Source organism: Pseudomonas fluorescens (assembly GCF_902497625.1).
GTDB classification, from domain to species: Bacteria; Pseudomonadota; Gammaproteobacteria; order Pseudomonadales; family Pseudomonadaceae; genus Aquipseudomonas; species Aquipseudomonas fluorescens_BQ.
This window is the reverse complement of the sequence record NZ_CABVGX010000009.1, coordinates 1-56,422: the sequence shown is the minus strand read 5'-3', so window position 1 is coordinate 56,422 and position 56,422 is coordinate 1. Positions and strand designations below refer to the sequence as shown.

The window sequence follows — 56,422 nt, the reverse complement described above, 5'->3', positions numbered from 1 at the left end:
AGGAAGCGGTGCTCTTCAGCTCAAGGAACGACCATGTCCCTCTCCATCGTCCACAGCCGCGCCCAGACTGGCGTGGATGCGCCTGCCGTCACCGTTGAAGTTCATCTGGCCAACGGATTGCCATCGCTGACGATGGTCGGTTTGCCGGAAGCGGCGGTGAAGGAAAGCAAGGATCGAGTGCGCAGTGCGATTATAAATTCCGGCCTGCAATTTCCGGCGCGGCGGATCACGTTGAACCTGGCCCCTGCGGATTTACCCAAGGATGGCGGACGCTTTGATCTGGCGATTGCTCTGGGGATTCTTTCAGCCAGTGTGCAGGTGCCAACGCTGACGCTCGATGACATTGAGTGCCTGGGGGAGCTGGCGTTGTCCGGCGCGGTACGTGCCGTGCGGGGAGTGCTGCCGGCGGCACTGGCGGCGCGCAAGGCCGGTCGTTCGCTGATGGTGCCACGCGCAAATGCCGAGGAGGCCTGCCTTGCGTCAGGATTGAAGGTATTTGCTGTTGATCATCTGCTGGAAGCGGTCGCGCACTTCAACGGTCACAAGCCGGTCGAGCCGTACGTCTCCAACGGCCTGCTGTACGCCAGCAAACCCTACCCCGACTTGAACGAAGTGCAGGGCCAAATCTCCGCCAAACGCGCATTGCTGATCGCGGCGGCGGGGGCTCACAACCTGTTGTTCAGCGGGCCGCCGGGCACCGGAAAAACACTGTTGGCGAGTCGATTGCCGGGGTTACTGCCGCCACTGGCTGAACATGAAGCGCTGGAAGTCGCTGCCATTCAATCCGTCTCCAGTTGCGTGCCTTTGAGCCACTGGCCGCAGCGTCCTTTTCGACAACCTCATCACTCCGCCTCCGGTCCGGCGCTGGTGGGTGGCGGGTCAAGGCCCCAACCCGGGGAAATCACCCTCGCTCATCACGGCGTGCTGTTTCTCGATGAACTGCCAGAGTTTGATCGCAAGGTGCTGGAGGTGTTGAGAGAGCCCCTCGAAACCGGTGGATGGTATTCTCACACTTTCTAAAACGCCACAGGAAGCTCGGAATGCCTACTGCCTACGCTTATATCCGCTACTCATCCAAGGCCCAAGGCGAAGCCGGTAGGGACTCCGTAGACCGTCAAATGGCCTCAATCCAAGCCATTACAAAGCAACAAGGTATTGAGTTGCCGCCCGAGAATATCTACTCGGATACAGGCATATCTGCACACGATGGAAGCAACAAACGAAAAGGAAAACTAAAAGAACTCATTGATATGATAAGCGACATGCATATCAAAGAGGGTGATTACATATTCGTTGAGAGTATTGACCGGCTTAGTCGCCAAAGACTTCTACAAGCAAAAGAGCTGGTCAACGGCATACTTGAAAAAGGCGTTATTTTAATAACCACGATTGATGGTCAACGATATGAAAAACCTAACGCAACGAACCGCATCGATGATTTACAACAAGATATCCTTTTAAGTGTTATTGCAAAGCGAGCATATGAGGAAAGTAATACAAAATCAATTCGTAGAAAATCCGCATGGAATAGAGCTAAAAAATTAGCCGAGGATGAAAAGGTCATTTTTAACGCACATAATCCCCCGTATGGGATTCGATACAACAAAGAGGCTAATTGTTTTGAAATCGAGGAAGAAGAAGCTCAGGAAATAAGAGACTTCTTTGAAAGCTTGAAATATGTCGGCGTTTCACTGTCAATTAAAAAACTCAACGCCTACTCGAAACGGCAATGGTCAAACAGAAATATAAAACACCTGATAGATACGAAATATGTCCTCGGTGCATATATGGCTCAAAGAAGAGACGAGAACAAAAAGAAAGTCTTTGAACGATATATTGAAAATTACTATCCGCAAATTGTTTCATATGAATTATTTGATGAAGCAATAGCGGCGATGAAGAACAGAGCACACAGAAAGAGCTATGGCAACCAAAGTGTTGGCAGCCTGAACATATTCCGCCACAGCATCAAATGTGATTGTTGTGGTGCTTCTATGTTGTTCGAAAAACAAACAAACCCCAAGGGCGTTGTTTATCCGTATTTTCAATGCTACACACGCAAAGAATTGAAAAATGGATGTGACCAACCACGCTTTCGTTTTGACTTGGCGTTCGGGTTATTCCTTGAACTAATATATCAGTCAACAACAAATGAAGACTTCGATGTCCATCCATGGCAAAAGGAAGACCCAAATCCTGAGCGTCAGTATGAATGGATTGCTCGTGAAAGCGGGTTGAAATACCGTCTCCCAACACAAGAAGACGTAGATCAAGAAGAAAGAGTAGAAAACTTTCGAGAATTGCTAATTAAGCTCCTGTCCAACAAAGAGATGCAAACCAAAGATAATAAGAAAATTATCGAACTTAACAATCTCCTGCTTGAACAGAAAAGTTATAGAAGCAACCTAATGAAGTCTTTTGCTGGTTTCACCAGTGGGGTTATCCCGAAAGAATTCTTAGAGGTAGTTAGCAAAACAGAAGCAATCATCAATGGTATCGAGCAAAACCTCGCAGAGCTACAAACTGAAATAAACATAAAGAAAACGACAATTAGTATTTACTCGGAAAACGAGATAATCGATCTATACAAAACAGAAATTGGACGATTGAAAATAAATCAATTTCTTGTTGCCAATGATATAATTTTCAAATTCAAATTTGACAAAAACAAAAGAACTTTGTTTGCTAAGATTTTCCAGAATGGTTTTGAAATTGACCGCATCGCGAAACAGTTTAGCCTACACAACCCACTTAAAGAGTTTGGCATCAACAATCTAAACGAATACTTTAATTGATACTATCATAATCAAAGTAGGCTGCCTAATTAGGTGGCTTTTTTAATCTCCTATACATACTCCTATACCGTGCCCTATACGTCGTCCTATACAGCCACCTAAAACTATTGTTCCTATACACTCTTGAAAAGTCTTAAACTTGAGTTAGCATAATAATATGAGGTCAAGTAAAAAGAAGGCGAGCAATGGGAATGTATAGGAAAAAACTTCGTTTTTATCCTACCGCTCAAAAGTCTTCGACATTTTTCACTTACTTCCCTACTCGATTTTCTACACTTCGTTTGAAAATATAAAAGCAAAATCGGGTAGCTGCAATGCCGTCGGACATTACAGAAGAAAAAACATAAACCAACCATGAGGATGTATATGAGCAAAAATAAGAGAAGCGGAGAACAGTTTAACGTTAGGATTTCCAAAGAAGCAAAAGACAAAATTATTGCTAATGCAATTTTGCTTAGCACTAGTCAAGCAAAGTATATTGAACAATTAGCGATTAATGGGTGTGATGTTATAGAAATAAGAAATGATAAGTTTATTGAGTATGTTGATAAAGTAGAAACTGAATTAAATAAAATGGGCAACAACCTAAATCAGATGGCCAGAGCAATCAATCTGGGAAAACTTGATTTAGTAGAGAGGAACATTGAAATATTCAATAATGCTAAGAAATCATTTGACCAACTTTATTCAAAGCTGGTTGAACACGAAGAGAAAATAACTTTGAACTCAACAGCCACAAGGACAATATGATAAGGAAAAAACTCAGCACACAGAAAAGCAAAGGAGAGACACAGAACACACTCGGGTATGGTTTAAAAAAATCTATCCTCATAGATAGCAACAGACTTCAAACCGGAACGACGCAAGAGTTCATTGAGCTCTTAGCGAAGAAAATTGATAAATCTTGTAAAGGAAAACAGAAAAATACCAGCTTTCACGAAATGGTATCTTTTGACCCGTCCGATAAAATCACGCCCGAACAAGCCCTTGCCATAGCAAAAGAACTTTATTCAGATACTCACGGCTTAAACCGTGAGCACGCTTTTGCTGTTCATGCAGATACTAAACAAATCCACGTTCACTTTATTTGGGCACCCAGAGACTTCAACAACAAAATATATAATCAGGTTGATGATTATCTCACCATAGAGCAGAAGCTAACCGAACTCGAAAAGAAACACGGACTATTTCAAGTCACTAACAGAAAATCTTTAAACCCTGACTTAGAGACAAAGCCACCAGAGAGCAGCAACGAAAAAGCTCTTGAAGTCAGAGGTATAAAATCCCACAAGAAAGCATTCAAAGAAGAAATTGAAATTGCTTTTAAAGATGCACTCACAACTACTGCTTTCCTTGCTAATCTTCACAAGCAAGGCTTTGATATTATCCCGAATGGACAGAAGGCCTATTCATTAGAAAAAGAAGGCCAAACATTCAAGGCCAGTGAGTTAGGCATTCAATATTCAAAACTTAAAAACAAACTTAAAGAGAAGCATCAGTTCAGTGATTTGATGGAGCACTACTCAGATAAGCCACGAAGATATAACGAGGCATTGTACCTCACAACAGACGAGCAGGTTGATTATCTTAAAAAATATAAACATAAAACCGTTCTGGATAAAAACTTCACACACAAAGAAGTCGGTGGCAACGTTGAGCATTTTTTTAAAAACTCTACTAGCCAGAAGGCTTTCGAATACCACAGAGACCCTTCGAAGGTTACATTTCAAGATCTATCAAAAGACAGTATAAAAGCTGGGCTTCAACGTCTAACAACTGACATGAAGAAGCCGGGGCCGTTACATGTTCATGGCCCAGACTACGCAAAAAAGAAAATGTGGATGGAGTTCAAAATGATGAATCTTGAAGACAAAGGCTTCACATTGTCAGGATATAAACCTACTCAACAAGACTTGAAAGAGCTTGAAAAAAGAAAAGCAGACTATGAATTAAAAGCTCAAAAATGGAAGGCAAAGAAAGCCGTAGAAGATCCTAAACCGGTCGAACCTGACATTGTTTCACCTGTCATGCCTACACCCGTTCAACCCGCATCAGAGAAGCCGCCAGAGCCTAAAAGGCAGGTTGAACAAGAACAGGCTGCACCAGCGAACGATGACTTGATAGATGAGTTAGACAAATTGTTCGAATCTACACCACAAGACATCTTGCGTGATGTATTGAGTAAAGCCACACAAGAAATGCTCTGTGTTGCTCATAGTTCTATCACCTGCCGCATATGCTTTGGAGTAGATTTTGAGAAAACACCTGCTGGAAAAAATGAGGAATTCAAAAATATCAACAATGAATTGTTTGTTGCTTATACCGACCATCCAAGATTAAAAAAGGAATTCGATGAAATGATAAAAGATAAAGTCGATGAGTTTAAAGCAACGCAACAGTATCAAGATAAAGTTAAAGCCGCCGAGGTTCAAGATGTTGAAACGGATTTCCGTTCTTTCATAGATGAACTGGTTGATAAGCATGATAGCTACAGAGAAATTGAAATACTGAAAAATATCAAAAACGTCTTGGATGCCGTTGTTTTTTATGATGCTGCTCTTTACCTTGATATTGCTGAAAAGGTTAATCAGTTAGATGAACGCGAGCGTGAAATATGTTCGGCCTATGTTCAGGCATTAATTGATGATGACGGCTCAGGTGCTCCTATCGATGGAGAATTAAAGCAGACAGCTAAAAGGAAATTCAAGTTGAAGATTTAAAACTAGCCCACAAGGGCTATTTTTTATAGATTAAAATGGCAGCTCCTCATCACATAACGATAAGTCGTTTGTGATGTTTGTTTCTTTTTCTTTTGGTTCAGCCAGTGGTTTCTCCCTTCTTTTCTTAAACTCGACCTTATAGCCAGTTAGCTCCCTACCTTCTTTTATTGGTTCCACAGCTTTCAAAAAATTAACGCTAATTAGTTCGTCGTGTGCCTTATTTATTCGTTCTATTACCTTGCTTCTGTTGTGTGTTTCGACATTTAATCTCTTCATCAAATCAATAACGTTGAAATTCACTGTATCACTATATCTATTTGTCAAATAAAACATGTAGAGTGCTTTTGCATAATCCCCATTAATTTCTTTAAATTCATCAAACTTAAAATTGAATATCAAGTCGGTATCGTGCTTGTAGAAGTTCTCAAACTCTCTATTAAATGTAATTACTGTATTTTCTCTATCGTTTGCGTCTTCTATAACGTTGTTCAATAAGTGGCATTTGTAAGTGGTTGAGCCATGTCTAAACTCAAGATAGAACTTCATCATGTTCTTCAAAGTTTTTCTTAATTTCTCTATGTAGACCTTTTTATTGCTTGGGTGGATTTTATGAAACCTCATGAACTTCTTCATATTTATAGTAAATGTTAGCTTGTCCGATTTCAATTTCATTTGCAGAATGTAATAGAAAACATCAAAATCAAAATCCACAGATAATGGAATAAAATCCATTTCAATATCTTCAAACGCGTAAAGTCTTTCAATTTTTAGTATCGTTCTTGGGTTTTTAGAGTTCTTTACAGACTGAAATATAGGGAGGTGGAGGATTGACTTTGCAAAAGTCATATACCCATCTTGTGCAAAAATCTTTTTGTTGGTTTCAAACTGGTTAAATATTAGCTCCATTGGTGCTCCTTCTATTGTTTATATGAGAACATTAGAGCATGGATTTTTGATAAGTCAACAGAACTACGGGGGGTTTATTACTATAATGTTACATATGACGAGGGGTGTATTACTATAATGTTGCATAGAACGAGGGGTATATCTACATAGAACGAGGGGTGCGTCTGCATAGAACGGGGGGTATATCTGCATAGAACGAGGGGTGTATCTGCATAGAACGGGGGGTATATGGGGTTAGGTTTTGGCTTAAAGCCAATGAAAAACAGACCTCTTAAATACCTTTAAATACTGCTAATTACTTTAAAATACCTTTATTGATTTCAAATCTCATTTTTTGAGTTCAGCAGAGCACGCCCCATCCGGGGCTAAAACCATCTGGGAAAGGCGAACGAAGTTCGCAGATTTGAGAAGCGAAGCGAAACAAATCATAAAACGCAGTTTTTCAGTGGTTTGCTGCCGGATGTCTAACACTTTGAAGATTGAAATCAAAATCAAAGCCCCTTGCCCTATCGGGTTGAACTGGGAATAAAGTCAAAAGCATCTGGTAGCTTCGCTTTTAGAAAAGCAGAGAAATGCTCTTAAAAAAACAAACTCACGTAAAAGACGTTTTTAGAGAGGGTAAGCGTTTTACGCTGCCCTAATATCAATCAACTGAAATAATAAGTTTTATGGTCGTTTTCATAAATTGTGTTTTATTTCAATATCGAGTGGCAGGGTTTGAAAATTTTCATTTTTGGAGGTGGCCTACCCTCCACGTTTTTAGGTGAAATTAAACTGGGAGCGATTTTTAAGTATATTGATGATTTTTAATCTGGTGGTTAGTTGCAAAACTTAATTAAGAAAAAGTCAGACAAGGTTGACCCGTAAATCCGTGTAAGGTCGGACCATAAATATATTTTCGATTAGCTATTGACAACGTTTTTTGCCGTATATAAGCCATTAATTGATGGTTAGAAAAATCTAACTTCCAATAATCTCATATAAATTCATGAAAAACTTTTAGATTTTTTTTGTAAATAGCATTTTAATGCTTGCAGTGCGAAAATGGGATTTGTGGTTATAGAAGACTTGTTTTTGATTTAGCACAAATTTCAATTTTGAAAATTTATATGTGCTCAATTTTTATACTTGAACAAGTTCAAGCACAAAAATCGACCTTGCCGCATGACTTGTGAACTATGCGAGACTTTCATAAACTCGCATAGCTCTGCGGTCTAAATTAGTAAGAGTTACAAATAGTTTGCGTCCCGATTTTATTGCAGTAAGTGGTTTTATTTTGTTGTTGCTGATTTTGCAGATTCTGCCACGCTTGTGCTTCCTGTGCAGCCTGCTGATTTTGGGCGTCAACCTGATTTTTCGTCTGCACAATGTTCATCGCTAACATATTACAGTCGCCTTGCGATGGATTGACCGAATTACCTATCTGTTGTGCTCGGCTCATAAAGTAGTTCTGGTCAAATTGCCAAGTATTCAAATTTGCCATTGAATATTGTTGACCGCGAGCCCCAACGTCTGGCGGCATATAACCACTGTTGACACATTTCATGATACTAATCAACTGGGTAGCGAATGCAGTGTATTGGTTATCTGCAAGCGGTGGTTTTTGAGTAGCACACCCGCTTAATAACAAGCCGGCAAGTAGCGGCATTAACTTTAATACTTTCATCTCTCACTCCCTGTTAGTTTTCTGCTCGGAGGGCGAACAAAAATACGCCATAAGGCCAGATATTAAAATAATTGGCCCCATTACGTAAGTCACCTGAACACCAATATAAGAAACTGTGCACCATATTAAAATATAAAGTGCCAATGCCCCTAAGCATACTGCTAACGACTTTTCATATATCCATTTTCTCATCAGCAATAAGTCCATTATTTGATGCTAAAAAGATACCATTTTGGAGCATTTTAGTATAGAGGTGCGTTGTCCTGCTGGGCCAAATGCCATAGCCAGCACTCCCGGTATCCATGATCTCAATGTGTGAGATATACCCCTACCATTCGAGTCCGGGCATATCGTGATTTCCCGCGCCAAAGACCGCGTGCGTTTTCCGGCCCGTTTTCAATTGGTCGCTGCCATGAATCCGTGTCCCTGTGGATACCTTGGCGAGCCCAGTGGAAAATGCAGTTGCACGCCGGACATGGTCCAGCGTTATCGCAACAAGCTGTCGGGCCCGCTGCTGGACCGTATCGACCTGCACCTCACTGTTGCCCGGGAAGCCACGGCATTGAACCCTGCGCTCAAACCGGGCGATGACAGCGCAACGGCCGCGCTGCTGGTCGCCGACGCCAGGGAGCGGCAACACAAACGCCAAGGCTGCGCGAATGCGTTCCTCGACCTGCCGGGACTGCGCCGGCACTGCACCTTATCCGCCGTCGATGAAACCTGGCTGGAAACGGCGTGTGAGCGATTGACGTTGTCGCTGAGGTCAGCGCATCGACTGCTGAAGGTAGCGCGGACGCTGGCTGACCTTGAGCAGGTCGATGACATTACCCGGGAACATCTGGCGGAGGCGTTGCAGTATCGACCGGCCACTCAGTAAGCGGATAAACCGAGCCGCCCTCATTCGCGAGCAGGCTCGCTCCCACAGGTCCGGCGTCGGTCATGCAATTGTGGATCGACACAAATCTGTGGGAGCGAGCCTGCTCGCGAAAGCTATTTCGAGGGCGCCTCAACGAAACCGGTCAACCTCTTGGCGCAAGTCTGCAGCCAGGCTTTCCAGTTCCTTGGCAGTGACAGCCAGATTCGACACCACTTCGCGCTGCTCGCTGTTGGCCAGCGCGATGCTTTGCAGATTGCTGCTGAGCAACGTTGCGGTGCTGCTTTGCTCTTGGGTTGCTGTAGTGATTGCGGCGAATTGCTGCCCGGCCGAGCGGCTCTGCTCATCGATCCGCGCCAGGGCCGAGGCTACGTTGGCGTTCCGCGACAGGCCTTCCTGCATCAGCACATTGCCTTGCTCCATGGTGCTGATGGCGTTACCGGTTTCCTGTTGAATGCTTTGAATCATTCCGGAAATTTCGTCCGTCGCCTGACGCGTACGCGAAGCCAGGTTTCGCACTTCATCGGCCACTACCGCAAACCCGCGACCCTGCTCGCCGGCACGGGCCGCTTCAATTGCGGCGTTCAACGCCAGCAGATTGGTTTGTTCGGCGATCGACGTGATCACGCCGACGATGCCACCGATTTCCTGAGAACGCTGGCCCAAGGTGTTAATCACCGTCGCGGTGCTGTTCAATGCGCCGGCAATCTGCTCCAGAGAGGACGAAGCTTCCTCCATTGACGTACGACCGATCTGCGTCTGTTGTGCGTTTTCCTGAGCCAGGCGCTGAGTGCTGCCCATGTTGTCGGCAATGTTCAGCGAGGTCGCGCTGAATTCTTCCACTGCGCCAGCCATGCTGGTGATTTCACCAGACTGCTGCTCCATGCCTTCATAAGCACCGCCGGACAGACCGGACAACGCCTGAGCGCGGCTGTTGACCTCGTGCGAGGCCTTGCGGATGTGCTCAACCATGGTCGACAGTGCCTGGCTCATCTGATTGAAAGCGCGGGCCAGTTGGCCGATTTCGTCGTTGCTCGATACGTTCAGGCGCACGCTCAGATCGCCGGCGCCCAACGCTTCGGCCTGAAGCACGAGATCACCCAGCGGCGCCAGTTTGCTGCGCAGCAACCATACGGCCGAGCCGACGGCGATCAACATCGCCAACAGGCTGCCGATGGCCAACTGAATGCCGACGCTCCAGGTTACCGCACTGATTTCTGCTCGTGGCATGCTCGCCACGACCGACCATGGACCGCCTTCGAACGGCACGGCGACGCTGTAAAATTCTTCAGACTTATCGCTCCAGAACTCACCTTTGCCCGGGTTTTTCCCTAGACCGACGATCGCCGGGACGGCTTGATCCAGCGCCTGCACACCCGCGATTGGCACCAGCCATTTATTTTGCTCATCCAGCAAAGCCAGGGAACCGGTCTGGCCGATACGGAAGCGCTTGAGGTTGGCAAACTGTGCGTTCTGCGCATCGGTGTAATCGAATCCTACGTACAACACGGCAATCACCTTGCCAGCGCCGTCGCGTACCGGGGTGTATTGCGACATGTACAGACGTTCGAACAGCAGCGACCGGCCGACAAAGCTCTGGCCCGACATCAGGCGCGCGTAAGCCGGGTTCGCGTGATCAAGCACAGTACCGATCGCACGGGTGCCATCCTGCTTGCTGACGTTGGTGCTGACCCGGATGAAATCATCACCGCTGCGCACAAACACCGTGGCCACACCGGCAGTCATCTTCTTGAACTCGTCAACTTCCTTGAAGTTGTTGTTCAGCACTTCGCTCCCCAGGTGCAGCCCCGGCGTCTGCGTGCCTGCCACTGTCACGGGCTGATCGGGGTGCACAGTCAAACCTTCGGTGAAGCGTGTCTCGAACAACCCGGCCAGCCGCTGGGTGCTTTCGCGCAACGTGCCGTGAAAGGTGCTCAGTTGATCGGCAAGCAAACGGGCCTCACTGGCCAGATGCTCTTCGCGAGTAGCGAGGTTGGCAGTATCCAGCGAACGCAGGGCGAATAAGGTACTGCCAGTGATGACGATCGCCAGTATCACGGCGAGCGCGAGACCAAGCTGGGAGGCGATCCGGGCACGAGGTTGAGACATGACAGCTCCTGGCCGAGCGTGCGGATCGTCCTGATCACGGCACCCTCGGCAAAATTTTTCTAATAATGGGAATTGCATCGAACCTGCACGAAGGTTCCACCTGCAGATTTTCGGCGGCAAACCTGAATACTTGAGTAAAAACCGAGGATATGGCTCAAGGCCTCTATTCCGGCGGCTCTACCGATTCAGCTCAGGTGTTCGACATTGGGCAACTCCATGGCCCGAACCTCATCCTGCAGGAAGATGCTGAGCCGACGCATTCGCTCGCCTCCGGGGCGCGTTTTCGGCCATACAAGGTAATATTTCTCACCGCTGGCGACGGCGGTCGGCCACGGCAGGCTCAGACGCCCTTGTGCTACATCTTCGGCCACCATCAGCAAATCGCCCATGGACACGCCGTAGCCACGGGCGGCAGCGATCATACCCAGCTCCAGGGTGTCGAACACTTGCCCGCCCTTGAGCGAGACCTGATCGGCCAGGCCCATGCGCTCCAGCCAATTGCGCCAGTCACGTCGATCCGGCGCAGGATGCAGCAGTTCAGTGCTGGCCAGCCGAGCGACATCCCAGGGCTGGTCATCCAGCAGATTGGGCGCGCCGACCGGGATCAACTCTTCGGGGAACAGCAGCGTAGCCTCCCAGTCCAGCGGGAAATTGCCGTTGCTGAGAATCACCGCACAGTCGAAGGGTTCCTGATTGAAGTCCACCCTGTCGATGTCCATCCAGGCACTGGTCAACTGCACTTCATTGCCGGGCTGCAGATGCCGGAAACGACTGAGCCGCGCCAGCAACCAGCGCATCGTCAGGGTGGACGGGGCTTTCATGCGCAGAATGTCATCTTCGGCGCGCAAGGTATTACAGGCGCGCTCAAGGGCCGTGAAGCCTTCTCGAACACCCGGCAGGATCAGCCGTGCCGACTCTGTCAGTTGCAGATTGCGCCCGCTGCGGTGAAACAGCCGACAGGCGAAATGCTCTTCAAGTGTACGAATGTGCCGACTCACCGCACTTTGCGTGATCGACAATTCTTCGGCCGCACGGGTGAACGAGCTATGACGCGCCGCCGCTTCAAATGCGCGCAGAGCATACAAAGGTGGAAGGCGACGAGACATTGGGAAAGCTCCAACAGAGGACAGCGTGACGTTAGCAAAAACCCTTGCATGAGTATGACTCATGCAACCCATCCTTTTTATCCCTTTGTGCAAACCTTGCAGAGCATCGAGAATCAGCGCTCGCCTGTCTTTCCAATTTATTGAGCGTGATGACTATGCAGCATCCAGCGCGTACTGAACTCTGGGCCATTCTGCGGCTATCGGGGCCGCTGATTGCCTCGCAGTTGGCGCACATGTTGATGGTCCTCACCGACACTTTGATGATGGCGCGCCTGAGCCCCGAAGCATTGGCCGGTGGCGGGCTGGGGGCAGCCAGCTACTCTTTCGTTTCGATTTTCTGCATTGGCGTGATTGCAGCGGTCGGCACGCTGGTGGCGATCCGTCAGGGCGCGGGCGACATCGTCGGCGCCGCGCGGCTGACCCAGGCCGGGTTGTGGCTGGCGTGGTTGATGGCGCTGGTCGCAGGATTGCTGCTGTGGAATCTCAAGCCGGTGTTGTTGCTGTTTGGCCAGACTGAAACCAACGTTCAAGCCGCGGGGCAGTTTTTGTTGATCCTGCCATTCGCCCTGCCCGGCTACCTGAGCTTCATGGCCCTGCGCGGCTTTACCAGTGCCATAGGCCGGGCGACACCGGTGATGGTCATCAGCCTTGCAGGCACCGTGGCGAACTTCCTGCTCAACTATGCGTTGATCAACGGCATGTTCGGCTTGCCGAAAATGGGCCTGATGGGCATCGGTCTGGTTACCGCGATTGTTGCCAATCTGATGGCCGTTGCGCTGGCTTTGCACATTCGCCGACACCCGGCGTACGACGCTTATCCGCTGCTCCCAGGGCTGTCGCGGCCCAATCGGCGATACCTGAAAGAGCTTTGGCGCCTGGGTCTGCCGATTGGTGGTACCTATGCGGTTGAGGTCGGGCTGTTTGCGTTCGCAGCGCTGTGCATGGGCACCATGGGCAGTACGCAACTGGCGGCGCATCAGATCGCCCTGCAGATCGTCTCGGTCGCGTTCATGGTTCCGGCAGGTATGTCCTACGCGATCACCATGCGCATCGGCCAGCATTATGGCGCGGGGCAACTGCTGAAGGCGCGCCTGGCTGGGCGGGTGGGGATTGCGTTCGGTGCTGCGGCGATGCTCGGTTTTGCGCTGGTGTTCTGGTTCTTGCCGAACCAGTTGATCGGCTTGTTTCTCGACCACAACGACCCGGCATTCCGTGAAGTCATCAACCTGGCGGTGAGCCTGCTGGCGGTAGCGGCGTGGTTCGAGCTGTTCGACGGCACGCAAACCATTGCAATGGGCTGCATACGCGGGCTCAAGGACGCAAAGACTACCTTCCTGGTTGGCCTCGGTTGCTATTGGCTGATCGGTGCACCCGCCGCGTGGTGGATGGCCTTCAACCTGGACGGAGGCCCGACGGGCGTGTGGTGGGGGTTGGCATTGGGACTGGCGTGCGCGGCGGTGAGTTTGACGCTGGCGTTTGAGTGGAAGATGAAGCGGATGATTCGGCGGGAGCCGTCATCACAGGGTTTCCAGATCGCCCAGCCGGACTGAAATCTGCGTAGGAGCGCCGAGCCGCTCGCTCCTGCAGACTTTGTGCCGGACGCCGGAGCGGTTAACTGACGATTTCCAGAGTCGCAAGCTGACTGCTGCCAAAGCTCAAATACTCAACCAGCTCCGGCAACGGCAATGGTTTGCTGATCAAGAACCCTTGCACCTGATCGCAACCAAAACCGCGCAACAGATCCAGTTGCTCTGGCGTCTCCACGCCCTCTGCGACCACTTCCAGGTTGAGGTTGTGCGCCAGATTGATCATCGCGTGAACCAGTTTGCGATTTTCCTCGCGCCCTTCCATACCCCCGACAAAACTCTTGTCGACCTTCAACAAAGCGATCGGCAGGCTGTTGAGGTGCACGAACGATGAAAATCCGGTACCAAAATCGTCCAGGGAAAAACGCACGCCCAGACGTCCGAGGGCGTCCATCGTCTGTTTCACCAGGTCGCTGCGGCGCATCACCGCTGTCTCGGTCAGCTCGAACTCCAGCCACTGCGCTTCGACGCCACGCTCGGCGATCAATCGGCTCAATGTCGACAGCAACTGACTGTCCTGAAATTGCCGGAACGAGAGGTTGATCGCCATGTGCAGCGCCGGTAGGCCGTGCTCACGCAACGCCTGCATGTCGCGCAGGGCACGGGAAATGACCCAGTAACCGAGGGGCACGATCAGGCCGCTCTGCTCAGCAAGCGGGACGAACTCACTGGGCGGCAACAGGCCGCGCTCGGCATGCCGCCAACGCACCAACGCTTCCAGGCCGACAATCTGCCCGGTCTTCAGATTGAGGCGGGGTTGGTAATGCAGTTCCAGCTCGTCGCGACGCAAGGCCCGGCGCAACTCGCTCTCGAGGTCAGCCATACTGCGAGCATTGCGATTGATCCGTTCGTTAAAGATATGGAAAGTGCAGCCCTGAGTGCTTTTGGCCTGCTGCATGGCGATGTGCGCATGCCACATCAGCGGGTCCGCGCCAGCCTGCGCGCGCGCATGGGCGATACCCAGACTGGAACCGATCAACAGACTTTCACCATCGACCCAATAAGGCTCGGCCAGGGCTTCGGTGATTCTTTCGGCCATCCACTCGGCGCGTTGCGGTGCGCGGCGGGTGTCGATCAGCAACGCGAATTCATCACTGCCCAGGCGCGCCAGTTGGTCGCCCACCTCGAGCTGGCTTTTCAGACGCGCAACCACTTGCAGAATCAAGCGGTCGCCGGCCTGGTGACCAAGCGCATCATTGGCATGGCGGAAGTTGTCCAGGTCGAGATGACCGAGCGCCAGACCACGGCCGTCATTTTCCGCCAGTCGCGCGGCGAGCAGAGTCTGAAAACCCTGACGGTTAGCAATGCCGGTCAAGGGGTCCTGCTCGGCCAGACGTTGCAGCGTGTGTTCCAGCAATCCGCGTTCACGCACATGGCGCAGACAACGGCGCAACATGCCCGGATCAACATGATCGCGCACCAGCCAGTCACTGACGCCAACGGGCGGCGCTGCAGGCTCGTGTTCGAGCAGCAATACCGTCGGCAGACTGCAGCGGCCGGGAGCCGGCTGAAGTTCGGGTAACGTCAACAACACCGCATTACGGTTGTCATCGAACAGAGTGCTGACCGATTCCCAGCTTGGCGCGCTGATAAGCACGGCCGAGCTCCCCATCGGAGCCAGGCACTCGCGCAACAACGCTGCCCACGCCGGCTCTTCGGCCAGTAGCAGCAAACGCAAGGGTTCGACAGGCGTAGACAAGCTAGCTCCCTAGACTCTGCAATGAGGTCGGCGAGGGCATTATGCCGCTACACCTACCTATGACCAAACAACATCAGTGATCAAACAAGGCCTTTGTATCTCGAATCGCGAACATTAGCCGCAAATTCGTTGCGTATCCTGCGTGAAAGTAACAAAACCGGCAAATATAGATCGCCAGTTGCGTCACAAGTCGGAGAGAGCAGCACAATTCGCTGAGCCTGTTAAAATGCCGGCCCATTTTGCCAACGACTCCCTGATTACGTATGTCCCGACTCAATCCCCGGCAGCAAGAAGCCGTGAGCTACGTCGGCGGCCCTCTTTTGGTGCTCGCCGGCGCAGGCTCCGGCAAGACCAGCGTGATCACGCGCAAGATCGCGCACCTGATCCAGAACTGCGGCATTCGTGCCCAGTGCATCGTCGCCATGACCTTCACCAACAAGGCCGCGCGCGAGATGAAGGAGCGGGTCGGCAGCCTGCTCAAAGGCGGCGAAGGCCGCGGCCTGACCGTGTGCACCTTCCACAACCTGGGCCTGAACATCATCCGCAAGGAACACGCGCGGCTGGGCTATAAACCTGGTTTCTCGATTTTCGACGAAGCCGACGTCAAAGCCCTGATGACCGACATCATGCAGAAGGAATACTCGGGCGACGACGGCGTCGACGAGATCAAGAACATGATCGGCTCCTGGAAGAACGATCTGATCCTGCCGCCAGAAGCCCTGGAAAACGCGCGCAACCCCAAGGAACAGACTGCTGCCATCGTTTACACCCACTACCAGCGCACGCTCAAGGCATTCAATGCGGTGGACTTTGACGACCTGATCCTGCTGCCAGTCAAACTTTTTCAGGAACACGCCGACATCCTCGAAAAGTGGCAGAACAAGGTTCGTTACCTGTTGGTGGACGAATACCAGGACACCAACGCCAGCCAGTATTTGCTGGTGAAGTTGCTGATCGGCAAACGCAACCAGTTCACCGTGGTGGGTGACGATGACCAGTCGATCTACGCCTGGCGTGGTGCACGGCCGGAAAACCTGATGCTGCTCAAGGACGACTATCCGTCCCTGAAAGTAGTCATGCTCGAACAGAACTACCGCTCCACCAGCCGCATCCTGCGCTGCGCCAACGTGCTGATCTCGAACAACCCGCACGAGTTTGAAAAACAACTGTGGAGCGAGATGGGTCACGGCGACGAGATCCGCGTGATCCGTTGCCGCAACGAAGACGCCGAAGCCGAGCGCGTCGCCGTGGAGCTGCTGACCCTGCATCTGCGCACAGACCGGCCCTACAGCGATTTTGCGATTCTGTATCGCGGCAACTACCAGGCGAAGCTGATCGAACTGAAGCTGCAGCATCACCAGATTCCTTATCGATTGTCCGGCGGCAACAGCTTTTTCGGACGTCAGGAAGTCAAGGATCTGATGGCCTACTTCCGCCTGATCGTGAACCCGGACGATGACAACGCCTTCCTGCGCGTCATCAACGTCCCGCGGCGGGAGATCGGCTCGACCACGCTTGAGAAACTCGGCAACTACGCCACCGAGCGGAAAATTTCCATGTACGCCGCCACTGACGAGATCGGCCTGGGCGAGCATCTTGACACGCGCTTCACCGACCGCCTGGCGCGCTTCAAGCGTTTCATGGACAAGGTTCGCGAGCAATGCGCAGGCGAAGACCCGATCTCGGCGCTGCGCAGCATGGTCATGGACATCGACTACGAGAACTGGCTGCGCACCAACAGCTCCAGCGACAAGGCCGCCGATTACCGCATGGGCAACGTCTGGTTCCTGATCGAGGCGTTGAAAAACACCCTGGAGAAAGACGAAGACGGCGAGATGACGGTTGAAGACGCCATCGGCAAGCTGGTACTGCGCGACATGCTGGAACGTCAGCAGGAAGAAGAGGACGGTGCCGAAGGCGTGCAAATGATGACTTTGCACGCGTCCAAAGGACTGGAGTTCCCCTACGTGTTCATCATGGGCATGGAAGAGGAAATTCTCCCGCACCGCTCCAGCATCGAAGCCGACACCATCGAAGAAGAACGCCGCCTGGCGTACGTCGGAATTACCCGAGCTCGTCAGACGCTGGCTTTTACATTCGCCGCCAAGCGCAAGCAGTACGGCGAGATCATCGATTGCGCGCCTAGCCGTTTCCTCGATGAACTGCCGCCGGACGACTTGGCCTGGGAAGGCACCGATGACACGCCGGTCGAAGTCAAAGCCGTGCGCGGCAATACCGCATTGGCCGACATACGGGCGATGTTAAAGCGCTAGAATTGCGCTTTTTTCAACACACATTTTTACGATCTCAGGCGCATACGGCGTCATTAGAGGAAAGCTTCATGGAAGCACTGCACAAGAAAATCCGCGAAGAAGGCATCGTGCTTTCCGATCAGGTCCTGAAAGTCGACGCCTTTCTCAACCACCAGATCGACCCGGCCCTGATGAAGCTGATCGGCGACGAGTTCGCGACGCTATTTAAGGACTCGGGCATCACCAAGATCGTCACCATTGAAGCGTCGGGCATTGCGCCAGCGATCATGACCGGTCTGAACCTGGGCGTGCCGGTGATTTTTGCGCGCAAGCATCAGTCCCTGACGCTGACTGAAAACCTGCTGTCGGCGACCGTTTATTCGTTCACCAAGCAGACGGAAAGCACCGTCGCGATCTCCCCGCGTCACCTGACCAGCAGCGACCGCGTGCTGATCATTGATGACTTTCTGGCCAACGGCAAGGCATCGCAGGCGCTGATCTCTATCATCAAACAAGCCGGCGCGACTGTCGCTGGATTGGGGATCGTGATCGAGAAGTCGTTCCAGGGTGGTCGTGCCGAACTGGATTCGCAGGGTTATCGTGTTGAGTCGTTGGCTCGCGTTCAGTCGCTGGCGGGCGGTGTCGTGACCTTTATCGAATAAAGCCACACCGCATAACCCCTGTAGGAGTGAGCCTGCTCGCGATTGCGGTGAATCAGTCGACATCTTCGGTGACTGATACACCGCAATCGCGAGCAGGCTCACTCCTATAGTTGCTTTTGGGTGGGCAGTTATTGCGCGGTGGCTTTGAGGCCGGTGAGCAACAATCGCTGAAGCAGGTCTTCCTTCAGGCCATCGGGGCTGGAGAGCTGCATCCGCTCCAGATGCGCAGGAAACTCCGAGGGCTCCGGTGCGTCCAGCGCCGCTTTGCCCAATTCGAGAATCTCCGTGAGCTTGAACTTGCTCTTCAGCCAGTTCAGCGCCCGCAACAGATCCCGCTCTTCAGCCGTGAAATCACAGCCCAGCGGGTATTCGGGAAACAGGTTCGGATGTTGCGCCTGAATGGACTGAAGCCGCTCAGGATGGTTATCGGCAAAGCGCGGATCGATGCGGAAGCCTTTCGGCAATTTCCCCACGGCTTGCGCTTGCTCGATCAAGCCAGACTGGAACCGTGAATCGCTGATGTTCAGCAGCGCTTCGATCACGGCAGCATCGGTCTTGCCGCGCAGATCGGCGATGCCGTATTCGGTGACCACGATGTCCCGCAAGTGCCGCGGGATAGTGCAATGGCCGTATTCCCAGACGATGTTGGAACTGACTTCACCGCCCGCCTCGCGCCAGCTGCGCAACAGCAAAATCGAGCGTGCGCCTTCCAGCGCGTGGCCCTGAGCGACGAAGTTGTACTGCCCGCCTACGCCGCTGAGCACCCGCCCATCTTCCAGCTGATCGGCAACACCGGCACCCAGCAACGTCATGGTGAACACCGTATTGATGAACCGCGCATCCAGACGCTGCAGACGCTTGAGCTCTTCCTGCCCGTAAAGCTCATTGATGTAGCTGATGCGGGTCATGTTGAATTCGAGGCGTTTGCTTTGTGGCAATTCGCGAAGTCGCTCATAGAAACTGCGCGGCCCGAGGAAAAAGCCGCCGTGCACCGAAATGCCGTCGGTTTGCGCGGCTTCGTCCAGCGTGCCGTCATTCGCCTGTTGTTGGGTCGATACGTCCGGGTAGACCTTGCGCCGGATGATTCCGGCATCCGCCAGGACCAGCAAGCCGTTGACGAACATTTCGCTGCACCCATACAAGCCTTTGGCGAACGGCTCGACGCCACCCTCGCGGTCAATCAATTGCGCCCACTGGCTGAGATTGATATCTGCCAGCAGCGCCCTGTAACCGGCGTTATCGGCCTGTCGCGCGAGCAACGCTGCGGTCAGTGCGTCACCCATGGAGCCGATGCCTATCTGCAAGGTACCGCCGTCGCGCACCAACGTGCTGGCGTGCAGCCCGATGAAATGATCCTGAAACCCTACCGGCATGTTTGGCGTGGAAAACAGCGTGCTGCCGTCCTTTTCATCGATCAGCAGATCGAACCCGTCGATGCCGATTTCGGCGTCGCCCGGCATGTAGGGCAAGTCGTTGTGCACTTGGCCAACCAGCAGAATTGTCTCCCCCGCCGCCCGACGTTTTTCGATCATCGGCAATAGGTCGAGGGTGATGTCAGGGTTGCAGCTCAAGCTGAAGCGATCGGGGTGTTCACTGTGACTGCCGATCAACTGCGCCACCAGGTTTAACCCTGCGGCATTGATGTCGCGGGCAGCATGGCTGTAATTGCTGCTGACATAATCCTGCTGCGCTGGCGCGCTGTTGAGCAGGCTTCCGGGCAGCATGAAAAATTGCTGAACCTGAATATTGGGGGGCAGGCTGTCTTTGTGCAGCCCGGCGAGAAAATCCAGCTCCGGATAATCGCCGTAGACGCGCTCGATGAAAGGCTCGATGAAGCGCTTTTGCAGACCGTCGCCCAACGAAGGCCGACCCAGGCACAACGCGGTGTAGATCGTCAGCCGTCGTTCGGGCAGTTGGGCAACACGATGATACAAAGCGTTGACGAAGTGGTTGGGTTTGCCCAATCCCAGAGGAAGACCCATGTGAATATGCGCCGGCAAGCGTTCCAGCACGTCGTCGACCGCTTGCTCGATAGAACACAGCTGCACCATCTGATCCTCCCTTACATTCCGCGAATTGGGGTTGGACCGAGCTTGCCGGGACTTTGCTGCAATGAACAGTCCTGGCGCATTTTTCAAGACAAGACAGAAGACACAAAAAAACCGCTCGAAAGCGGTTTTTTTCATCGCAGAAGCAGGCTTATTTCAGGCCCGACATCTCTTGAATTGCGGCCTTGAGGTCTTCATCCGAGCAGTCGGCGCAGGTGCCTTTAGGCGGCATGGCGTTGATGCCGGTGATAGCCTTGGCCAGGATGCCATCAAGGCCGCCCTGGTGGTCAGCGCGTTCCTTCCACGCCGCCGTATCGCCAATTTTCGGCGCGCCCAGCAGGCCGGTGCCGTGGCATGCGTTGCAATGCTTGGCAATGACGTCTTTAGGCGTCTTGGCACCACCAGCACCACCAGCCGCAACTGCAACTTCCATCCCTTTGCATTCCTGGCCCTGGACGCAGACCTGGCCGACGGGAGCAAGGCGCTTGGCGATATCGTCAGTGGTTGCCGCCTGGGCGCTGACAGCCCATAGAGCCAGTACGGTTGCTGGTGCAGCCAGCATTTTCATAATTAGGTTCACGCGTTCACCCTCAATGGTGGCTAGTCACGCCTACGGCCACGGTTCGCAGGCGGGCGCAAGTATAGCGGTAAGCCCGCCGCACTGAAACAACCCCAGAGTCGAAGGGGTCTTGTTGCGCCGGTGGTAAATCGGTTCGGGCGCCTTGATGATGCTGGCAGGACGCCTCTTCTCTTAAAAATTCGCCGGTGTGGCTGCGCTGATTAGTCGCGCTGGCCTATCGAACGGATTACGGAAACGATGCGGCTTGGTACTTTCAAAGTAGTAGCTGTCACCCGCTTCGAGCACAAAAGTTTCCAGCCCGACCACCAGTTCAAGACGGCCCTCCACCAGAATTCCGGTTTCCTCGCCCTCATGGGTGAGCATCTCGTCACCCGTGTCGGCGCCTGGCGGGTAGATTTCATTGAGGAACGCGATGGCCCTGCTCGGGTGCGCCCGACCGACCAGCTTCATGGTCACGGCCCCATCGGAAATGTCGATCAGCTCGTTGGCTTTGTAGACGATCTGAGTCGGCGTTTCCTGCAGGATTTCTTCAGAAAAAAACTCCACCATGGACATGGGAATCCCGCCCAACACCTTGCGCAGCGAGCTGATCGAGGGGCTGACGCTGTTTTTCTCGATCATCGAAATGGTGCTGTTGGTGACGCCCGCACGCTTGGCGAGTTCACGCTGCGAAAGACCTTTGAGCTTACGGATGGATTGCAGTCGTTCACCGACGTCCAATGCTTGCGCCTCCAGGATTCAGGTTGTTGGAATATTGAGCGTTATCATGGCGACACCGTTCAGTATTTACAACACTTTGGCCTGAATCCTGTTCAGCAAGGCGACTCCTGGTGGTAGCGGTTATGCATCAACCCTCGGAATAGAGCATTGGCACCCTCTTCAGATTGCAGAATATCTGGTAAGGAATCGTGTCAGCTGCGGCAGCCACGTCACTGGCGAGGATGTTTTTACCCCACAGCTCGACGGTAGAACCCAGACCCGCCTGTGGCACATCGGTCAAATCGATACAGAGCATGTCCATCGACACGCGTCCGATCAGTTGGCTGCGCTGGCCGGCCACCAGCACCGGCGTACCCGTCGGCGCCTGGCGCGGGTAGCCATCGGCGTACCCCATCGCTACCACACCCACGCGCATGGGCTTGGGCGTAATGAATTTGGCGCCATACCCGATCGGCTCTCCGGCCGGCAGTTCACGCACGCAAATCACTTTCGATTCCAGGGTCATCACAGGGTGCAGCCGCGAGGCCATATCGTTGGCCTCCTCGAAAGGCGTGGCGCCGTACAGCAGGATGCCGGGACGCACCCAATCGCTGTGAACCTGTGGCCAACCGAGCACGGCTGGCGAGTTGCGAAGACTGACCTCGGCCGTCAAACCCCGGCGTGCTGCTTCAAACACCGCGACCTGATCGGTACTCGCCTGGCAGTGCAGCTCATCGGCACGGGCGAAGTGGCTCATCAGTACAACCTTGGCAACCTTGCCGCTGGCCAGCAGCCGTTGGTAAGCAACCTGGTAATCCTTGGGGTGCAGGCCTACGCGATGCATGCCCGAATCAAGCTTGAGCCAGACGGTTAACGGCGTGCTCAGCGTCGAATTCTCGATGGCTTCGAGCTGCCACAGCGAATGCACGACGCACCAGAAATCATGCTCGACGATCAGGGCCAACTCATCGGCTTCGAAAAACCCTTCAAGCAACAGTACCGGTGCGTGAATGCCGGCCGCACGCAGCTCGAGGGCCTCTTCGATACAGGCCACAGCGAAACCATCTGCCTCGGGTTCCAGCGCTTGGGCACAACGCACCGCACCATGACCGTAGGCGTCCGCCTTGATCACTGCGAGCGTTTTGGCCCCGGTGATTTCACGGGCGATTCGGTAGTTGTGACGCAAGGCTTGGAGGTCGATCAGGGCACGGGCTGGACGCATGGCGGCAGGCTTCTAGGCGGTCGATGAAATAAAAAACCGGCGCTGGCTGACGGCATTAACCGCCAAAAGCACCGGGAGAGGGATCTTTGCAACAGTTTTATGGCAAAGCGGCCACAACCGAAAGCTCCACCAGGATTTCCGGTTCGCACAGCTTCGACTCGACCGTTGCACGGGCCGGGGCTACGCCTCTGGGCAGCCACGTATCCCAGACGGCGTTCATGCCGGCGAAGTGCGTGTCGATGTCTTTCAGATAAATCGTCACGGACAGCAAACGGCTCTTGTCAGTACCGGCCAGGTCGAGCAAACGCTCGATATTGGCCAGGGCTTCACGGGTCTGCTGCTCGATCCCGGCACTCATGTCATCGCCGACCTGCCCCGCCAGATACACGGTGCCACTGTGGATAACGATCTGGCTCATGCGCTCATTGGTGAGCTGGCGCTGGATTGACATGTTTCGCGGACTCCTGAATTTTGTTGCCGTAACGGGAAATATCGAGGCCTTCGGCGCTGATCTGCGGCGATTTTTTCGCCATCAGGTCGGCCAGCAAACGACCGGATCCGCAAGCCATGGTCCAGCCGAGCGTGCCATGACCGGTGTTCAGGAACAGATTGCTGAACGGCGTCGCGCCAACGATCGGCGTGCCGTCCGGAGTGGTCGGACGCAGACCGGTCCAGAAACTCGCCTGGGCCAGATCGCCGCCCTGAGGATAAAGGTCGTTGACGATCATCTCCAGGGTTTCCCGCCGACGCGGGTTCAGCGACAGGTCAAAACCGGCTATTTCAGCCATTCCGCCGACGCGGATGCGGTTGTCGAAACGGGTGATCGCGACCTTGTAGGTCTCGTCGAGAATAGTCGAAGTCGGGGCCATCGCCGGGTTGGTGATCGGCACGGTCAGCGAGTAACCCTTCAGCGGATACACCGGGGCCTTGATGCCAAGCGGCTTGAGCAACTGCGGAGAGTAGCTGCCAAGCGCGAGCACGTAACGGTCGGCAGTTTCCAGTTTGCCGTCGATCCAGACACCATTGATGCGATCACCGGCGAAGTCGAGGCGCTGAATGTCCTGACCGTAACGGAACTGAACGCCGAGTTTGACAGCCATTTCCGCCAGGCGCGTGGTGAACATCTGGCAGTCACCAGTCTGATCGTTCGGCAAACGCAGAGCACCGGAAAGGATGTCGGTGACGCCGGCCAATGCCGGTTCAACCCGGGCAATACCGGCGCGATCCAGCAATTCGAATGGCACGCCCGATTCTTTCAATACAGCGATATCCTTTGCGGCGCCATCGAGCTGAGCCTGGGTCCGGAACAGTTGCGTAGTACCAAGACTGCGGCCTTCGTAGGCAATGCCGGTTTCAGCACGCAGTTCGTCGAGGCAGTCGCGGCTGTACTCGGACAGGCGGACCATACGCTCTTTGTTGACCGCATAACGGCTGGCGGTGCAGTTGCGCAGCATTTGTGCCATCCACAGGTACTGGTCGATGTCGGCAGTGGCCTTGATCGCCAGAGGTGCATGGCGCTGCAGCAGCCATTTTATAGCCTTGAGCGGCACGCCTGGTGCGGCCCACGGCGAGGCATACCCCGGCGACACCTGCCCGGCGTTGGCGAAACTGGTCTCCATGCCAGCAGCGGGTTGCCGGTCCACTACCACCACTTCAAATCCGGCACGCGCCAGATAATAAGCACTGGTGGTGCCGATGACGCCGCTACCCAAGACCATAACGCGCATTTTGTATCCCTCATCGCGGCTCGCCGCTGACGTTTGTTGTTCAGACCGTAGATGTGGGCAGTGTAAAAAAGATTAGCCAGTGCTTTTCACTATATAAGCACCTATATTTGGCGACAATTCTCGGCAAAAACGCTTTTCACGGAGGCGCATCCCCTATGCGGACCAACACTCAGACCAAACGTGAGCTGGACAAGATCGACCGCAACATCCTGCGCATCCTGCAAGCGGACGGACGGATTTCTTTCACCGAACTGGGAGAAAAGGTCGGGCTCTCGACTACGCCTTGCACCGAGCGAGTGCGCCGCCTGGAGCGTGAAGGGATCATCATGGGCTACAACGCCCGGCTTAATCCGCAGCACCTGAAGGGAAGTCTGCTGGTGTTCGTAGAGATCAGCCTTGACTATAAATCCGGCGATACTTTCGAAGAATTCCGTCGCGCGGTGCTGAAACTGCCGCATGTACTGGAATGTCATCTGGTGTCGGGGGATTTCGATTATCTGGTAAAAGCGCGGATTTCCGAAATGGCTTCGTACCGCAAATTGTTGGGCGATATCTTGCTCAAGCTGCCCCATGTGCGCGAATCCAAGAGCTATATCGTGATGGAAGAAGTGAAAGAGAGCTTGAGTTTGCCGATTCCGGATTGAGACAGTTGTCGGTTTTGAGGGCCTATTCGCGAGCAAGCCCGCTCCCACAGTTGGAATGCGTTTCATGTTGGAGCGGGCTTGCTCGCGAAGGCAGGCAACTCGGTCTACCGCTAGACGAGCACCTGCCGGGTGGCGGCCATGTACTCATGAATCTGCTTCTCCACCCGTGGATGAATCAGCTCCACCGGCCCGCGGCCATTGGGGCATGGCAAGGTTTTGCTGGTGCCGAACAGTCTGCAGATCAGCGGGCGCTCGTCATACACCGTGCAGCCATTCGGCCCCAGATGCACACAGTTGAGCTCATCCATCGCCGCGTCCTGCTCGGCGCGGGTCTTGCGCGGCAGGCGCGACATCTCCTCGGGCGAGGTTGTCACTGGCCCACAACAGTCATGACAGCCTGGCACGCACTCGAACGAGGGAATCTGCTGCCGAAGCGTTTGGATTATCTGACGGTTGCAGCTCATCGAAGCGGTGACCAAAAGCGAAATTGAGCGTGATTGTGCAGCAAAAGGTCCGATCCATGCAGCCAAAACCGACCAGTGTTGCCGGGTCGAAATGTCCGGCTTATCCTCCGTCAGATTTTCCAGACAGCCAAATCAGGATGACGCATGAACCCCCGTGCCGAGCACACCGCTTCTTACTACGCCGCGAGCAGCTTGCCGCAACCTGACCTGCCAATGCTCGAAGGCGAAGTGGTGGCCGATGTCTGCGTGGTCGGCGGCGGTTTTTCAGGGTTGAACACAGCACTGGAACTGAGTGAACGCGGGCTCAGCGTGGTGCTGCTTGAGGCGCACAAGATCGGCTGGGGCGCCAGCGGGCGTAACGGCGGGCAGTTGATTCGCGGGGTCGGCCACGGCCTGGATCAGTTCGCCAACGTGATCGGTGCGAACGGTGTGCGTCAGATGAAACTCATGGGGCTGGAAGCGGTGGAAATAGTCCGACAACGCGTCGAGCGTTTTCAGATCGCCTGCGACCTGACGTGGGGTTACTGCGATCTCGCCAACAAGCCTCGCGATCTGGACGGCTTTGCCGACGACGCCGAAGAACTGCGCACCCTCGGTTATCGATATGAAACCCGATTGCTGCAAGCGCATGAGGTGCGCACAGTGGTTGGCTCCGACCGCTACGTTGGTGGCCTGATCGATATGGGCTCGGGGCATTTGCATCCGTTGAACCTGGCCTTGGGCGAGGCCGCTGCCGCGCAGCAACTCGGTGCAAAGCTGTTTGAGGGATCCGCCGTCACCCGCATCGACTACGGCCCGCAGGTCAAGGTGCACACCGCTCGCGGCTCGGTTCGCGCCACAACGCTGGTGCTGGGCTGCAATGCCTACCTCAACCAGCTCAACCCGGAACTCAGCGGCAAAGTATTGCCCGCCGGCAGCTACATCATCGCCACCGAACCGTTGAGTGAAGAACGGGCTCACGCATTGCTGCCGCAGAACATGGCGGTCTGCGACCAACGAGTGGCGCTGGACTATTACCGACTTTCGGCGGATCGGCGTTTGTTGTTTGGCGGCGCCTGTCATTACTCGGGACGTGATCCGAAAGACATCGCTGCGTACATGCGGCCGAAGATGCTCGAAGTCTTCCCGCAACTTGCCGACGTCAAGATTGATTATCAGTGGGGCGGGATGATCGGGATCGGGGCCAACCGTCTCCCGCAGATCGGCCGGCTCAACGACCAGCCGAATGTGTATTACGCGCAGGCTTATTCCGGCCACGGCGTAAATGCCACGCATCTGGCCGGCAAGCTATTGGCCGAAGCCATAAGCGGGCAGCACAGTGGTGGGTTTGATCTGTTTGCGAAAGTGCCGCACATGACCTTCCCGGGCGGCAAGCATTTGCGCTCGCCGCTACTGGCGCTGGGGATGCTGTGGCATCGGATGAAGGAGTTGGTCTGACAGATCTCAGCGCCTGGTCATACGTCTTCGCGAGCAGGCTCGCTCCCACAAGGGTTGCTGTCATTCACAAACATTTGTGTTCGACCCAATGCCTGTGGGAGCGAGCCTGCTCGCGATTCGCTGAACGACCCAGCGCACATCAGATCCGCCAGAAAGGCTTCAACCCCTCCTCCCGCGCTTGCCCACAAGGGTTGCTGTCATTCACAAACATTGTGTTCGACCCAATGCCTGTGGGAGCGAGCCTGCTCGCGATTCGCTGAACGACCCAGCGCACATCAGATCCGCCAGAAAGGCTTCAACCCCTCCTCCCGCGCTTGCTCGCGGCTCAACCCAACGTCATTCAACTGCTCGGGCGTCAGGTCCAGCAACGCCTTACGTGTGTGCAGACGATGCCAGAACAGGCCCCAACGACTCAGGCCCGCCGGGGCGTTGCGCATGATCGCCTCGCATGCGGCGTTTTTCTGCCCTGCCGCCAGTTCCTGACTGTGTAAAGTCAGCCGCACATCGCTCAAGCCGTTCATTTTGATTGCTCCTGTTTACATGGGTAGCCAGAGCTTTCATGATGCGTCCACGGCGAAAAGCATTACAGATTCAAAAAGATTGTATTAACTCCATACAGATTGGCAGCGCTAACCTCTGAATCGAGATTTTTTAGTTGATCTGTATTGGTTTTTCGATTCAATCACACCGAGGCTGCATCATGACCCTGTACGTTAACCTGGCCGAATTGCTCGGTACCCGGATCGAACAAGGCTTCTACCGTCCCGGCGACCGGTTGCCCTCGGTGCGGGCGTTGAGCGTGGAGCACGGCGTCAGCCTGAGCACGGTGCAGCAAGCCTATCGCGTGCTGGAAGACAGCGGTCTGGCGATGCCGAAACCGAAGTCTGGCTACTTCGTCCCGGTCAGCCGGGACTTGCCCGAGCTGCCCGCCATCGGCCGCCCGGCCCAGCGACCAGTGGACATTTCCCAGTGGGACCAGGTGCTCGAGCTGATCCGCGCAGTGCCGCGCAAAGATGTGGTGCAACTGGGCCGCGGCATGCCGGACATCACGACGCCAACGATGAAGCCACTGCTGCGCAACCTGGCGCGTATCAGTCGTCGGCAGGACATGCCCGGCCTGTATTACGACAACATCCACGGCACACTCGAACTGCGCGAACAGGTCGCCCGGTTGATGCTCGACTCCGGCTGCCAGTTGACCGCCAACGACCTGGTGATCACTACCGGCTGCCATGAAGCGCTATCCACCAGCGTGCGCGCGATTTGCGAACCGGGCGACATCGTTGCCGTCGATTCACCGAGCTTTCATGGCGCCATGCAAACGCTCAAAGGCCTGAACATGAAAGCCCTGGAAATCCCCACCGACCCGCTCACCGGCATCAGCCTGGATGCGCTGGAACTGGCCCTCGAACAGTGGCCGATCAAAGTCATACAGTTGACCCCCAACTGCAACAATCCATTGGGCTACATCATGCCGGAGTCGCGCAAACGCGCGTTGTTGACACTCGCCCAGCGGTTCGACGTGGCGATCATCGAGGACGATGTGTATGGCGAACTGGCTTACACCTATCCGCGCCCGCGCACGATCAAATCCTTCGATGAAGACGGCCGAGTGCTGCTGTGCAGTTCGTTTTCCAAAACCCTGGCGCCGGGTCTGAGAATCGGCTGGGTCGCGCCGGGCCGATATCTGGAGCGGGTACTGCACATGAAATACATCAGCACCGGCTCCACCGCCCCACAACCACAGATCGCGATCGCTGAATTCCTCAAGGCCGGGCATTTCGAGCCGCATCTGCGACGGATGCGCACGCAGTACCAGCGCAATCGCGATGTGATGATCGACTGGGTGACCCGCTACTTTCCGGCTGGCACCCGCGCCAGTCGCCCACAAGGAAGTTTCATGCTGTGGGTGGAATTGCCGGAGGGTTTCGACACGCTGAAACTCAATCGCGATCTGCATGACCAGGGTGTGCAGATCGCCGTCGGCAGTATCTTTTCCGCCTCCGGCAAATACCGCAATTGCCTGCGGATGAACTACGCTGCCAAACCAACTCCACAGATCGAAGAAGCAGTACGCAAGGTTGGCGCTGCAGCTATCAGATTGCTTGCGGAAACTGACAGCTTCACGGACTGACCTTTATCGGGAAATCAGCGTCCTATGTCGACACCTGCCGCCAATCGGAACAATCCTACGTGAGATTCAGACAGCCCCTGCTTGCTCTCCTCCTTCTCGCCTGCCTTGGCGGTTGCGCAAGTTTCGACGTTCAACGTGAACCGAGTCAGGCGCTGCCTGCCAGCGATTCCGCATTCGGTCGCTCGATTCAGGCCCAGGCCGCGCCGTACGAGGGCAAATCCGGATTCCGCCTGCTGTCCAACAGCAGTGAAGCCTTCACGGCCCGCGCCGAGCTGATTCGCAACGCGCAAAGCAGCCTCGACTTGCAGTACTACATCGTTCACGACGGCATCAGCACGCGAATGCTGGTGGAGGAGCTGCTCAAGGCCGCGGACCGTGGCGTGCGCGTGCGCATCCTCCTCGACGACACCACCAGCGATGGCCTGGACTGGATCATCGGCACGCTGGCGGCGCATCCGCAAATCCAGATTCGCCTGTTCAATCCGCTGCATCTCGGTCGCGCCACGGGTGTCACACGGGCGATGGGCCGCCTGTTAAACCTGTCGCTGCAACACCGGCGCATGCACAACAAGCTGTGGCTGGCGGACAACAGCGCGGCCATCGTCGGCGGGCGTAACCTGGGCGATGAATATTTCGATGCCGAGGCCAACCTGAATTTTACCGACATCGACATGCTCGGCATCGGCCCGGTCGCCGAGCAACTCGGCCACAGTTTCGATCAGTACTGGAACAGCGCGCTGAGCAAACCGATCGATGAATTCCTGTCGAGCAAGCCGACCCAGAAAGATCTGCAGGTCAGCCGGGCGCGTCTGGAAGAATCGCTGGAGGAAACGCGCAAACAGAATCACGCGCTGTACCAGCAATTGATGACCTTCACCACCAATCCGCGCATGGACATCTGGCGCCGCGAGCTGATCTGGGCCTGGAACCAGGCATTGTGGGATGCGCCGAGCAAGGTCTTGTCGAAGGGTGAACCCGACCCGCACTTGCTGCTCACGACTCAATTGGCGCCAGAGCTGACTGGGGTGCGCAAGGACCTGGTGCTGATCTCGGCGTACTTTGTTCCTGGAGAGCCGGGGCTGGTCTACCTGACCGGCCGCGCTGATGCCGGGGTCTCGGTAAGCCTGTTAACCAATGCGCTGGAGGCCACCGACGTTCCGGCCGTGCACGGCGGTTATGCCCCCTATCGCAAGGCGTTGCTGGAACATGGTGTGAAACTGTACGAGCTGCGTCGTCAGCCAGGTGAAGGCGGCGGCAGCGGACCGATCTTCTACGGCAAATCCTTCAAGGGCTCCGATTCCAGCCTGCACAGCAAAGCGATCATTTTCGACCAGCAGAAATCCTTCATCGGCTCGTTCAACTTCGATCCGCGCTCAGTGCTGTGGAACACCGAAGTCGGCGTCCTGGTGGACAGCCCGGAACTGGCTGCACATGTGCACAGAGCCGCGATGGAAGGTATGGCGCCGGCGCTGAGTTATCACGTCAAACTGGAGAACGACAAGGTTGTGTGGGTAACTGAAGACGACGGCAAAATGCACACATTGACCAGGGAGCCGGGAAGCATGTGGCGCCGGTTCAATGCCTGGTTCAGCACGGCGGTCGGGCTGGAGCGGATGCTGTAACGCCCGAACGCGCCCCTTCGTAGCAGCTGGCGAAGCCTGCGTCTGGCTGCGCTACAAAACGCAGGCTTCGCCAGCTGCTACAAGGTTATGCCGGTTGTACGGTGCCAAACGCGCCCTGACGGGTCAGCAGAATGACCAGCCCCAACGCGCCGGCGGCCATCAACAACGGCAGCGCATGCCCGCTGATCCACTGGCTGCCGGCACCGGCGGCCAGCGGACCGATCAGACAACCGATCCCCCACAACTGCGCAATGTGCGCATTGGCGCGCACCAGGGCGTCGTCGCGATAGCGTTCGCCGATCAGAATCAGCGACAGGGTGAACAGTCCACCGGCACTCGCGCCGAACAACACCCACAGCGGCCAGATCATCAGCGTGTCGATCAGCAACGGGATGGCCAGGCTCGACACCAGCAGGATCACCGCACAACCGGTGAACAGCGTGCGCCGCGAAAGTCGATCCGCCAGTGCCCCTATCGGTAATTGCAGCAAGGCATCGCCGACCACCACCGTGCTGACCATCGCCAAGGCGATGTCGGTGCTGAAGCCCTGGCGCAGGCAGTACACCGGCAGCAAGGTCAGGATCATCGCCTCGAACGCGGCAAACAACGACACCGCCCATGCAATCGCCGGCAGGCCCCGACAGAACCCCAGCAGATCGCTGAACGTCACGCTGCAGGCTTCGCTGCTCGGCGCGCCACTGCGACCCAGCAACAGCAGCGGCGCTGTCAGCAACAACACCACGCCGACCCAGAATCCGTAATCGTGATCGGTACCCAACACACCCAACAGGAGAGGTCCGGCTAACTGACTCAGCGCGTAACTGCTGCCATACAACGCCACCAATCGGCCGCGCCATTGCTCGACCACCAGTTGGTTGATCCAGCTTTCGCCGAGAATGAACACGAGCGTCAGAATCACCCCGATCATCAAGCGCAGCAGCAGCCACACCGGATAACTTGGCAACAATGCGAGCAAGCCGATGGACAACGCGCCGGCCCACAAGCACAGACGCATCAGGTTCGCAGTGCCGAATTTTGCAGCCAGATGACTGGAGATCTTCGCGCCCACCAGCACGCCAATCGCCGGCATCGCGGCCATTACACCGATAGCAAATGAGCCGTAACCCCAGCCTTCCAGACGAAACGACACTAGCGGCATGCTGACGCCCAACGCCAGGCCCACGCTCAAGACAGATGCCAACACGGCGAAATAAGTCGCCCAACGCATGTTCCACGCTCCTGTGGATTGTTATTTTTCAGTCACGCCACAAAACAAATGTGGGAGCGGGCTTGCTCGCGAAAAGGCCGTCACATCCAACACCATCGTTGACTGTTACAGCGCCTTCGCGAGCAAGCCCGCTCCCACAGGGGATCTCTGGCTGTATGACTTACAGCTTGATCCAGGTCGCCTTCAGCTCGGTGTACTTGTCGAACGCGTGCAGAGATTTATCGCGACCGTTGCCGGACTGTTTGAAACCACCAAACGGCGCGGTCATGTCACCGCCATCGTATTGATTGACCCACACGCTACCGGCGCGCAGAGCCCGAGCGGTCAGGTGAGCCTTGGAAATGTCCTTGGTCCACACCGCTGCCGCCAGGCCGTAAGGCGTGTCATTGGCGATCTGGATGGCTTCCTCGGCGGTATCGAAGGCAATGACCGACAGTACCGGGCCAAAGATTTCTTCCTGAGCGATCTTCATCGCGTTAGTCACGCCGTCGAAAATCGTTGGCTCGACGTAAGTGCCACCGGTGTCCTGCAGTGTGCGCTTGCCACCGGCGACCAGTTTGGCGCCATCGGTATGGCCGGACTCAATGTACGAGAGCACGGTATTCATTTGCTGCGTGTCCACCAGCGCACCCACGTTGGTTTCCGGGTCCAGCGGGTTGCCCGGCTTCCAGGTTTTCAACGCTTCGATCACCAGCGGCAGGAAGGTGTCTTTGATCGAACGCTCGACCAGCAGACGCGAACCGGCGGTGCAGACCTCGCCCTGGTTGAAAGCGATAGCCCCAGCGGCCGCTTCTGCCGCCGCTTGCAGATCCGGGGCGTCGGCGAAAACAATATTCGGGCTCTTGCCGCCGGCTTCAAGCCAGACGCGCTTCATGTTCGACTCACCGGAGTAGATCAGCAGTTGCTTGGCGATCTTGGTCGAACCGGTGAACACCAAGGTGTCGACATCATTGTGCAGTGCCAACGCCTTGCCGACCGTGTGACCGTAACCCGGCAACACGTTCAATACGCCTTTCGGGATACCGGCCTCAACGGCCAGCGCGGCGATGCGGATGGCGGTCAGCGGTGATTTTTCCGACGGTTTGAGGATCACCGAATTACCGGTGGACAATGCCGGCCCGAGTTTCCAGCAGGCCATCATCAGCGGGAAGTTCCACGGCACGATCGCGCCGACTACGCCGACTGGCTCGCGGGTAACCAGGCCCAACTGATCGTGCGGGGTAGCAGCCACTTCGTCGTAAATCTTGTCGATGGCCTCACCGCTCCAGCTCAGGGCTTGCGCCGCGCCGGGAACGTCGATGTACAGCGAGTCACTGATCGGCTTGCCCATGTCGAGTGTTTCAAGCAGCGCGAGCTCTTCGGCATGCTCTTTCAGCAGGCCGGCGAAACGAATCATAGTGGCCTTGCGTTTGCTCGGCGCCAGGCGCGACCAGGCTCCGGAATTGAACGTAGCGCGAGCGTTTTCAACAGCGCGCTGGGCGTCGGCGGCGTTGCAGCTGGCAATCTTGCCGAGCAGACGGCCATCGACCGGGCTGATGCATTCGAAGGTCTCGCTGGAAAGGGCATCGGTGTATTCGCCATTGATATAGGCGCGGCCTTCGATCTTCAGATCGCGAGCCCGTTGCTCCCAATCGGCACGAGTCAGGGTGGTCATGCGGGTGTCCTCCTTCAGTTGAATACGAGCGCTCCGCGTTCTTCGCGGACGTTCCCGGCGATTCTGCCCGGCCAGCCTGAATTTCGGCGCAAGGCAACCGCCACCCTAAACCACAGCCCGGGGTTGTATCAATATATTTGACATAAGGTCGGCAAACAGCCTTGCGGTGTTCATTTTAATAAACATAGACTTCGGACAATTCAAGACCATTTCAGCCACTCGCGCCGCAATCACGGGGTATGACAACACATGAGCATCCAGGACATCGTCGACTTCAGCCAGGCTACTACGGAGCCTGAACGCTACCGGCCGGATCAGGCAAAAATTCTCAAGGGCGATCCCGAGCAAACCGTGTACAACCACTACAACAGCCCGTGCGGCCAGTTGAATGCTGGCGTATGGGAAGGCGCCGTGGGCCAGTGGCACGTGAATTTTACCGAGCATGAATACTGCGAGATCGTTCAGGGCGTTTCAGTGCTGCGCGATAACGACGGCAACAGCAAAACCGTGCGCGCCGGCGATCGCTTTGTGATCCCGAGCGGGTTCCGGGGCACGTGGGAAGTGCTGGAGCCGTGCCGCAAGATTTATGTGGCGTTTGAACAGAAGGTTTGAGGTTTGGTGTTGTTTGACCTGGCCCCTTCGCGAGCAAGCCCGCTCCCACATTGGAATATCAGTGAACACAAGGTGCGTGTCCCGCGACAATCCACTGTGGGAGCGGGCTTGCTCGCGAAGAGGCCCTGAAAGGCATCACATCACCGGCAACAAAAAAGGCCCGTATCTCGCGATACGGGCCTTTTTTGTAAGAGGGAAAAATCAATTACTTGATTTTGCCTTCCTTGTAGATCACGTGCTTGCGAACAACCGGATCAAATTTCTTGATCTCGATTTTGTCCGGAGTAGTACGCTTGTTCTTGTCGGTAGTGTAGAAGTGACCAGTACCGGCGCTCGAAATCAAACGAATCAATTCACGCATGATTAGCTCCCTTAGATCTTGCCGGCTTTGCGGATTTCGGCCAGCACGACAGTGATGCCACGCTTGTCGATGATACGCATGCCTTTGGCAGATACGCGCAGACGCACGAAACGTTTCTCTTCTTCAACCCAGAAGCGGTGATGCTGCAGGTTCGGCAGGAAACGACGACGGGTTTTGTTGTTTGCGTGGGAAATGTTATTCCCAGTCACCGGACCCTTACCGGTAACTTGACATACTCTCGACATGCCTCAGCCCTCTAAAACCACATGCCCAACCCGGCATGGGTTGGCCGCTTAATCTCTCAGTCATTTGGCGCCAGGCGCCGCGTTTCTTTAGAGGTCTTACCGGCTACACCTACAGTGAAGGAACCGGGCCCCTAGAAAAGAGCGCTGCTTTATACCAGAAAGACTGCATTGCAACAACAACAGGTGCGAGCAGAATCAGCAAAAACCGTGATTAACTGCCTCCAGACGCCTTGAATAAAGGCTGGCGGCGATGCCGACCGCTCGTCGCAGAGAATCAGTCAGCTGACCCATTTGCAGTTGCATCAACACCCTTGCACCGAAAACAGTGGCGTATAGTCCGCTTTAATTGAAAAGAGGGATAGTCATTTGCAAAAGAGCCCACTAGGGTAAGCCTTTTCCAGACTGCACTTGCAGATGGGCCTTCGATCTGTAAAGGAATCCGACCATGCGCCTCGCTGCCCTACCGCTGTTACTCGCCCCTCTCCTGCTTGGCCCATTCGCGCACGCGGCCGCGCTGAGTGTCTGCACCGAGGCCAGCCCTGAAGGGTTCGACGTGGTGCAATACAACTCGCTAACCACTACCAATGCCTCGGCCGATGTGCTGATGAACCGCCTTGTGGACTTCGATACAGCCACTGGCAAAGTCGTCGCCGCGCTCGCGGACAGTTGGGAAGTGTCTGCCGACGGGCTGACATATGTCTTCAAATTGCATCCGCAGGTGAAATTCCACCGTACCGACTATTTCAGTCCGTCCCGCGAACTGACTGCCGAGGACGTGAAGTTCAGCTTCGATCGAATGCTTGATCCAGCCAACCCGTGGCACAAAGTGGCCCAGAGCGGCTTTCCGCACGCGCAATCGATGCAGTTACCGGCACTGATCAAGAAAATCGATGCACTCGACCCATTGACCGTGCGCTTCACACTGGACCACCCCGACTCGACGTTCCTGCCCACGCTCAGCATGGGCTTTGCCTCGATCTACTCTGCCGAATACGCAGACAAACTGATGAAGGCCGGAACGCCGGAAAAACTCAACAGCCATCCGATTGGCAGCGGTCCTTTCATCTTCACGCGCTTTCAGAAAGATGCCTCTGTTCGCTACAAGGCCAACCCGGACTACTTCCGCGGCAAGCCGACAGTGGATCCGCTGATCTTCGCGATCACGCCGGACGCCAACGTGCGCCTACAAAAGCTGCGCCGTAACGAGTGTCAGATCGCGCTCTCACCGAAGCCGCTGGACGTACAGTCCGCCTTGAAAGAACCGACGCTGAAAGTAGAAAAGACTGACGCCTTCATGACCGCGTTCGTCGCCATCAATAGCCAGCATCCACCGCTGGACAAGCCGGAAGTTCGGCAGGCAATCAACCTGGCGTTCGACAAGGCCAACTACGTCAAAGCAGTCTTCGAAGATACCGCCAGGCCAGCCAGCGGTCCCTACCCGCCCAATACCTGGAGCTACGCCAAAGGCTTGCCGGGTTATGCCTATGATTTGGAAAAAGCCAGGACGCTGATGGCGAAAGCCGGTTTGCAAGATGGTTTTCAGACCACCATCTGGACCCGGCCGTCCGGCAGCCTGTTGAATCCCAACCCGAGCCTCGGCGCGCAGATGCTGCAATCGGACCTGGCGGAAATCGGCATTCAGGCCGAGATTCGCGTGATCGAATGGGGCGAGGTGATCCGTCGCGCCAAGGCCGGCGAGCACGATTTGCTGTTCATGGGCTGGGCGGGCGACAACGGTGACCCCGACAATTTCCTCACACCGCAGTTTTCCTGCGCTGCGGTCAAGTCGGGCACCAACTTCGCTCGTTATTGCAACCAGGACCTGGACAAACTGATCAGTGCCGGCAAGACGACTTCCGAACAAGGCGTGCGCACCAAGCTCTATGAGCAGGCTCAGGCGCAGATCCAGCAGCAGGCACTGTGGTTGCCGCTGGCCCATCCGACTGCATTTGCGCTGATGCGCAAAGAAGTGCAAGGCTATTCGGTCAGTCCGTTTGGACGGCAGGATTATGCCCGGGTGAGCCTCAAGCCTTAAGCTGCAAGCGACAAGCCAGGGCAGTCCCCGTACTGCTTTGACTTGGCGCTTGAAGCTTGAAGCTTGAAGCTTGAAGCTGCTCCTCGTTCACATCCACCCATGCTCGGCCATGGACAATGGCTCACCATCGCCGACGATGAAATGGTCGAGCACCCGCACATCGATCAAGTCCAGCGCATCTCGCAGGCGCCTGGTCAACGTGCGATCCGCTTCACTGGGATTGGAGTTGCCCGAAGGATGGTTGTGGCAAAGGATTACGGCCGCAGCGTTATGCGCCAGCGCACGCTTGACCACCTGACGGGGATGCACGCTCGTACAGTCAATCGAACCACGAAATAGCGCCTCGAACGTCAATACCTGATGCCTGGAATCCAGAAAAAGGCAACCGAAAACCTCATGCGGCTCGTGGCGCAGCATCGACTTCAGGTAGTCACGAACGGCCTGTGGGTTTTCCAGCGCAGATTTATGTCGCGCACGCTCGGCCAGATGGCGCCGGCCCATTTCCAGAACGGCCTGCAACTGGGCAAATTTCGCTGGGCCAAGCCCTAGCTGCTGGCTGAACGCCTGTTGATCGGCCTCCATCAGGGAGCGCAGACCACCAAATTGACTCAGCAAATGACGCGCCAGATCGACAGCACTTTTGCCCGACACACCCGTTCTCAAAAAAATCGCCAGCAATTCGGCGTCCGAAAGGCTTGCCGAGCCTAACTCCAACAACCTTTCCCGCGGCCGCTCAGCTGTCGGCCAGTCACGAATACTCATAGCACCTCCCTGTCTGTGGGCGCCGCTGTTCCGTTGCGGTCGCTGTGATATCTTAGCCCATCTTTTTTGCGAGCGATTTCACTCCTGGGGAGGGGGTATCGCCCTGCAGTCATCAACGAAATGAAAGGCAGACCTATGCAACGGCTGTATCGGAAACGCATCGTTCTGGGCGTCGGCGGCGGCATTGCTGCCTACAAAAGCGCCGACCTGGTTCGCCGCCTGATCGATCAAGGTGCCGAGGTGCGCGTGGTCATGACCCGTGGCGGCAGTGAGTTCATCACGCCGCTGACCATGCAGGCATTGTCCGGCCATCCGGTGCATCTGGATCTGCTTGACCCGGCCGCTGAAGCTGCCATGGGGCACATCGAGCTGGCCAAGTGGGCGGACATGGTGCTGATCGCCCCGGCGACGGCGGACTTGCTCGCGCGCCTGGCTCAAGGCATTGCCGACGATTTACTGACCACGCTGGTACTGGCCACCGACGCCATCGTCGCGGTAGCTCCGGCGATGAATCAGGCCATGTGGCGCGACCCGGCCACCCAGGCCAACCTGCAAACCCTCGAAAGCCGCGCCCTCAAGGTGTTCGGCCCAGCCTCCGGTAGCCAGGCCTGTGGCGATGTAGGATTTGGTCGCATGCTTGAAGCCGTCGAACTTGCGCAGTGCGCAGCCGATTGCTTCCAGCGCCAGGCACTGACCGGCAGACACGTGCTGATCACCGCCGGCCCGACCCAGGAAAACATCGACCCGGTGCGTTACATCACCAACCACAGTTCCGGCAAGATGGGCTTTGCCTTGGCCGAGGCGGCAGTGGAAGCCGGCGCCCGCGTCACGCTGATCACCGGCCCGGTGCACCTGCCGACGCCGGATCGCGTCACCCGTATCGACGTGGTCAGCGCCCGCGACATGCTCGCGGCTTGCGAGGCGGCGATCCCTTGCGATGTGTTCATTGCCTCGGCCGCGGTTGCGGACTACCGACCCGAAGTCGTCGCCCCGCAAAAACTCAAGAAAGATCCTACGAGCGGCGACGGCTTGTTGCTACAAATGGTCCGCAACCCGGACATACTGGCCACCATCGCCACTCGCCCCGACCGACCGTTCAGTGTCGGCTTCGCTGCAGAAACCGAGCACCTGCTCGATTACGCTGCGCGTAAGCTGAAGGACAAGAATCTCGACCTGATCGTCGCTAACGACGTCGCCAATCCGAGTATTGGCTTTAACAGCGAAGAGAACGCTTTCAGCGTGATCGACCGCCAGTTGCACGCCACACTTTTCGCCCAGACCAGCAAGAGCAAAATTGCTCGCCAGCTGGTCACTTTTATCGCCGACCGTCTGAACCAGGTTTAATTTACATGCACGCTTTGCAAGCCAAGATCCTTGATCCACGCATCGGCAGCGAGTTTCCGTTGCCGCAGTACGCCACTCCCGGTTCAGCAGGCCTCGATCTGCGCGCCATGCTGGAAAAAGACACCGTCATCAAGCCTGGTGAAACCTTGCTGATTCCAACCGGCCTGTCCGTCTACATTGGTGATCCGGGTCTCGCCGCGCTGATCCTGCCGCGATCCGGTCTTGGCCATAAACACGGCATTGTGCTGGGTAACCTGGTCGGCCTGATCGATTCGGATTATCAGGGGCCGTTGATGGTCTCGTGCTGGAACCGCAGCGACAAGGATTTCACCCTCGAAATCGGCGAACGGCTGGCGCAGCTGGTGTTGGTTCCGGTGGTCCAGGCGCATTTCGAAATGGTTGAAGAGTTCGTCGAAACCGAGCGCGGCGCCGGCGGCTTTGGGCATTCCGGCAGCCATTGATCCGATAGATGGCCTCCTTGTAGGAGCTGCCGAAGGCTGTGATCTTTTCTTGAAATCGAAAATCAAAAGATCGCCGCTGTAGGCAGCTCCTACAGGCGAAGCTCTCTTGCCACAAAAATTGCGCCAGCATCAGCGACCGTTTTAGCTTCGAAAATCAGGGGATTGGCCGGCCAAATGCTCGCTGAAACCGGGGGCATGGCCTTTTCGCACCACGAACTCTCTGGGGAAAACGCCGTCATACCCTTCAGTTTGAGCCGGCCCGCGACTGTATCGCGGTCCCGTCCAGCCACTTTCAAGATGGAGCATTTCCCCTGATGAGCACCCCCGCTACGGTCGCACCGACGTTTCCTGACAGCATCTTCCGCGCCTACGACATCCGCGGCACCGTCCCGGAATTCCTGAATGCTGAAACCGCCTACTGGCTCGGTCGCGCTATCGGCGCACAGAGCTTGTCCCAAGGCGAACCGAACGTTAGCGTAGGTCGCGATGGCCGTCTTTCCGGTCCTGAGCTGGTCGAGCAGTTGATCAAGGGCCTGGCCGAAGCCGGATGCCACGTCAGCGATGTCGGTCTGGTGCCGACACCTGCGTTGTACTACGCCGCCAACGTTCTGGCCGGCAAATCCGGGGTCATGCTTACCGGCAGCCACAACCCATCGAACTACAACGGCTTCAAGATCGTCATCGCCGGCGACACCTTGGCCAATGAACAGATCCAGGCCCTGCACGATCGCCTCAAGACCAACAACCTGAGCAGCGGCCCGGGCAGCATCACCAAGGTCGAGATCCTCGACCGCTACAACACGGAAATCGTCCAGGACATCAAACTGGCCCGCCGCCTCAAAGTCGTGGTCGACTGTGGCAATGGCGCGGCCGGTGTGATCGCCCCGCAACTGATCGAAGCGCTGAACTGCGAAGTCATCCCGTTGTTCTGCGAGGTCGACGGCAACTTCCCGAATCACCATCCGGATCCGGGCAAGCCTGAAAACCTCGTCGACCTGATCGCCAAGGTCAAGGAAACCAACGCCGACATCGGCCTGGCCTTCGACGGCGACGGCGACCGCGTAGGCGTGGTGACCAACACCGGCAGCATCGTTTATCCGGACCGTCTGCTGATGCTGTTCGCCCGCGATGTGGTGGCGCGCAACCCCGACGCGGAAATCATCTTCGACGTCAAATGCACCCGCCGCCTGACGCCACTGATCAAGGAATATGGCGGTCGGCCGCTGATGTGGAAGACCGGCCACTCGTTGATCAAAAAGAAGATGAAAGAAACCGGCGCGTTACTGGCCGGGGAAATGAGCGGGCACATTTTCTTCAAGGAACGCTGGTTCGGCTTCGACGACGGCATTTACAGCGCCGCACGATTGCTGGAAATCCTCAGCAAGGAAAAATCCTCCGCAGAAGAGCTATTCGCCACCTTCCCGAACGATATTTCTACGCCGGAAATCAATATCCATGTGACCGAAGAGAGCAAATTCAGCATCATTGCTGCACTGCACGACGCGCAATGGGGCGAAGGCGCCGAGCTGACCACCATTGACGGCGTGCGAGTCGACTACGCCAAAGGTTGGGGCCTGGTGCGCGCTTCCAACACCACACCGGTGCTGGTATTGCGTTTCGAGGCTGATGACGAGGCGGAATTGCAGCGCATCAAGGACGTTTTCACCGTCCAGTTGAAGCGTGTTGCACCTGATCTCCAATTACCGTTTTGATTTATTGAAGCGCCTTTTATCGAAGTGCCGGAGCCCTGAATGACCCTCGAACGCGAAGCCGCCGCCAACACCGCCAAGGTCCTGTCCGAAGCGCTGCCTTACATCCGACGCTATGTCGGCAAGACGCTGGTGATCAAATACGGCGGCAACGCTATGGAAAGCGAGGAGCTGAAAACCGGTTTCGCCCGCGACATCGTGCTGATGAAGGCCGTGGGCATCAACCCGGTTGTCGTTCACGGTGGCGGCCCGCAAATCGGCGACCTGCTCAAGCGTCTATCGATCGAGAGCCATTTCATCGATGGCATGCGCGTCACCGACGCGCAGACCATGGACGTGGTGGAAATGGTTCTTGGCGGCCAGGTCAACAAAGACATCGTTAACCTGATCAACCGCCATGGCGGAAGCGCCATCGGCCTGACCGGCAAAGACGCCGAGCTGATTCGTGCGAAAAAGCTCACCGTGACCCGTCAGACGCCGGAGATGACGCAACCGGAAATCATCGACATCGGGCAAGTGGGTGAAGTGGTCGGGATCAATACCGATCTGCTGAACCTGTTGGTCAAAGGCGACTTCATCCCGGTGATCGCGCCGATTGGCGTCGGCGCCAACGGCGAGTCGTACAACATCAACGCCGATTTGGTGGCCGGTAAAGTAGCCGAAGCCTTGAAGGCCGAAAAGTTGATGCTGCTGACCAACATTGCCGGCCTGATGGACAAGCAAGGCACGGTCTTGACCGGCCTGACCACCCAGCAGGTCGACGAGCTGATTGCCGATGGCACGATCTACGGCGGCATGTTGCCGAAGATCCGCTGCGCGCTGGAAGCGGTACAGGGCGGCGTGGGAAGCGCGTTGATCATTGATGGTCGAGTGCCGAATGCGATTCTGCTGGAGATCTTCACTGACACCGGCGTGGGTACATTGATCAGCAACCGCAAGCGTCACTGATTCTAGCGCTTCAAAATAGTTCGCAGCTTCGCCAGCACCCCCACGGATGTACGAATATTCCGTAGGATCTGACGAAGTCTGCGATCTTTTTGTGCGCGCCGGAAACGTCGTACCCGATACAGCGAAACGTCCGACATCCTGTCAGTATTAATCCGCATAGGATCTTCCGTGAATCCACAGGAGATCTACCTCATGCAAAAAGATTACGTTCCTTACGGCAGTGATGTTTCTGCAGGCACCTTTGAATGTGTCGACTGCGGAGAGCTGTATACGAATCAGGCAAAAACCTCGATCCCACCATGCCCACAGCATAAAAAGAAGATCCACAAGCTCAATGGGTGGAGAGTCCTGACCGGCCAGGGCGACGCCGTGAGCGACCCGTATCCGAATAAAAGCTGACTGACACAACGCCGGCCAATGGAAAATAAAAGACCCCGCTCAGCCTGACTGAGCGGGGTCTTTTTATAGGGCACGGCGTGCCACGTTGCAGTGGATCGCCAGCAAGCCGCTGCCTACGGGGTCAAACGCCGAACTGAGCGCGGTAAGCTTCCACGGCAGGCAGATGCTGCTTGAGCTGCGGATCATCCGCGAGGAATTCTAGCACCTGGTTCAGCGACACAATGCTCACTACCGGTATGCCGAAGTCGCGTTCCACTTCCTGAATGGCCGACAATTCGCCGTTGCCACGCTCCTGACGGTTGAGCGCAATCAGCACGCCCGCCGCTTTCGCACCATCCTGAGAGGCGATGATCTGCATGACTTCGCGAATCGCTGTCCCGGCGGTGATCACGTCGTCGATGATCAGCACATTGCCGGTCAAAGGCGCTCCAACGAGGCTGCCACCTTCGCCGTGGGCCTTGGCTTCCTTGCGGTTGAAGCACCATGGCAGGTCACGGTCGTGATGTTCAGCCAGCGCAACCGCAGTGGTCGCCGCCAAAGGGATGCCTTTGTATGCCGGGCCGAACAAAACGTCGAACGAGATACCGCTGTCGGCGATCGCCGCTGCATAAAACCGACCCAGCTGCGCCAGTGCAGAACCGCTGTTGAAAAGGCCGGCATTGAAGAAGTAGGGACTGTTGCGTCCGGACTTCAGGGTGAACTCACCGAAGCGCAAAACGCCGCGATCGATGGCAAAACGAATGAAATCGCGCTGATACGCCTGCATGAAAAAAACCCCAAATACCACGGATTTAGCTAATTAGCTTGACGCCGTGTATCATACACGCACGCGATTTTTGGGGCCATTTATGCGGATCATCAGTGTGAACGTCAATGGTATTCAGGCTGCAGTGGAGCGAGGTTTGCTCAGTTGGCTGCAAGCACAGAATGCCGACGTCATCTGCCTGCAGGACACCCGCGCCTCCGCCTTTGAACTGGACGATCCAGCTTTCCAACTGGATGGCTACTTCCTTTATGCCTGCGAAGCCGAAGTTCCCGCCCAAGGTGGCGTAGCTTTGTATTCGCGGTTGCAACCGAAGGCAGTCATCAGCGGTCTCGGTTTCGAGACAGCCGACCGCTACGGGCGCTACCTGCAAGCCGATTTCGACAAGGTCAGCATCGCGACCTTGCTGCTTCCTTCGGGGCAGAATGGCGATGAAGACTTGAACCAGAAGTTCAAGCTAATGGACGATTTCGGCCGTTATCTGGATAAACAGCGGCGCAAGCGGCGCGAGTACATTTATTGTGGCTCGCTGTACGTAGCGCAGCAAAAGCTGGATATCAAGAACTGGCGTGACAGTCAGCAATCTCCGGGCTTCCTGGCACCTGAGCGTGCGTGGCTGGACGAGATTGTCGGCAACATGGGTTATGTCGATGCCTTGCGCGAAGTTAGCCGCGAAGGCGACCAGTACAGCTGGTGGCCGGACAACGAACAGGCGGAGATGCTCAACCTTGGCTGGCGTTTTGATTACCAGCTACTGACACCCGGTCTGCGCCGTTTTGTACGGAGCGCGCGCCTCCCACGTCAGCCCAGGTTCTCGCAGCATGCACCGCTGATCGTGGACTATGACTGGACGCTGACCATCTAAAAGGTTTGCCAGTTGGAAAAAATGCCCGTATCGCGAGATACGGGCATTTTTTGTGCGTTATTTCAGAACCGGACCCGCTTTCAAACAACGGTGAAAAGGGGCAGCGCCAGATACAACTTGATCACGATAACGGCGAATTGCTGTTCAAAAAAAATGCCCCGGCAAGTCGGAGCATTAATTTAATCAGGATTGCGCTGACCGTTACTTGATCAGCCTCCATGTAAACGGATACCGATACGGCACCCCCTCATTGGCCTTGAGGCCGGCGATGATGGACAGCACCATCGCCCCGATCAGTACCAGTGGCAGCAGCGCGAACCCTATCAACACGAGCATCAGCAGGTAACAAATACCCGAGACCAAGGCTACCGTGATCTGAAAATTCAGCGCTTCCTTGCCTTGAGCGTCGATGAACGGATCGCTGTCTCGCTTCCATTGCCACAGTACCAAAGGCCCAATCAAATGCCCGAATGGCAACCAGACACCCAGAAACGCCGAAAGGTGGCAAAACATTGCCCACATCCGAACCTCTTTGGTCGGAACGGGAAGCAGCTCTTGCTCTTCACTCATGGCGTTCTCCTTGCCGGGTCAGAGTCGATCAGTCGGCCAGTGCAGCTTTTTGCAGTTCGAAGATTTCAGTCATGCCTTTCTTTGCCAATTCGAGCATGGCGTTGAGGTCTTCCGGCTGGAACGGCGCGCCTTCGGCCGTGCCCTGCACTTCGATGAAACCGCCGCTGCTGGTCATCACAACGTTCAGGTCGGTCTCGGCAGCGGAGTCTTCCAGGTAGTCGAGGTCGAGCACAGGCTCGCCCTGATACATACCGACGGAAACGGCGGCAATCATCTGCTTGAGCGGGTCGCCACCCTTGAGTCCACCGCGCTTCTTGATCACTTTCAGGGCATCGACCAGGGCAACCATGGCGCCGGTGATCGACGCAGTACGGGTACCGCCGTCAGCCTGGAGCACGTCGCAGTCGACGTACAACGTCACGTCGCCCAGCTTGGACATGTCGAGCGATGCGCGCAGCGAGCGGCCGATCAGGCGCTGGATTTCCAGGGTGCGCCCGCCTTGCTTGCCACGGCTCGCTTCACGCTGGTTACGCTCGCCGGTAGCGCGCGGCAGCATGCCGTACTCGGCGGTCAACCAGCCCTGGCCCTGACCTTTGAGGAAACGCGGTACGCCGTTTTCGACGCTGACGGTGCAGATGACTTTGGTATCACCGAACTCGACCAGTACAGATCCCTCGGCGTGTTTGGTGTAGTTGCGGGTAATGCGGATCGAGCGGAGCTGATCGGCAGCGCGACCACTTGGACGTTTCATAGGGAATACCTGTACGGAGGACGGAAAACTGCCAAGCATTATAGAGCCGTGCGCCGGGACTGGGCACTTCTAAAAAATCCGCCCGACGACCGAAGGCCTTGAATAGAGCATAGCCGACGGCCTGCAGCGCTTTGTCACCGCGTGTGTTTGGGCGCATCCGCCGCACTGCGCTACAATCCTGCGCCTTTGCTGCCTGTCGGCTTTAATTCACAGATAGCAGGTCCGCGAGCCTCAGGCTTGGCGTCGACCTGCATTACGAGGTACCTCCATGGTGCACAGCATGACCGCCTTCGCACGCGTCGAAAAAGCGGGCACCCAAGGCACGCTGAGCTGGGAACTGCGCTCGGTCAACAGCCGTTACCTGGAGCCGCACCTGCGTCTGCCGGAATCGTTCCGCGACCTCGAAGGCTCGGTCCGCGAAGCGTTGCGCCAGGGCATCTCACGCGGCAAGCTCGAATGCACCCTGCGCTTCACCGAGGAGAACACCGACAAAGCCTTGCAGGTCGATCAGGCGCGCGCAGCGCAACTGGTCGCTGCCGCCGAGACGATCGCCGGCCTGATCAAAAACCCGGCCGCTCTGAATCCGCTGGAAGTGCTGGCCTGGCCAGGGGTACTGGTTGGCGACGCCAGTGATCCGCAGGCCTTGAACGCCGAGGCACTGGCGTTGTTCACCGAGGGTCTGCTGGAACTGAAGGCCGGGCGCGAACGCGAAGGGGCGGAGCTGGCACGGCTGATCAATGATCGCCTGACTGCCATTGAAGATGACGTTGTGACCCTGCGCGTGCTGGTCCCGCAAATGCTCGCCACCCAGCGTCAGAAAGTTCTCGACCGTTTTGCTGACATGAAAGCCGAAATGGACCCGCAGCGTCTGGAACAGGAAATGGTCATGCTCGCTCAGAAGAGCGACGTCGCCGAAGAACTGGATCGCCTCAGCACCCACATTATCGAAGTCCGCCGCGTGCTCAAGTCCGGCGGCGCTGCCGGTCGGCGCCTGGACTTCCTGATGCAGGAGCTCAACCGCGAAGCCAACACACTGGGCTCCAAAGCCTTCGACCCGCGCAGTACGCAGGCGGCGGTCAACCTCAAGGTGTTGATCGAGCAAATGCGCGAACAAGTGCAGAATATTGAGTAAGGCAAACCCGACATGACCCACAGCACCGGCACCCTCTACATCATTTCCGCCCCTTCCGGCGCGGGCAAAAGTAGCCTGGTCAAGGCCCTGACCGACGCTGATCAGGAGATCCGTGTCTCGGTCTCCCACACCACCCGCGCCATGCGTCCGGGTGAAGAGAACGGCGTGAACTATCACTTCGTCGAACGCAGCGAGTTCGTGAAGATGATGGAACACGGGGATTTCCTCGAGCGCGCCGAAGTCTTCGGCAATCTCTATGGCACTTCGCAGAGTCATCTGCAGCAGACGCTGGATGAAGGTCACGACCTGATTCTGGAGATCGACTGGCAAGGCGCCGAGCAAGTGCGCAAGCTGATGCCACAAGCCCGTTCGATCTTCATTCTGCCGCCATCGTTGCAGGCGTTGCACCAGCGCCTCACCAACCGCGGCCAGGACAGCGACGAAATCATCGACGGGCGCATGCGTGAAGCCGTTAGCGAAATGAGTCATTACGTCGATTACGACTACCTGATCATCAACGACGATTTCGCCCATGCCTTGCGCGACCTGCAGGCGATTTTCCGGGCCAATCAGCTGCATCAAAAGCGTCAGCAGCAGCGTCACGGCAAACTTTTGGCCGAATTACTTGGCTGACCGGCTCTTCCCAAAACCGCGGCAAGGGCTTTACATTGGCACTTGCAGCGCGTTGAAGGGTCTGGTCAAAAAATCAGCGCTTCCCTAATCGCTGGTGATTTTTTAAACTGTCGAGTCCGCTCGCCCAACCGGGCAGCGCGCATATTGCATTCGCTCCGAGGAATACCATGGCCCGCGTAACCGTTGAAGACTGCCTAGAACACGTGGAAAACCGCTTTGAGCTGGTCATGCTCTCTACCAAGCGTGCCCGTCAACTGGCCACCGGCGGCAAAGAGCCTTTGGTCCCAGTGGAAAACGACAAGCCGACCGTCGTCGCCCTGCGCGAAATCGCGGAAGGCCTGATGAGCTACGAGTTCATCGCCAATGCTGAAATCGTCGAAGACGAACCGCTGTTCGCAGCGTTCGAGGACGAGTCCAACGAGGCCGTCTAAGCCTATGCCTGGTCGACGTAGCACGGCGCGGGGTCACAGCGAACGGCAGGAGTCATCATGCCGAGCATAGACGCCCTCGCCGATCGCTTATCGGCCTACCTCGGGAAGGACCAGGTCAATCTGGTCCGCCGGGCGTATTTCTACGCCGAACAAGCCCACGACGGCCAACGCCGCCGTAGCGGTGAGGCGTACGTCACGCATCCTCTTGCCGTGGCCAATATTCTTGCCGACATGCACATGGACCATCAGAGCCTGATGGCTGCGATGCTGCATGACGTGATCGAAGACACCGGGATTGCCAAGGAAGCGCTGCAAGCGCAGTTCGGCGAAACCGTGGCCGAACTGGTCGATGGGGTCAGCAAACTGACCCAGATGAATTTCGAGACAAAAGCCGAAGCCCAGGCGGAAAACTTCCAGAAAATGGCCATGGCCATGGCGCGCGACATTCGCGTGATCCTGGTCAAACTGGCCGACCGCCTGCACAACATGCGCACGCTGGAAGTCCTCTCCGGCGAAAAGCGCCGGCGGATCGCCAAGGAAACCCTGGAAATCTATGCGCCCATCGCCAACCGGCTGGGCATGCACGCCATTCGCATAGAGTTCGAAGACCTCGGTTTCAAGGCCATGCACCCGATGCGTTCCGCGCGGATCAACCAGGCGGTCAAGCGCGCCCGGGGCAACCGCAAGGAAATCGTCAACAAGATCGAAGAGTCCCTGAGCCACTGCCTGGCCATCGACGGCATTCAGGGCGAAGTCAGCGGACGCCAGAAACACCTCTACGGCATCTACAAGAAAATGCGCGGCAAGCGTCGGGCCTTCAACGAGATCATGGACGTCTACGCGTTCCGGATCATCGTCGACAAGGTCGATACCTGCTACCGCGTGCTGGGTGCTGTGCATAATTTGTACAAACCGTTGCCGGGGCGCTTCAAGGATTACATTGCGATTCCCAAGGCCAACGGCTACCAGTCGCTGCACACCACGTTGTTCGGCATGCACGGTGTTCCGATCGAGATTCAGATCCGCACCCGTGAAATGGAAGAGATGGCCAACAACGGCATCGCCGCCCATTGGCTGTACAAATCCAGCGGCGACGAGCAGCCTAAAGGCACTCATGCCCGCGCCCGCCAGTGGGTCAAAGGCGTGCTGGAAATGCAGCAACGCGCCGGCAATTCGCTGGAATTCATCGAAAGCGTGAAGATCGACCTGTTCCCGGACGAGGTCTACGTGTTTACGCCCAAAGGCCGGATCATGGAACTGCCGAAAGGCTCCACGGCCGTCGACTTTGCTTACGCAGTGCACACCGATGTCGGCAATAGCTGCATTGCCTGTCGGATCAATCGTCGTCTCGCGCCGCTGTCCGAACCGCTGCAAAGCGGCTCCACGGTCGAGATTGTCAGTGCACCCGGCGCGCGACCTAATCCGGCGTGGCTCAATTTTGTCGTCACCGGCAAGGCGCGAACGCACATCCGCCATGCCTTGAAGCTGCAGCGCCGCTCTGAATCCATCAGCCTTGGCGAACGCCTGCTGAACAAGGTGCTCAACGGCTTCGACAGCGCCCTGGACAAAGTCCCGGCCGAGCGCGTCAAGGCGATGCTCGCCGAGTATCGTCTGGAGCTCATCGAAGACCTGCTCGAAGATATTGGCCTGGGCAATCGCATGGCTTATGTCGTTGCCCGTCGCCTGCTAGGCGAAGGCGAACAGCTGCCGGGCGCCGAAGGCCCGCTGGCCATTCGTGGCACGGAAGGCCTGGTGCTCAGCTACGCCAAGTGCTGTACGCCGATCCCGGGCGATCCGATTGTCGGTCACTTGTCTGCGGGCAAGGGAATGGTCGTGCACCTGGACAACTGCCGCAACATCAGTGAAATCCGCCATAACCCGGAGAAATGCATCCAGCTTTCGTGGGCCAAGGATGTCACTGGCGAATTCAACGTCGAGCTGCGTGTCGAGCTGGAGCACCAGCGCGGCCTGATCGCCTTGCTGGCCAGCAGTGTCAACGCCGCCGACGGCAACATCGAAAAAATCAGCATGGACGAACGCGACGGCCGCATCAGTGTGGTCCAACTAGTGGTCAGCGTGCACGACCGCGTGCACCTGGCACGCGTGATCAAGAAACTGCGCGCATTGACCGGGGTGATCCGCATCACCCGCATGCGCGCGTAACGTTACCCATTACAAGGAGTCATTCATGACCAAGACTGTTATCACCAGCGACAAGGCCCCGGCGGCCATCGGTACTTACTCCCAGGCGATCAAGGCCGGCAACACTGTGTACATGTCGGGCCAGATCCCGCTCGATCCGAAAACCATGGAACTGGTCGAGGGTTTCGAAGCCCAGGTCGTCCAGGTGTTCGAGAACCTCAAGTCCGTCGCTGAAGCTGCCGGCGGTTCGTTCAAGGACATCGTTAAACTGAACATCTTCCTGATTGATCTGAGCCACTTCGCCAAGGTCAACGAGATCATGGGCAAGTATTTCGAGCAGCCATACCCTGCCCGCGCCGCCATCGGTGTCGCTGCCCTGCCAAAGGGTTCGCAGGTTGAAATGGATGCCATTCTGGTCATCGAGTAATGCGTCCGGCGCAGTCTCAGGGCTGCGCCGTCGATGTAGGCAAAGAAGTGTTCTGAAAGGATTCCACCATGCGCCAAGCGCTAGTTCTCTCGCTGGTCGCCCTGTTCCTGGGCGGTTGTGCCAGCGATCCTGCCGATCGTGATATCAGCGGTACCTGGATCAATCAGGTGGCGATCGATGCGGCATCCAAAGGCGCCCCCTTGCGCGAAGCGCTTCAGGCTTATGGCCCGAACCTGGAATGGGACGTCAACACCAAGGCCGCCCAGGCCCGTTACACCAATGGTTTTGAAAATGTGGACGGCAAGCTGCTGGGCGAAGAGTCCGGCGCCTGGAAAGTCGATTTTTACGGCAGCTCGGCCAGCGAGCTGAAGCGTGATGGCAAACAACTGAGCCAGGGCGCCAGCGACAACGAACCGGAGCAGGTCTTCGACCGCCCGCAGATTCCGGTGCCCGAGGGCGCCCCGCTTGGCGCCAGCTTCGAACGTGCGTTGTACACCGCTTACATGGGTGGCAGCTGGAAAGTCATCAATGGCCCTGGTATCGGCAACACCGTGCAATTCCAGGCCGACGGCCAGGTGGCCGGTTTGCCGGGCGCCGACCGCTATGCCCTGTGCCTGGCCGGCGACTGCGCGTCGATGAGTGACGGCAACGACAACATGTGGCTGCAGTTGAACGGTCAGGGCAATACCTGGATCTTTGCGCGCAAGGGCAAGGAACTGGAGATTCTGCAGGCCGTGAACACCGCGCGGTCGGACGAAATGCCACAGTTCACCCCGGGTGAGCGCAAATGGTTGCTGGAAAAGCAGTAACCCGGCCGTAATCAATGCAAGCCAGTATGGGAGCGAGCCTGCTCGCGATCAGGCCATAACAGCCAACGATGATGTTGAATGTCATGCCGCCATCGCGAGCAGGCTCGCTCCCACATTTGTGTGGTGCTGGGAAGTCAGCAGCGGCCTTCGAGAATGGCGGCGTAGCCTTCGCGGTAGCTTGGGTAAGCCGGCGTCCAGCCCAGGGCTTTCGCCCGCGCATTTGTGCAACGCTTGCTCCCCGCCCGCCGCACACTCGCATCTTCGGCCCAGTCAGTCACCCCCAGATATTCGCGCAGCCAGCCCACCACTTCCGCCAGCGGTGCAGGCGCATCGTCGACGCCGATATAGATATCGTCCAGCGCCTCGCCTCGGCGGTCCGCCTCAAGCAGATAGGCCATCAATCCCGCCGCGTCATCAGCATGAATACGATTGCCATACAGCGGCGGATCGGTCGCCACGCGATAACCGCGACGAACTTGCGTCAGCAACCATTCGCGGCCCGGCCCGTAGATACCGGTCAAACGCACGATACTTGCGGGGATACCGCTGTCGAGCGCTACTTGCTCCGCCTCAAGCATCAACCGGCCTGAATAACCGCTACCCGGCAGCGCCGGCGAAGTTTCGTCTACCCACTCGCCGTCTTGCTGGCCGTACACACTGCTGCTGGAAACGAACAGCAGGCGATTGGGCACCTGGCCGTAGTCGTCCAGCCAGCTCAGCACATTCTGCAAACCTTGCACATAAGCAGCGCGATAGCCTGCTTCATCATGATCGGTGGCGGCCGCGCAATACACCAGGTAATCCACTGCACCCACCGGCCAGGTGGCGGGGCAGTCCTCGTTGAACAAGTCGCCAGCGACACCGATGACGCCTTCCGGCAAGCGTGAAACGTCCCGGCGCAAGCCGTGAACTTCCCATCCCAAAGCCAGCAATTGCGTGGCCAGACGGCTGCCGACATCACCGCAGCCGGCGATCAAAACAGAAGGCGCGGACATCCAGAAACTCCTATTGCAAAGCCACAGACTAGCGCCGGCAATGGACGAGCGGCTAGCAAAGAAACAAAAAAAGTTACTGTATTACTTTTGTTAACAAGAATTACTTGCAATAATGCCCGCCACTTTTGTTCTCGGCCTTCGAGGCCTGGAAGAACATTTACCGTCTTTTTCTCTCAGGTCCGGCCAGCATGACACCCAATCAATTCCCCGCTTCGCCAACCAAACGACCTCGCGCATGGCGCGCTGTGGCCGCCCTGCTGCTCGGCTTGATGCTGGCGCCCACCGCCGCATTTGCAGATGCCCAGGCACCCGCCTCTCCTGCGACCCAAGCCGCTCCATCGCCTGCACCTGTTGATCAGGCCGCTCCGGTCGTGACCCCGGTCGCCGCCGAACCGGCACAAGCCGTGGACACACTCGCCGAAGACGCACCTGAGGTGCTCGAAGCCGACAACACCCTGGGCATGGCCCATGACCTGTCGCCTTGGGGCATGTACCAGAACGCCGACATCATTGTGAAGATCGTGATGATCGGTCTGGCCATCGCCTCGATCATCACCTGGACCATCTGGATCGCCAAAGGCTTCGAGCTGATGGGCGCCAAACGTCGTCTGCGCAATGAAATCGTCCACTTGAAAAAAGCCACCACGCTCAGAGAAGCCAGCGCATCGGCAACCAAGCCAGGGACTCTTGCCAATCTGTTGGTACACGACGCGCTGGAAGAAATGCGACTGTCGGCCAACAGCCGCGAAAAAGAAGGCATCAAGGAACGCGTCAGCTTCCGTCTCGAACGCCTGGTTGCCGCGTGCGGCCGCAACATGAGCAGCGGCACCGGCGTGCTGGCAACCATTGGCTCAACTGCGCCGTTTGTGGGTCTGTTCGGTACGGTGTGGGGCATCATGAACAGCTTTATCGGCATCGCCAAAACCCAGACCACCAACCTCGCTGTCGTAGCTCCGGGTATCGCAGAAGCGTTGCTGGCGACTGCGTTGGGTCTGGTCGCTGCGATTCCAGCGGTGGTGATTTACAACGTGTTTGCCCGCTCCATTGCCGGTTACAAGGCTCAGGTGTCGGATGCGTCGGCGGAAGTCCTGCTGCTGGTCAGCCGTGATCTCGATCACCTGCCAACAGCCGAGCGCTCCTCGCAACCGCATGTGGCCAAAGTAGGGTAATCAGCCATGGGCTTGCATCTAAAAGAAGGCGCAGACGACGATCTGGCCGAGAATCATGAAATCAACGTCACGCCGTTCATTGACGTGATGCTGGTGCTGTTGATCATTTTCATGGTGGCCGCTCCATTGGCCACTGTGGACATCAAGGTCGACCTGCCCGCCTCCACTGCCAAACCGGCGCCACGGCCCGAGAAGCCGGTGTTTCTCAGCGTCAAGGCTGATCAACGCCTGTTCCTTGGTGAAGACGAAGTGAAGGCCGAGACACTCGGCGCCACGCTGGACGCCCGCACCAAAGGCAAGAAAGACACGACGATTTTCTTCCAGGCCGATAAGGGCGTGGATTACGGCGACCTGATGAGCGTGATGGATGCCTTGCGCGCCGCTGGTTACCTGAAAGTCGGCCTGGTCGGACTCGAGACGGCAGCCAAGAAATGATCACGACGCGCCAAAAGCTGACGCGTTACAGCGGGAGCCTGGCCGTGGTGCTGGGTGTCCATGCGCTGGCCATTGCGCTGGCGCTGAACTGGTCGTCGCGTCCGCCCATCGAACTGCCCCCGCAGGCGATGATGGTCGAGCTGGCGCCGGTTCCTGCCCCGCCACCGCCTGCACCGCCGAAGGTGGTCACGCCACCGCAGCCGCCGACGCCGGTGGAAGAACTGCCGATGCCCAAGCTTGCAGAAGCGCCGAAGGCCGAGATTGCCGTGCCCAAGCCTAAACCCAAGCCGAAGCCAAAACCGCAACCGCCCAAGCCCGTGGAGAAAAAACCCGAGCCGCCGAAGGAAAAGCCGACCGAGGAAAAACCGAGCGACGCGCAACCGACCCAGACGCCAACGGACAAATCTGCACAACCGGCACCCGGCCCTTCGCCGGCGCAGCAAGCAGCCAAGGCCAGTTGGCAAGGCACCCTGCTCGCTCATCTGGCCAAGTACAAAAAGTACCCGGCCAGCGCTCAATCGCGTGGTAAGGAAGGGTTGAACCGACTGCGCTTCGTGGTGGACGGTGAAGGCAACGTGTTGTCATTCGAACTGGTGGGCCGCTCCGGCAATGCCGATCTGGACAGGGCGACTCTGGAAATGATCAGGCGTGCGCAACCGCTGCCCAAGCCGCCGGCCGACATGCTGAACAACGGCTCGATCGAAATCGTTGCGCCGTTTGTGTATTCCCTGGAAAAGCGCCGCCGCTGAAGCGATCTCTGTAGCAGCTGGCGCAGCCTGCGTCCGGCTGCGCAGCAGTCGTATAAATCAGCCAATGCGGTTTGCCTGCAGAACCGCAGCGTTCAGAAATACGACTGCTGCGCAGCCGGACGCAGGCTACGCCAGCTGCTACGGAAGGGAATATGCCTAGAGGCACCAAAAGGTGCCTTTTGCATATCCACCCAGGCATACACGCATTGCCCGGTGTCATTCACCTCACTCAGTCTGATAACGTGCGTCTATCGATTGCAGCCGTTATGCTTGGCTCGCAACTTCACGGACGTTCGCCATGACCCTTACAGAATTACGCTACATCGTTACCCTCGCCCAAGAGCAGCACTTCGGCCACGCGGCCGAGCGTTGCCACGTCAGTCAGCCGACCCTGTCGGTGGGCGTGAAAAAGCTTGAAGACGAACTCGGTGTGCTGATTTTCGAGCGCAGCAAGAGCGCCGTACGCCTGACTCCGGTCGGCGAAGGCATCGTGGCCCAGGCGCAAAAAGTGCTGGAGCAAGCTCAAGGGATTCGCGAACTGGCGCAGGCTGGCAAAAACCAGCTGACGGCCCCGTTGAAAGTCGGCGCGATCTACACGGTTGGCCCGTATCTGTTTCCGCATCTGATCCCGCAGCTACACCGCGTGGCTCCGCAGATGCCGCTGTACATTGAAGAAAATTTCACCCACGTGCTGCGTGACAAGCTGCGCAACGGTGAGCTCGACGCGATCATCATCGCCCTGCCGTTCAACGAAGCCGACGTATTGACCCTGCAGCTCTACGACGAGCCGTTCTATGTGCTGATGCCGGCTCAACACCCGTGGACGCAAAAAGAATCAATCGACGCCAGCCTGCTCAACGACAAGAGTCTGTTGCTGCTGGGCGAAGGCCACTGCTTCCGCGATCAGGTGTTGGAGGCCTGTCCGACGCTGACCAAAGGCAGCGACGGCGCCAAGCACACCACGGTGGAGTCCAGCTCGCTGGAGACCATTCGCCACATGGTCGCCTCCGGTTTGGGCATCTCGATCCTGCCACTCTCGGCCGTCGACAGCCACCATTACGCACCCGGCGTGATCGAAGTGCGTCCACTGACGCCGCCGGTGCCGTTTCGAACAGTAGCGATCGCCTGGCGCGCGAGCTTTCCGCGGCCCAAGGCAATCGAAATCCTCGCCGACTCGATCCGCCTGTGCTCGGTGGCCAAGCCGCCAGCGCCGGTGGCTGGCTAAGCAACAGTCATGACCGAGTTGTCGCAAGTGTCGGTGACGGCGCTCAAGGGTGTCGGTGAAGCCATGGCCGAAAAACTGGCCAAGGTTGGCCTGGAGAATCTTCAGGACGTACTGTTCCATCTGCCCTTGCGGTATCAGGACCGCACCCGGGTGGTCCCGATCGGTCATTTGCGCCCTGGCCAGGATGCCGTGATCGAAGGCACCGTCAGCGGCGCCGATGTGGTCATGGGCCGCCGTCGCAGCCTGGTCGTGCGTTTGCAGGACGGAACCGGCGGGCTCAGCCTGCGCTTCTACCATTTCAGCAATGCGCAGAAAGAAGGCCTCAAGCGCGGCACGCGAATTCGCTGTTACGGCGAAGCGCGGCCCGGCGCGTCGGGGCTGGAAATCTATCACCCGGAATACCGCGCCATCACCGGCGATGAACCGCCGCCGGTGGATGAAACCCTGACCCCGGTTTACCCGTTGACCGAAGGCCTGACCCAGCAACGCTTGCGCCAGCTCTGCATGCAGACCCTGACGATGCTGGGCCCGACCAGCCTGCCCGACTGGTTGCCGACAGAACTGGCACGGGACTATCAACTGGCGCCGCTGGCCGATGCGATTCGCTATCTGCACC

General features: G+C 56.5%; 50 protein-coding genes and 3 pseudogenes. 31 read left to right on the top strand and 22 right to left on the bottom strand.

Annotated features, from left to right (window positions below; translation table 11 throughout):
- Positions 1–33: 33 nt before the first annotated feature.
- The 4 genes and pseudogenes from F8N12_RS07960 to F8N12_RS07945 all read left to right on the top strand — a co-directional run.
- Positions 34–996, top strand: a pseudogene (locus tag F8N12_RS07960) (YifB family Mg chelatase-like AAA ATPase); the annotation flags it as partial.
- A gap of 44 nt (positions 997–1,040) precedes the next feature.
- The gene (locus tag F8N12_RS07955; RefSeq protein WP_191623129.1) at positions 1,041–2,795 is read left to right on the top strand and encodes a recombinase family protein; all 1,755 of its coding nucleotides are present in this window, start codon (positions 1,041–1,043) and stop codon (positions 2,793–2,795) included.
- Positions 2,796–3,161: 366 nt separating this feature from the next.
- The gene (locus tag F8N12_RS07950) at positions 3,162–3,545 is read left to right on the top strand and encodes a plasmid mobilization protein (RefSeq protein ID WP_191623128.1); all 384 of its coding nucleotides are present in this window, start codon (positions 3,162–3,164) and stop codon (positions 3,543–3,545) included.
- Positions 3,542–5,515 (top strand): relaxase/mobilization nuclease domain-containing protein, encoded by a 1,974-nt coding sequence (locus tag F8N12_RS07945; protein ID WP_150579961.1) that lies wholly within the window; start codon positions 3,542–3,544, stop codon positions 5,513–5,515. The genes F8N12_RS07950 and F8N12_RS07945 overlap by 4 nt, the downstream gene beginning before the upstream one ends.
- A 30-nt stretch (positions 5,516–5,545) precedes the next feature.
- On the opposite strand, the gene F8N12_RS07940 is transcribed toward F8N12_RS07945, so the two are convergent.
- Positions 5,546–6,421 carry a replication initiation protein gene (locus F8N12_RS07940; protein WP_150579960.1) on the bottom strand — a complete coding sequence of 292 codons (876 nt, stop codon included), beginning with the start codon at positions 6,419–6,421 and terminating at the stop codon, positions 5,546–5,548.
- A gap of 1,219 nt (positions 6,422–7,640) precedes the next feature.
- Positions 7,641–8,087, bottom strand: a complete 447-nt coding sequence (locus F8N12_RS07935; RefSeq protein ID WP_150579959.1) for a hypothetical protein — start codon at positions 8,085–8,087, stop codon at positions 7,641–7,643.
- 331 nt (positions 8,088–8,418) lie between these two features.
- Between F8N12_RS07935 and F8N12_RS07930 the strand changes: the two are divergent.
- Positions 8,419–8,964, top strand: a pseudogene (locus tag F8N12_RS07930) (ATP-binding protein); the annotation flags it as partial.
- Between the two features lie 129 nt (positions 8,965–9,093).
- Here the strand turns inward: F8N12_RS07930 and F8N12_RS07925 are convergent.
- On the bottom strand, positions 9,094–11,070 hold the full coding sequence (locus F8N12_RS07925; protein ID WP_150579958.1) for a methyl-accepting chemotaxis protein: 1,977 nt from the start codon (positions 11,068–11,070) through the stop codon (positions 9,094–9,096).
- Positions 11,071–11,255: 185 nt separating this feature from the next.
- Positions 11,256–12,176 (bottom strand): LysR substrate-binding domain-containing protein, encoded by a 921-nt coding sequence (locus tag F8N12_RS07915; RefSeq protein WP_150579957.1) that lies wholly within the window; start codon positions 12,174–12,176, stop codon positions 11,256–11,258.
- A 155-nt stretch (positions 12,177–12,331) separates the two neighbouring features.
- On the opposite strand from F8N12_RS07915, the gene F8N12_RS07910 reads away from it, so the two are divergent.
- On the top strand, positions 12,332–13,726 hold the full coding sequence (locus tag F8N12_RS07910; protein WP_150580048.1) for a NorM family multidrug efflux MATE transporter: 1,395 nt from the start codon (positions 12,332–12,334) through the stop codon (positions 13,724–13,726).
- Between the two features lie 61 nt (positions 13,727–13,787).
- Here the strand turns inward: F8N12_RS07910 and F8N12_RS07905 are convergent, their stop codons facing one another.
- Positions 13,788–15,461, bottom strand: a complete 1,674-nt coding sequence (locus F8N12_RS07905; RefSeq protein WP_150579956.1) for a putative bifunctional diguanylate cyclase/phosphodiesterase — start codon at positions 15,459–15,461, stop codon at positions 13,788–13,790.
- A 263-nt stretch (positions 15,462–15,724) separates the two neighbouring features.
- On the opposite strand from F8N12_RS07905, the gene rep reads away from it, so the two are divergent.
- Positions 15,725–17,734 carry a DNA helicase Rep gene (rep, locus tag F8N12_RS07900; protein WP_150579955.1) on the top strand — a complete coding sequence of 670 codons (2,010 nt, stop codon included), beginning with the start codon at positions 15,725–15,727 and terminating at the stop codon, positions 17,732–17,734.
- A 68-nt stretch (positions 17,735–17,802) separates the two neighbouring features.
- On the top strand, positions 17,803–18,375 hold the full coding sequence (locus F8N12_RS07895; protein WP_028622375.1) for a xanthine phosphoribosyltransferase: 573 nt from the start codon (positions 17,803–17,805) through the stop codon (positions 18,373–18,375).
- Between the two features lie 128 nt (positions 18,376–18,503).
- Here the strand turns inward: F8N12_RS07895 and F8N12_RS07885 are convergent, their stop codons facing one another.
- The 6 genes from F8N12_RS07885 to dadA all read right to left on the bottom strand — a co-directional run bounded on the left by F8N12_RS07885 (position 18,504) and on the right by dadA (position 24,651).
- Positions 18,504–20,426, bottom strand: coding sequence for an acetyl-CoA hydrolase/transferase C-terminal domain-containing protein (locus F8N12_RS07885; protein WP_150579954.1), 1,923 nt, complete (start codon positions 20,424–20,426; stop codon positions 18,504–18,506).
- Positions 20,427–20,574: 148 nt separating this feature from the next.
- Positions 20,575–20,991 (bottom strand): c-type cytochrome, encoded by a 417-nt coding sequence (locus F8N12_RS07880; protein ID WP_150580047.1) that lies wholly within the window; start codon positions 20,989–20,991, stop codon positions 20,575–20,577.
- Between the two features lie 183 nt (positions 20,992–21,174).
- On the bottom strand, positions 21,175–21,723 hold the full coding sequence (locus tag F8N12_RS07875; RefSeq protein WP_150579953.1) for a cupin domain-containing protein: 549 nt from the start codon (positions 21,721–21,723) through the stop codon (positions 21,175–21,177).
- Between the two features lie 127 nt (positions 21,724–21,850).
- The gene (gene alr / locus F8N12_RS07870) at positions 21,851–22,924 is read right to left on the bottom strand and encodes an alanine racemase (RefSeq protein WP_150579952.1); all 1,074 of its coding nucleotides are present in this window, start codon (positions 22,922–22,924) and stop codon (positions 21,851–21,853) included.
- A gap of 97 nt (positions 22,925–23,021) precedes the next feature.
- Positions 23,022–23,375 (bottom strand): RidA family protein, encoded by a 354-nt coding sequence (locus tag F8N12_RS07865; protein WP_150579951.1) that lies wholly within the window; start codon positions 23,373–23,375, stop codon positions 23,022–23,024.
- Complete coding sequence (gene dadA, locus F8N12_RS07860) at positions 23,347–24,651, bottom strand: D-amino acid dehydrogenase (RefSeq protein ID WP_150579950.1); 1,305 nt, start codon at positions 24,649–24,651, stop codon at positions 23,347–23,349. Before dadA ends, F8N12_RS07865 begins: the two co-directional genes overlap by 29 nt.
- A 155-nt stretch (positions 24,652–24,806) precedes the next feature.
- Here dadA and F8N12_RS07855 point away from each other — a divergent pair, with 155 nt between their 5' ends.
- Positions 24,807–25,295, top strand: a complete 489-nt coding sequence (locus F8N12_RS07855) for an Lrp/AsnC ligand binding domain-containing protein (protein WP_003177284.1) — start codon at positions 24,807–24,809, stop codon at positions 25,293–25,295.
- Between the two features lie 110 nt (positions 25,296–25,405).
- Here the strand turns inward: F8N12_RS07855 and F8N12_RS07850 are convergent, their stop codons facing one another.
- On the bottom strand, positions 25,406–25,759 hold the full coding sequence (locus tag F8N12_RS07850) for a YkgJ family cysteine cluster protein (protein ID WP_150579949.1): 354 nt from the start codon (positions 25,757–25,759) through the stop codon (positions 25,406–25,408).
- A gap of 144 nt (positions 25,760–25,903) precedes the next feature.
- Between F8N12_RS07850 and F8N12_RS07845 the strand changes: the two genes are divergently transcribed.
- Positions 25,904–27,196, top strand: coding sequence for an NAD(P)/FAD-dependent oxidoreductase (locus F8N12_RS07845; protein ID WP_150579948.1), 1,293 nt, complete (start codon positions 25,904–25,906; stop codon positions 27,194–27,196).
- 275 nt (positions 27,197–27,471) lie between these two features.
- Here the strand turns inward: F8N12_RS07845 and F8N12_RS07840 are convergent, their stop codons facing one another.
- Positions 27,472–27,717, bottom strand: a complete 246-nt coding sequence (locus tag F8N12_RS07840; RefSeq protein ID WP_150579947.1) for a DUF1127 domain-containing protein — start codon at positions 27,715–27,717, stop codon at positions 27,472–27,474.
- A 179-nt stretch (positions 27,718–27,896) separates the two neighbouring features.
- Between F8N12_RS07840 and F8N12_RS07835 the strand changes: the two genes are divergently transcribed.
- The gene (locus tag F8N12_RS07835; RefSeq protein WP_150579946.1) at positions 27,897–29,330 is read left to right on the top strand and encodes a PLP-dependent aminotransferase family protein; all 1,434 of its coding nucleotides are present in this window, start codon (positions 27,897–27,899) and stop codon (positions 29,328–29,330) included.
- 59 nt (positions 29,331–29,389) lie between these two features.
- Entirely contained in the window at positions 29,390–30,952 is a 1,563-nt protein-coding gene (locus F8N12_RS07830) for a phospholipase D family protein (protein ID WP_150579945.1), read from the top strand.
- A gap of 85 nt (positions 30,953–31,037) precedes the next feature.
- On the opposite strand, the gene F8N12_RS07825 is transcribed toward F8N12_RS07830, so the two are convergent.
- Both F8N12_RS07825 and F8N12_RS07820 read right to left on the bottom strand, forming a co-directional pair.
- Entirely contained in the window at positions 31,038–32,180 is a 1,143-nt protein-coding gene (locus tag F8N12_RS07825; protein ID WP_150579944.1) for an MFS transporter, read from the bottom strand.
- 160 nt (positions 32,181–32,340) lie between these two features.
- Positions 32,341–33,834, bottom strand: a complete 1,494-nt coding sequence (locus F8N12_RS07820) for an aldehyde dehydrogenase (protein ID WP_150579943.1) — start codon at positions 33,832–33,834, stop codon at positions 32,341–32,343.
- Between the two features lie 249 nt (positions 33,835–34,083).
- Here F8N12_RS07820 and F8N12_RS07815 point away from each other — a divergent pair, with 249 nt between their 5' ends.
- Positions 34,084–34,446: a cupin domain-containing protein gene (locus tag F8N12_RS07815; protein ID WP_150579942.1), complete on the top strand. Its 363-nt coding sequence runs from the start codon at positions 34,084–34,086 to the stop codon at positions 34,444–34,446.
- A 205-nt stretch (positions 34,447–34,651) separates the two neighbouring features.
- On the opposite strand, the gene rpmG is transcribed toward F8N12_RS07815, so the two are convergent.
- Positions 34,652–34,807 (bottom strand): 50S ribosomal protein L33, encoded by a 156-nt coding sequence (rpmG, locus tag F8N12_RS07810; RefSeq protein WP_007894709.1) that lies wholly within the window; start codon positions 34,805–34,807, stop codon positions 34,652–34,654.
- Positions 34,808–34,818: 11 nt separating this feature from the next.
- Positions 34,819–35,052, bottom strand: a complete 234-nt coding sequence (gene rpmB / locus F8N12_RS07805) for a 50S ribosomal protein L28 (RefSeq protein ID WP_007894701.1) — start codon at positions 35,050–35,052, stop codon at positions 34,819–34,821.
- A gap of 445 nt (positions 35,053–35,497) precedes the next feature.
- Here rpmB and F8N12_RS07800 point away from each other — a divergent pair, with 445 nt between their 5' ends.
- Entirely contained in the window at positions 35,498–37,087 is a 1,590-nt protein-coding gene (locus F8N12_RS07800) for an ABC transporter substrate-binding protein (protein ID WP_150579941.1), read from the top strand.
- An 87-nt stretch (positions 37,088–37,174) separates the two neighbouring features.
- Here the strand turns inward: F8N12_RS07800 and radC are convergent, their stop codons facing one another.
- Positions 37,175–37,849: a RadC family protein gene (radC, locus tag F8N12_RS07795; RefSeq protein WP_150579940.1), complete on the bottom strand. Its 675-nt coding sequence runs from the start codon at positions 37,847–37,849 to the stop codon at positions 37,175–37,177.
- Between the two features lie 135 nt (positions 37,850–37,984).
- On the opposite strand from radC, the gene coaBC reads away from it, so the two are divergent.
- From coaBC to F8N12_RS07770, 5 genes and pseudogenes are all read left to right on the top strand, one after another.
- Positions 37,985–39,193 carry a bifunctional phosphopantothenoylcysteine decarboxylase/phosphopantothenate--cysteine ligase CoaBC gene (gene coaBC / locus F8N12_RS07790; RefSeq protein ID WP_150579939.1) on the top strand — a complete coding sequence of 403 codons (1,209 nt, stop codon included), beginning with the start codon at positions 37,985–37,987 and terminating at the stop codon, positions 39,191–39,193.
- 5 nt (positions 39,194–39,198) lie between these two features.
- Positions 39,199–39,654, top strand: a complete 456-nt coding sequence (gene dut / locus F8N12_RS07785) for a dUTP diphosphatase (RefSeq protein ID WP_150579938.1) — start codon at positions 39,199–39,201, stop codon at positions 39,652–39,654.
- 308 nt (positions 39,655–39,962) lie between these two features.
- Positions 39,963–41,366, top strand: a pseudogene (locus F8N12_RS07780) (phosphomannomutase/phosphoglucomutase); the annotation flags it as partial.
- A gap of 39 nt (positions 41,367–41,405) precedes the next feature.
- On the top strand, positions 41,406–42,311 hold the full coding sequence (argB, locus tag F8N12_RS07775) for an acetylglutamate kinase (RefSeq protein ID WP_150579936.1): 906 nt from the start codon (positions 41,406–41,408) through the stop codon (positions 42,309–42,311).
- Between the two features lie 192 nt (positions 42,312–42,503).
- Positions 42,504–42,710, top strand: a complete 207-nt coding sequence (locus F8N12_RS07770) for a hypothetical protein (RefSeq protein ID WP_150579935.1) — start codon at positions 42,504–42,506, stop codon at positions 42,708–42,710.
- 121 nt (positions 42,711–42,831) lie between these two features.
- Here F8N12_RS07770 and pyrE read toward each other — a convergent pair whose 3' ends face one another.
- Positions 42,832–43,476, bottom strand: a complete 645-nt coding sequence (gene pyrE, locus F8N12_RS07765; protein WP_150579934.1) for an orotate phosphoribosyltransferase — start codon at positions 43,474–43,476, stop codon at positions 42,832–42,834.
- An 82-nt stretch (positions 43,477–43,558) separates the two neighbouring features.
- On the opposite strand from pyrE, the gene F8N12_RS07760 reads away from it, so the two are divergent.
- A complete protein-coding gene (locus F8N12_RS07760) occupies positions 43,559–44,338 on the top strand; it encodes an exodeoxyribonuclease III (RefSeq protein ID WP_028622400.1) in 780 nt (259 codons plus the stop codon).
- Between the two features lie 201 nt (positions 44,339–44,539).
- Here F8N12_RS07760 and F8N12_RS07755 read toward each other — a convergent pair whose 3' ends face one another.
- Entirely contained in the window at positions 44,540–44,908 is a 369-nt protein-coding gene (locus tag F8N12_RS07755) for a DUF4870 domain-containing protein (protein WP_150579933.1), read from the bottom strand.
- Between the two features lie 28 nt (positions 44,909–44,936).
- Complete coding sequence (rph, locus tag F8N12_RS07750) at positions 44,937–45,659, bottom strand: ribonuclease PH (RefSeq protein ID WP_150579932.1); 723 nt, start codon at positions 45,657–45,659, stop codon at positions 44,937–44,939.
- Between the two features lie 268 nt (positions 45,660–45,927).
- On the opposite strand from rph, the gene F8N12_RS07745 reads away from it, so the two are divergent.
- The 6 genes from F8N12_RS07745 (at position 45,928) to F8N12_RS07720 (ending at position 51,233) form a co-directional block, all read left to right on the top strand.
- Positions 45,928–46,791 (top strand): YicC/YloC family endoribonuclease, encoded by an 864-nt coding sequence (locus tag F8N12_RS07745; RefSeq protein WP_150579931.1) that lies wholly within the window; start codon positions 45,928–45,930, stop codon positions 46,789–46,791.
- 12 nt (positions 46,792–46,803) lie between these two features.
- Positions 46,804–47,424, top strand: a complete 621-nt coding sequence (gene gmk / locus F8N12_RS07740; protein WP_150579930.1) for a guanylate kinase — start codon at positions 46,804–46,806, stop codon at positions 47,422–47,424.
- Positions 47,425–47,591: 167 nt separating this feature from the next.
- Entirely contained in the window at positions 47,592–47,855 is a 264-nt protein-coding gene (gene rpoZ / locus F8N12_RS07735; RefSeq protein WP_028622406.1) for a DNA-directed RNA polymerase subunit omega, read from the top strand.
- A 57-nt stretch (positions 47,856–47,912) separates the two neighbouring features.
- Positions 47,913–50,018, top strand: coding sequence for a bifunctional GTP diphosphokinase/guanosine-3',5'-bis pyrophosphate 3'-pyrophosphohydrolase (spoT, locus tag F8N12_RS07730; RefSeq protein ID WP_150579929.1), 2,106 nt, complete (start codon positions 47,913–47,915; stop codon positions 50,016–50,018).
- Between the two features lie 25 nt (positions 50,019–50,043).
- Positions 50,044–50,424 carry a RidA family protein gene (locus tag F8N12_RS07725; RefSeq protein ID WP_028622408.1) on the top strand — a complete coding sequence of 127 codons (381 nt, stop codon included), beginning with the start codon at positions 50,044–50,046 and terminating at the stop codon, positions 50,422–50,424.
- A gap of 68 nt (positions 50,425–50,492) precedes the next feature.
- Positions 50,493–51,233, top strand: a complete 741-nt coding sequence (locus tag F8N12_RS07720; RefSeq protein WP_150579928.1) for a hypothetical protein — start codon at positions 50,493–50,495, stop codon at positions 51,231–51,233.
- A 134-nt stretch (positions 51,234–51,367) separates the two neighbouring features.
- On the opposite strand, the gene F8N12_RS07715 is transcribed toward F8N12_RS07720, so the two are convergent.
- Positions 51,368–52,228: an SDR family oxidoreductase gene (locus F8N12_RS07715; RefSeq protein ID WP_150579927.1), complete on the bottom strand. Its 861-nt coding sequence runs from the start codon at positions 52,226–52,228 to the stop codon at positions 51,368–51,370.
- A 188-nt stretch (positions 52,229–52,416) separates the two neighbouring features.
- On the opposite strand from F8N12_RS07715, the gene exbB reads away from it, so the two are divergent.
- From exbB to F8N12_RS07690, 5 genes are all read left to right on the top strand, one after another.
- Positions 52,417–53,397: a tonB-system energizer ExbB gene (exbB, locus tag F8N12_RS07710; protein ID WP_150579926.1), complete on the top strand. Its 981-nt coding sequence runs from the start codon at positions 52,417–52,419 to the stop codon at positions 53,395–53,397.
- Positions 53,398–53,403: 6 nt separating this feature from the next.
- Entirely contained in the window at positions 53,404–53,832 is a 429-nt protein-coding gene (gene exbD / locus F8N12_RS07705; RefSeq protein WP_028622412.1) for a TonB system transport protein ExbD, read from the top strand.
- A complete protein-coding gene (locus F8N12_RS07700) occupies positions 53,829–54,581 on the top strand; it encodes an energy transducer TonB (protein ID WP_150579925.1) in 753 nt (250 codons plus the stop codon). Before exbD ends, F8N12_RS07700 begins: the two co-directional genes overlap by 4 nt.
- A gap of 298 nt (positions 54,582–54,879) precedes the next feature.
- Positions 54,880–55,806, top strand: a complete 927-nt coding sequence (locus F8N12_RS07695; RefSeq protein ID WP_150579924.1) for a hydrogen peroxide-inducible genes activator — start codon at positions 54,880–54,882, stop codon at positions 55,804–55,806.
- A gap of 9 nt (positions 55,807–55,815) precedes the next feature.
- Positions 55,816–56,422 (top strand): OB-fold nucleic acid binding domain-containing protein (locus F8N12_RS07690; protein WP_412072135.1); only part of this gene is annotated, 607 nt, incomplete at its 3' end.

Excerpts from the sequence above, each read along its gene's own strand:
- F8N12_RS07955 (WP_191623129.1), top strand. The coding sequence starts at position 1,041 with ATGCCTACTGCCTACGCTTATATCCGCTACTCATCCAAGGCCCAAGGC.
- F8N12_RS07950 (WP_191623128.1), top strand. The coding sequence starts at position 3,162 with ATGAGCAAAAATAAGAGAAGCGGAGAACAGTTTAACGTTAGGATTTCC.
- F8N12_RS07945 (WP_150579961.1), top strand. The coding sequence starts at position 3,542 with ATGATAAGGAAAAAACTCAGCACACAGAAAAGCAAAGGAGAGACACAG.
- F8N12_RS07940 (WP_150579960.1), bottom strand. The coding sequence starts at position 6,421 with ATGGAGCTAATATTTAACCAGTTTGAAACCAACAAAAAGATTTTTGCA.
- F8N12_RS07935 (WP_150579959.1), bottom strand. The coding sequence starts at position 8,087 with ATGAAAGTATTAAAGTTAATGCCGCTACTTGCCGGCTTGTTATTAAGC.
- F8N12_RS07925 (WP_150579958.1), bottom strand. The coding sequence starts at position 11,070 with ATGTCTCAACCTCGTGCCCGGATCGCCTCCCAGCTTGGTCTCGCGCTC.
- F8N12_RS07915 (WP_150579957.1), bottom strand. The coding sequence starts at position 12,176 with ATGTCTCGTCGCCTTCCACCTTTGTATGCTCTGCGCGCATTTGAAGCG.
- F8N12_RS07910 (WP_150580048.1), top strand. The coding sequence starts at position 12,332 with ATGCAGCATCCAGCGCGTACTGAACTCTGGGCCATTCTGCGGCTATCG.
- rep (WP_150579955.1), top strand. The coding sequence starts at position 15,725 with ATGTCCCGACTCAATCCCCGGCAGCAAGAAGCCGTGAGCTACGTCGGC.
- F8N12_RS07895 (WP_028622375.1), top strand. The coding sequence starts at position 17,803 with ATGGAAGCACTGCACAAGAAAATCCGCGAAGAAGGCATCGTGCTTTCC.
- F8N12_RS07885 (WP_150579954.1), bottom strand. The coding sequence starts at position 20,426 with ATGGTGCAGCTGTGTTCTATCGAGCAAGCGGTCGACGACGTGCTGGAA.
- F8N12_RS07880 (WP_150580047.1), bottom strand. The coding sequence starts at position 20,991 with ATGAAAATGCTGGCTGCACCAGCAACCGTACTGGCTCTATGGGCTGTC.
- alr (WP_150579952.1), bottom strand. The coding sequence starts at position 22,924 with ATGCGTCCAGCCCGTGCCCTGATCGACCTCCAAGCCTTGCGTCACAAC.
- F8N12_RS07865 (WP_150579951.1), bottom strand. The coding sequence starts at position 23,375 with ATGTCAATCCAGCGCCAGCTCACCAATGAGCGCATGAGCCAGATCGTT.
- dadA (WP_150579950.1), bottom strand. The coding sequence starts at position 24,651 with ATGCGCGTTATGGTCTTGGGTAGCGGCGTCATCGGCACCACCAGTGCT.
- F8N12_RS07855 (WP_003177284.1), top strand. The coding sequence starts at position 24,807 with ATGCGGACCAACACTCAGACCAAACGTGAGCTGGACAAGATCGACCGC.
- F8N12_RS07850 (WP_150579949.1), bottom strand. The coding sequence starts at position 25,759 with ATGAGCTGCAACCGTCAGATAATCCAAACGCTTCGGCAGCAGATTCCC.
- F8N12_RS07845 (WP_150579948.1), top strand. The coding sequence starts at position 25,904 with ATGAACCCCCGTGCCGAGCACACCGCTTCTTACTACGCCGCGAGCAGC.
- F8N12_RS07840 (WP_150579947.1), bottom strand. The coding sequence starts at position 27,717 with ATGAACGGCTTGAGCGATGTGCGGCTGACTTTACACAGTCAGGAACTG.
- F8N12_RS07835 (WP_150579946.1), top strand. The coding sequence starts at position 27,897 with ATGACCCTGTACGTTAACCTGGCCGAATTGCTCGGTACCCGGATCGAA.
- F8N12_RS07825 (WP_150579944.1), bottom strand. The coding sequence starts at position 32,180 with ATGCGTTGGGCGACTTATTTCGCCGTGTTGGCATCTGTCTTGAGCGTG.
- F8N12_RS07820 (WP_150579943.1), bottom strand. The coding sequence starts at position 33,834 with ATGACCACCCTGACTCGTGCCGATTGGGAGCAACGGGCTCGCGATCTG.
- F8N12_RS07815 (WP_150579942.1), top strand. The coding sequence starts at position 34,084 with ATGAGCATCCAGGACATCGTCGACTTCAGCCAGGCTACTACGGAGCCT.
- rpmG (WP_007894709.1), bottom strand. The coding sequence starts at position 34,807 with ATGCGTGAATTGATTCGTTTGATTTCGAGCGCCGGTACTGGTCACTTC.
- rpmB (WP_007894701.1), bottom strand. The coding sequence starts at position 35,052 with ATGTCGAGAGTATGTCAAGTTACCGGTAAGGGTCCGGTGACTGGGAAT.
- F8N12_RS07800 (WP_150579941.1), top strand. The coding sequence starts at position 35,498 with ATGCGCCTCGCTGCCCTACCGCTGTTACTCGCCCCTCTCCTGCTTGGC.
- radC (WP_150579940.1), bottom strand. The coding sequence starts at position 37,849 with ATGAGTATTCGTGACTGGCCGACAGCTGAGCGGCCGCGGGAAAGGTTG.
- coaBC (WP_150579939.1), top strand. The coding sequence starts at position 37,985 with ATGCAACGGCTGTATCGGAAACGCATCGTTCTGGGCGTCGGCGGCGGC.
- dut (WP_150579938.1), top strand. The coding sequence starts at position 39,199 with ATGCACGCTTTGCAAGCCAAGATCCTTGATCCACGCATCGGCAGCGAG.
- argB (WP_150579936.1), top strand. The coding sequence starts at position 41,406 with ATGACCCTCGAACGCGAAGCCGCCGCCAACACCGCCAAGGTCCTGTCC.
- F8N12_RS07770 (WP_150579935.1), top strand. The coding sequence starts at position 42,504 with ATGCAAAAAGATTACGTTCCTTACGGCAGTGATGTTTCTGCAGGCACC.
- pyrE (WP_150579934.1), bottom strand. The coding sequence starts at position 43,476 with ATGCAGGCGTATCAGCGCGATTTCATTCGTTTTGCCATCGATCGCGGC.
- F8N12_RS07760 (WP_028622400.1), top strand. The coding sequence starts at position 43,559 with ATGCGGATCATCAGTGTGAACGTCAATGGTATTCAGGCTGCAGTGGAG.
- F8N12_RS07755 (WP_150579933.1), bottom strand. The coding sequence starts at position 44,908 with ATGAGTGAAGAGCAAGAGCTGCTTCCCGTTCCGACCAAAGAGGTTCGG.
- rph (WP_150579932.1), bottom strand. The coding sequence starts at position 45,659 with ATGAAACGTCCAAGTGGTCGCGCTGCCGATCAGCTCCGCTCGATCCGC.
- F8N12_RS07745 (WP_150579931.1), top strand. The coding sequence starts at position 45,928 with ATGGTGCACAGCATGACCGCCTTCGCACGCGTCGAAAAAGCGGGCACC.
- gmk (WP_150579930.1), top strand. The coding sequence starts at position 46,804 with ATGACCCACAGCACCGGCACCCTCTACATCATTTCCGCCCCTTCCGGC.
- rpoZ (WP_028622406.1), top strand. The coding sequence starts at position 47,592 with ATGGCCCGCGTAACCGTTGAAGACTGCCTAGAACACGTGGAAAACCGC.
- spoT (WP_150579929.1), top strand. The coding sequence starts at position 47,913 with ATGCCGAGCATAGACGCCCTCGCCGATCGCTTATCGGCCTACCTCGGG.
- F8N12_RS07725 (WP_028622408.1), top strand. The coding sequence starts at position 50,044 with ATGACCAAGACTGTTATCACCAGCGACAAGGCCCCGGCGGCCATCGGT.
- F8N12_RS07720 (WP_150579928.1), top strand. The coding sequence starts at position 50,493 with ATGCGCCAAGCGCTAGTTCTCTCGCTGGTCGCCCTGTTCCTGGGCGGT.
- F8N12_RS07715 (WP_150579927.1), bottom strand. The coding sequence starts at position 52,228 with ATGTCCGCGCCTTCTGTTTTGATCGCCGGCTGCGGTGATGTCGGCAGC.
- exbB (WP_150579926.1), top strand. The coding sequence starts at position 52,417 with ATGACACCCAATCAATTCCCCGCTTCGCCAACCAAACGACCTCGCGCA.
- exbD (WP_028622412.1), top strand. The coding sequence starts at position 53,404 with ATGGGCTTGCATCTAAAAGAAGGCGCAGACGACGATCTGGCCGAGAAT.
- F8N12_RS07700 (WP_150579925.1), top strand. The coding sequence starts at position 53,829 with ATGATCACGACGCGCCAAAAGCTGACGCGTTACAGCGGGAGCCTGGCC.
- F8N12_RS07695 (WP_150579924.1), top strand. The coding sequence starts at position 54,880 with ATGACCCTTACAGAATTACGCTACATCGTTACCCTCGCCCAAGAGCAG.